The 54,462-nt window shown below is 70.3% G+C and carries 54 protein-coding genes and 1 pseudogene (1 of these 55 only partly in view); 25 read left to right on the top strand and 30 right to left on the bottom strand.

Annotation, left to right across the window (positions count from 1 at the left end):
* A protein-coding gene (ppk2, locus tag ACFV15_RS22660) for a polyphosphate kinase 2 (protein ID WP_378352572.1) crosses the window boundary here: on the bottom strand, positions 1 to 309 show its start. It extends 504 nt beyond the left edge of the window; only the first 309 of its 813 coding nucleotides appear in the window; it begins with the start codon at positions 307 to 309; its stop codon lies beyond the left edge, outside the window.
* A gap of 130 nt (positions 310 to 439) precedes the next feature.
* On the opposite strand from ppk2, the gene ACFV15_RS22655 reads away from it, so the two are divergent.
* The 3 genes from ACFV15_RS22655 to ACFV15_RS22645 are packed head-to-tail and all read left to right on the top strand — an operon-like array spanning position 440 to position 3,203.
* A complete protein-coding gene (locus ACFV15_RS22655) occupies positions 440 to 1,588 on the top strand; it encodes a site-2 protease family protein (RefSeq protein WP_378352571.1) in 1,149 nt (382 codons plus the stop codon).
* Complete coding sequence (locus tag ACFV15_RS22650; RefSeq protein WP_378352570.1) at positions 1,588 to 1,812, top strand: SHOCT domain-containing protein; 225 nt, start codon at positions 1,588 to 1,590, stop codon at positions 1,810 to 1,812. The genes ACFV15_RS22655 and ACFV15_RS22650 overlap by 1 nt, the downstream gene beginning before the upstream one ends.
* A gap of 2 nt (positions 1,813 to 1,814) precedes the next feature.
* Complete coding sequence (locus ACFV15_RS22645; RefSeq protein WP_378352569.1) at positions 1,815 to 3,203, top strand: wax ester/triacylglycerol synthase family O-acyltransferase; 1,389 nt, start codon at positions 1,815 to 1,817, stop codon at positions 3,201 to 3,203.
* On the opposite strand, the gene ACFV15_RS22640 is transcribed toward ACFV15_RS22645, so the two are convergent.
* Entirely contained in the window at positions 3,160 to 4,242 is a 1,083-nt protein-coding gene (locus ACFV15_RS22640) for an acyltransferase (RefSeq protein WP_378352568.1), read from the bottom strand. The two genes, ACFV15_RS22645 and ACFV15_RS22640, sit on opposite strands and share 44 nt — an antisense overlap.
* A 38-nt stretch (positions 4,243 to 4,280) precedes the next feature.
* Here ACFV15_RS22640 and ACFV15_RS22635 point away from each other — a divergent pair, with 38 nt between their 5' ends.
* Positions 4,281 to 5,021 (top strand): CPBP family intramembrane glutamic endopeptidase, encoded by a 741-nt coding sequence (locus ACFV15_RS22635; protein ID WP_378352593.1) that lies wholly within the window; start codon positions 4,281 to 4,283, stop codon positions 5,019 to 5,021.
* A 39-nt stretch (positions 5,022 to 5,060) separates the two neighbouring features.
* On the opposite strand, the pseudogene sulP reads toward ACFV15_RS22635, so the two are convergent.
* Together sulP and ACFV15_RS22625 are read right to left on the bottom strand one after the other, a co-directional pair.
* Positions 5,061 to 6,662: pseudogene (gene sulP / locus ACFV15_RS22630) on the bottom strand (sulfate permease); the annotation flags it as partial.
* A gap of 196 nt (positions 6,663 to 6,858) precedes the next feature.
* Positions 6,859 to 7,194 carry a hypothetical protein gene (locus tag ACFV15_RS22625; protein ID WP_378352567.1) on the bottom strand — a complete coding sequence of 112 codons (336 nt, stop codon included), beginning with the start codon at positions 7,192 to 7,194 and terminating at the stop codon, positions 6,859 to 6,861.
* Positions 7,195 to 7,358: 164 nt separating this feature from the next.
* Here ACFV15_RS22625 and ACFV15_RS22620 point away from each other — a divergent pair, with 164 nt between their 5' ends.
* The 4 genes from ACFV15_RS22620 (at position 7,359) to ACFV15_RS22605 (ending at position 11,375) form a co-directional block, all read left to right on the top strand.
* Positions 7,359 to 7,979 (top strand): DUF2267 domain-containing protein, encoded by a 621-nt coding sequence (locus tag ACFV15_RS22620; RefSeq protein ID WP_378352566.1) that lies wholly within the window; start codon positions 7,359 to 7,361, stop codon positions 7,977 to 7,979.
* Entirely contained in the window at positions 7,972 to 8,217 is a 246-nt protein-coding gene (locus ACFV15_RS22615) for a three-helix bundle dimerization domain-containing protein (RefSeq protein WP_378352565.1), read from the top strand. Before ACFV15_RS22620 ends, ACFV15_RS22615 begins: the two co-directional genes overlap by 8 nt.
* 13 nt (positions 8,218 to 8,230) lie before the next feature.
* Positions 8,231 to 10,231: an erythromycin esterase family protein gene (locus ACFV15_RS22610; RefSeq protein ID WP_378352564.1), complete on the top strand. Its 2,001-nt coding sequence runs from the start codon at positions 8,231 to 8,233 to the stop codon at positions 10,229 to 10,231.
* Between the two features lie 103 nt (positions 10,232 to 10,334).
* Positions 10,335 to 11,375: a zinc-dependent alcohol dehydrogenase family protein gene (locus tag ACFV15_RS22605; RefSeq protein WP_378352563.1), complete on the top strand. Its 1,041-nt coding sequence runs from the start codon at positions 10,335 to 10,337 to the stop codon at positions 11,373 to 11,375.
* 36 nt (positions 11,376 to 11,411) lie between these two features.
* Here the strand turns inward: ACFV15_RS22605 and ACFV15_RS22600 are convergent, their stop codons facing one another.
* On the bottom strand, positions 11,412 to 13,874 hold the full coding sequence (locus ACFV15_RS22600) for a heavy metal translocating P-type ATPase (RefSeq protein WP_378352562.1): 2,463 nt from the start codon (positions 13,872 to 13,874) through the stop codon (positions 11,412 to 11,414).
* Positions 13,875 to 14,056: 182 nt separating this feature from the next.
* Between ACFV15_RS22600 and ACFV15_RS22595 the strand changes: the two genes are divergently transcribed.
* A complete protein-coding gene (locus tag ACFV15_RS22595; protein ID WP_378352561.1) occupies positions 14,057 to 14,242 on the top strand; it encodes a DUF2933 domain-containing protein in 186 nt (61 codons plus the stop codon).
* Between the two features lie 80 nt (positions 14,243 to 14,322).
* Here ACFV15_RS22595 and ACFV15_RS22590 read toward each other — a convergent pair whose 3' ends face one another.
* The 5 genes from ACFV15_RS22590 to ACFV15_RS22570 form a co-directional block, all read right to left on the bottom strand.
* Positions 14,323 to 15,015, bottom strand: coding sequence for a CBS domain-containing protein (locus tag ACFV15_RS22590; protein ID WP_378352560.1), 693 nt, complete (start codon positions 15,013 to 15,015; stop codon positions 14,323 to 14,325).
* A 17-nt stretch (positions 15,016 to 15,032) separates the two neighbouring features.
* Complete coding sequence (locus ACFV15_RS22585; RefSeq protein WP_378352559.1) at positions 15,033 to 16,628, bottom strand: ABC transporter permease; 1,596 nt, start codon at positions 16,626 to 16,628, stop codon at positions 15,033 to 15,035.
* Entirely contained in the window at positions 16,628 to 17,512 is an 885-nt protein-coding gene (locus ACFV15_RS22580) for an ATP-binding cassette domain-containing protein (RefSeq protein ID WP_378352558.1), read from the bottom strand. Before ACFV15_RS22580 ends, ACFV15_RS22585 begins: the two co-directional genes overlap by 1 nt.
* Complete coding sequence (ppsA, locus tag ACFV15_RS22575; RefSeq protein WP_378352557.1) at positions 17,509 to 19,746, bottom strand: phosphoenolpyruvate synthase; 2,238 nt, start codon at positions 19,744 to 19,746, stop codon at positions 17,509 to 17,511. Before ppsA ends, ACFV15_RS22580 begins: the two co-directional genes overlap by 4 nt.
* 104 nt (positions 19,747 to 19,850) lie before the next feature.
* Positions 19,851 to 20,117 (bottom strand): DUF1876 domain-containing protein, encoded by a 267-nt coding sequence (locus ACFV15_RS22570; RefSeq protein ID WP_378352556.1) that lies wholly within the window; start codon positions 20,115 to 20,117, stop codon positions 19,851 to 19,853.
* Positions 20,118 to 20,243: 126 nt separating this feature from the next.
* Here ACFV15_RS22570 and ACFV15_RS22565 point away from each other — a divergent pair, with 126 nt between their 5' ends.
* Positions 20,244 to 21,530 carry a CHASE3 domain-containing protein gene (locus ACFV15_RS22565; protein ID WP_378352555.1) on the top strand — a complete coding sequence of 429 codons (1,287 nt, stop codon included), beginning with the start codon at positions 20,244 to 20,246 and terminating at the stop codon, positions 21,528 to 21,530.
* A gap of 281 nt (positions 21,531 to 21,811) precedes the next feature.
* On the opposite strand, the gene ACFV15_RS22560 is transcribed toward ACFV15_RS22565, so the two are convergent.
* From ACFV15_RS22560 to ACFV15_RS22550, 3 genes are read right to left on the bottom strand one after another with little or no spacing between them, the layout of a single operon-like run.
* Positions 21,812 to 22,702, bottom strand: a complete 891-nt coding sequence (locus tag ACFV15_RS22560) for a class I fructose-bisphosphate aldolase (RefSeq protein WP_378352554.1) — start codon at positions 22,700 to 22,702, stop codon at positions 21,812 to 21,814.
* The gene (locus tag ACFV15_RS22555; protein ID WP_378352553.1) at positions 22,680 to 24,977 is read right to left on the bottom strand and encodes a heavy metal translocating P-type ATPase; all 2,298 of its coding nucleotides are present in this window, start codon (positions 24,975 to 24,977) and stop codon (positions 22,680 to 22,682) included. Before ACFV15_RS22555 ends, ACFV15_RS22560 begins: the two co-directional genes overlap by 23 nt.
* The gene (locus ACFV15_RS22550) at positions 24,974 to 26,044 is read right to left on the bottom strand and encodes a universal stress protein (protein WP_378352552.1); all 1,071 of its coding nucleotides are present in this window, start codon (positions 26,042 to 26,044) and stop codon (positions 24,974 to 24,976) included. The genes ACFV15_RS22555 and ACFV15_RS22550 overlap by 4 nt, the downstream gene beginning before the upstream one ends.
* Positions 26,045 to 26,211: 167 nt before the next feature.
* Here ACFV15_RS22550 and ACFV15_RS22545 point away from each other — a divergent pair, with 167 nt between their 5' ends.
* The gene (locus ACFV15_RS22545; protein ID WP_378352551.1) at positions 26,212 to 26,772 is read left to right on the top strand and encodes a hypothetical protein; all 561 of its coding nucleotides are present in this window, start codon (positions 26,212 to 26,214) and stop codon (positions 26,770 to 26,772) included.
* Here the strand turns inward: ACFV15_RS22545 and ACFV15_RS22540 are convergent.
* The 3 genes from ACFV15_RS22540 to ACFV15_RS22530 are packed head-to-tail and all read right to left on the bottom strand — an operon-like array spanning position 26,726 to position 27,940.
* Positions 26,726 to 26,995, bottom strand: coding sequence for a DUF1918 domain-containing protein (locus tag ACFV15_RS22540; protein WP_378352550.1), 270 nt, complete (start codon positions 26,993 to 26,995; stop codon positions 26,726 to 26,728). The two genes, ACFV15_RS22545 and ACFV15_RS22540, sit on opposite strands and share 47 nt — an antisense overlap.
* A 22-nt stretch (positions 26,996 to 27,017) precedes the next feature.
* Positions 27,018 to 27,545 (bottom strand): flavodoxin family protein, encoded by a 528-nt coding sequence (locus tag ACFV15_RS22535; RefSeq protein WP_378352549.1) that lies wholly within the window; start codon positions 27,543 to 27,545, stop codon positions 27,018 to 27,020.
* On the bottom strand, positions 27,542 to 27,940 hold the full coding sequence (locus tag ACFV15_RS22530) for a hypothetical protein (RefSeq protein ID WP_378352548.1): 399 nt from the start codon (positions 27,938 to 27,940) through the stop codon (positions 27,542 to 27,544). Before ACFV15_RS22530 ends, ACFV15_RS22535 begins: the two co-directional genes overlap by 4 nt.
* 154 nt (positions 27,941 to 28,094) lie before the next feature.
* Here ACFV15_RS22530 and ACFV15_RS22525 point away from each other — a divergent pair, with 154 nt between their 5' ends.
* Positions 28,095 to 29,102 carry an Acg family FMN-binding oxidoreductase gene (locus ACFV15_RS22525; protein ID WP_378352547.1) on the top strand — a complete coding sequence of 336 codons (1,008 nt, stop codon included), beginning with the start codon at positions 28,095 to 28,097 and terminating at the stop codon, positions 29,100 to 29,102.
* A gap of 10 nt (positions 29,103 to 29,112) precedes the next feature.
* Positions 29,113 to 31,017 (top strand): ATP-dependent zinc metalloprotease FtsH, encoded by a 1,905-nt coding sequence (ftsH, locus tag ACFV15_RS22520; RefSeq protein ID WP_378352546.1) that lies wholly within the window; start codon positions 29,113 to 29,115, stop codon positions 31,015 to 31,017.
* On the opposite strand, the gene ACFV15_RS22515 is transcribed toward ftsH, so the two are convergent.
* The 4 genes from ACFV15_RS22515 to ACFV15_RS22500 form a co-directional block, all read right to left on the bottom strand.
* Positions 31,018 to 33,549 carry a cation-translocating P-type ATPase gene (locus tag ACFV15_RS22515; RefSeq protein ID WP_378352545.1) on the bottom strand — a complete coding sequence of 844 codons (2,532 nt, stop codon included), beginning with the start codon at positions 33,547 to 33,549 and terminating at the stop codon, positions 31,018 to 31,020.
* Positions 33,550 to 33,648: 99 nt separating this feature from the next.
* Positions 33,649 to 34,230, bottom strand: coding sequence for a CBS domain-containing protein (locus ACFV15_RS22510; protein WP_378352544.1), 582 nt, complete (start codon positions 34,228 to 34,230; stop codon positions 33,649 to 33,651).
* 11 nt (positions 34,231 to 34,241) lie between these two features.
* Positions 34,242 to 35,180 (bottom strand): DUF2157 domain-containing protein, encoded by a 939-nt coding sequence (locus tag ACFV15_RS22505; RefSeq protein WP_378352543.1) that lies wholly within the window; start codon positions 35,178 to 35,180, stop codon positions 34,242 to 34,244.
* Positions 35,177 to 35,485 carry a hypothetical protein gene (locus ACFV15_RS22500; RefSeq protein WP_378352542.1) on the bottom strand — a complete coding sequence of 103 codons (309 nt, stop codon included), beginning with the start codon at positions 35,483 to 35,485 and terminating at the stop codon, positions 35,177 to 35,179. The genes ACFV15_RS22505 and ACFV15_RS22500 overlap by 4 nt, the downstream gene beginning before the upstream one ends.
* Positions 35,486 to 35,627: 142 nt before the next feature.
* On the opposite strand from ACFV15_RS22500, the gene ACFV15_RS22495 reads away from it, so the two are divergent.
* Positions 35,628 to 36,431 carry an HPF/RaiA family ribosome-associated protein gene (locus tag ACFV15_RS22495; protein ID WP_378352541.1) on the top strand — a complete coding sequence of 268 codons (804 nt, stop codon included), beginning with the start codon at positions 35,628 to 35,630 and terminating at the stop codon, positions 36,429 to 36,431.
* Here the strand turns inward: ACFV15_RS22495 and ACFV15_RS22490 are convergent.
* The gene (locus ACFV15_RS22490) at positions 36,415 to 36,912 is read right to left on the bottom strand and encodes a GNAT family N-acetyltransferase (RefSeq protein WP_378352540.1); all 498 of its coding nucleotides are present in this window, start codon (positions 36,910 to 36,912) and stop codon (positions 36,415 to 36,417) included. The two genes, ACFV15_RS22495 and ACFV15_RS22490, sit on opposite strands and share 17 nt — an antisense overlap.
* Positions 36,913 to 37,041: 129 nt before the next feature.
* Here ACFV15_RS22490 and ACFV15_RS22485 point away from each other — a divergent pair, with 129 nt between their 5' ends.
* The 4 genes from ACFV15_RS22485 to ACFV15_RS22470 are packed head-to-tail and all read left to right on the top strand — an operon-like array spanning position 37,042 to position 40,331.
* Positions 37,042 to 37,293, top strand: coding sequence for a PLD nuclease N-terminal domain-containing protein (locus ACFV15_RS22485; protein ID WP_378352539.1), 252 nt, complete (start codon positions 37,042 to 37,044; stop codon positions 37,291 to 37,293).
* Positions 37,294 to 37,297: 4 nt separating this feature from the next.
* Positions 37,298 to 37,957, top strand: coding sequence for a phosphoribosyltransferase (locus ACFV15_RS22480; RefSeq protein WP_378352538.1), 660 nt, complete (start codon positions 37,298 to 37,300; stop codon positions 37,955 to 37,957).
* Between the two features lie 17 nt (positions 37,958 to 37,974).
* Positions 37,975 to 39,396 (top strand): glycosyltransferase, encoded by a 1,422-nt coding sequence (locus ACFV15_RS22475; RefSeq protein WP_378352537.1) that lies wholly within the window; start codon positions 37,975 to 37,977, stop codon positions 39,394 to 39,396.
* Complete coding sequence (locus tag ACFV15_RS22470) at positions 39,393 to 40,331, top strand: galactose-1-phosphate uridylyltransferase (RefSeq protein ID WP_378352536.1); 939 nt, start codon at positions 39,393 to 39,395, stop codon at positions 40,329 to 40,331. Before ACFV15_RS22475 ends, ACFV15_RS22470 begins: the two co-directional genes overlap by 4 nt.
* Here the strand turns inward: ACFV15_RS22470 and ACFV15_RS22465 are convergent.
* The 6 genes from ACFV15_RS22465 to ACFV15_RS22440 form a co-directional block, all read right to left on the bottom strand.
* Positions 40,306 to 41,127: a universal stress protein gene (locus tag ACFV15_RS22465; RefSeq protein ID WP_378352535.1), complete on the bottom strand. Its 822-nt coding sequence runs from the start codon at positions 41,125 to 41,127 to the stop codon at positions 40,306 to 40,308. The two genes, ACFV15_RS22470 and ACFV15_RS22465, sit on opposite strands and share 26 nt — an antisense overlap.
* Complete coding sequence (locus ACFV15_RS22460) at positions 41,127 to 41,549, bottom strand: OsmC family protein (RefSeq protein ID WP_378352534.1); 423 nt, start codon at positions 41,547 to 41,549, stop codon at positions 41,127 to 41,129. Before ACFV15_RS22460 ends, ACFV15_RS22465 begins: the two co-directional genes overlap by 1 nt.
* Positions 41,550 to 41,646: 97 nt before the next feature.
* Entirely contained in the window at positions 41,647 to 42,381 is a 735-nt protein-coding gene (locus ACFV15_RS22455) for an ABC transporter permease (protein ID WP_378352533.1), read from the bottom strand.
* Complete coding sequence (locus tag ACFV15_RS22450) at positions 42,378 to 43,094, bottom strand: ABC transporter ATP-binding protein (RefSeq protein ID WP_378352532.1); 717 nt, start codon at positions 43,092 to 43,094, stop codon at positions 42,378 to 42,380. The genes ACFV15_RS22455 and ACFV15_RS22450 overlap by 4 nt, the downstream gene beginning before the upstream one ends.
* Positions 43,091 to 44,476, bottom strand: a complete 1,386-nt coding sequence (locus ACFV15_RS22445) for an MBL fold metallo-hydrolase RNA specificity domain-containing protein (RefSeq protein ID WP_378352531.1) — start codon at positions 44,474 to 44,476, stop codon at positions 43,091 to 43,093. The genes ACFV15_RS22450 and ACFV15_RS22445 overlap by 4 nt, the downstream gene beginning before the upstream one ends.
* Before the next feature lie 19 nt (positions 44,477 to 44,495).
* On the bottom strand, positions 44,496 to 45,482 hold the full coding sequence (locus tag ACFV15_RS22440) for an Acg family FMN-binding oxidoreductase (RefSeq protein ID WP_378352530.1): 987 nt from the start codon (positions 45,480 to 45,482) through the stop codon (positions 44,496 to 44,498).
* Between the two features lie 198 nt (positions 45,483 to 45,680).
* On the opposite strand from ACFV15_RS22440, the gene ACFV15_RS22435 reads away from it, so the two are divergent.
* Positions 45,681 to 46,337, top strand: a complete 657-nt coding sequence (locus ACFV15_RS22435) for a response regulator (protein ID WP_378352529.1) — start codon at positions 45,681 to 45,683, stop codon at positions 46,335 to 46,337.
* Positions 46,338 to 46,349: 12 nt separating this feature from the next.
* On the opposite strand, the gene ACFV15_RS22430 is transcribed toward ACFV15_RS22435, so the two are convergent.
* The 3 genes from ACFV15_RS22430 to ACFV15_RS22420 all read right to left on the bottom strand — a co-directional run bounded on the left by ACFV15_RS22430 (position 46,350) and on the right by ACFV15_RS22420 (position 50,360).
* On the bottom strand, positions 46,350 to 48,074 hold the full coding sequence (locus ACFV15_RS22430) for a GAF domain-containing protein (RefSeq protein ID WP_378352528.1): 1,725 nt from the start codon (positions 48,072 to 48,074) through the stop codon (positions 46,350 to 46,352).
* Positions 48,075 to 48,100: 26 nt separating this feature from the next.
* On the bottom strand, positions 48,101 to 49,156 hold the full coding sequence (locus ACFV15_RS22425; protein WP_378352527.1) for an Acg family FMN-binding oxidoreductase: 1,056 nt from the start codon (positions 49,154 to 49,156) through the stop codon (positions 48,101 to 48,103).
* A gap of 94 nt (positions 49,157 to 49,250) precedes the next feature.
* Positions 49,251 to 50,360 (bottom strand): lycopene cyclase family protein, encoded by a 1,110-nt coding sequence (locus ACFV15_RS22420; RefSeq protein ID WP_378352526.1) that lies wholly within the window; start codon positions 50,358 to 50,360, stop codon positions 49,251 to 49,253.
* A gap of 150 nt (positions 50,361 to 50,510) precedes the next feature.
* On the opposite strand from ACFV15_RS22420, the gene ACFV15_RS22415 reads away from it, so the two are divergent.
* The 6 genes from ACFV15_RS22415 (at position 50,511) to ACFV15_RS22390 (ending at position 54,367) form a co-directional block, all read left to right on the top strand.
* Positions 50,511 to 51,392 (top strand): universal stress protein, encoded by an 882-nt coding sequence (locus ACFV15_RS22415; RefSeq protein WP_378352525.1) that lies wholly within the window; start codon positions 50,511 to 50,513, stop codon positions 51,390 to 51,392.
* Entirely contained in the window at positions 51,389 to 52,081 is a 693-nt protein-coding gene (locus ACFV15_RS22410) for a CBS domain-containing protein (protein ID WP_378352524.1), read from the top strand. Before ACFV15_RS22415 ends, ACFV15_RS22410 begins: the two co-directional genes overlap by 4 nt.
* A 125-nt stretch (positions 52,082 to 52,206) precedes the next feature.
* Complete coding sequence (locus ACFV15_RS22405) at positions 52,207 to 52,659, top strand: hypothetical protein (protein ID WP_378352523.1); 453 nt, start codon at positions 52,207 to 52,209, stop codon at positions 52,657 to 52,659.
* 22 nt (positions 52,660 to 52,681) lie between these two features.
* Positions 52,682 to 53,233 carry a hypothetical protein gene (locus tag ACFV15_RS22400; RefSeq protein WP_378352522.1) on the top strand — a complete coding sequence of 184 codons (552 nt, stop codon included), beginning with the start codon at positions 52,682 to 52,684 and terminating at the stop codon, positions 53,231 to 53,233.
* A 1-nt stretch (position 53,234) separates the two neighbouring features.
* Complete coding sequence (locus ACFV15_RS22395; protein WP_378352521.1) at positions 53,235 to 53,558, top strand: hypothetical protein; 324 nt, start codon at positions 53,235 to 53,237, stop codon at positions 53,556 to 53,558.
* Entirely contained in the window at positions 53,555 to 54,367 is an 813-nt protein-coding gene (locus tag ACFV15_RS22390) for a slipin family protein (RefSeq protein WP_378352520.1), read from the top strand. The genes ACFV15_RS22395 and ACFV15_RS22390 overlap by 4 nt, the downstream gene beginning before the upstream one ends.
* The last annotated feature ends 95 nt before the right edge of the window (positions 54,368 to 54,462 follow it).

Below are 54,462 nucleotides of genomic sequence, written 5' to 3'. Positions count from 1 at the left end.
GCGATCGAACAGCACGATCTCGCCCGCGGCGGGCAGCTGCTCGACGTAGCGCTGGAAGTACCACTGGCCGCGTTCGCGTTCGGTCGGCTTCGGCAACGCGGCGATGCGCACGACCCGCGGGTTGAGGTGTTCGGTGAAGCGCTTGATGGTACTGCCCTTGCCCGCCGCGTCCCTGCCCTCGAACACCACGACCAGCCGGGCGCCTTCGCCGCGCACCCATTCCTGCAGCTTGACCAGTTCGGCCTGCAGCCGCAGCAGCTCTCGCTCGTAGAGCGCACGCGGTATCCGCTGTTTCCGGTCCTTGGTCACCCTGCGAACGTAAGGACGGCACCCGGCCCGGCGCTGCGGACCGATGGCCACGGCGACCGGAGTCTTTCGTCCCTCCTCGCCGGGCGCAGCGACCCTGGTCACCGGTCGCCCGTGACGGCACCGTGGTGGCATGCCGCATGCCACGTTCTCACTCGGCAGGCTGGCCGGTGTCAAGATCGGCGCGCACTGGTCCGTCGCCGTCATCGGAGTACTGCTCGCCTACCTGCACGCGGGGACGGTATTGCCGTCGACCGTGCCGGAGCTTTCCCCTGCCGTCCGCTGGACGGCAGGAGTGGTCACGGCCACGCTGTTCCTCGCCTCACTGCTCGCGCACGAACTGACGCACGCGCTCGTCGCGCGCCACTACGGGATCGGGGTCGACGGGATCACCCTGTGGATGCTCGGCGGCGGCACGGCGATGACCGAGGATCCCTCGAGTCCTCGCTCGGAGTGGGCCATTTCCGCCGCCGGCCCCGGCGTCAGCCTGGCGATCGGCGGCGGAAGCATCGGTATCGCGCTGCTGCTGCCCGACGCGACACCCGCGGTCGTCGTGGTGTCGCTGGTGTGGCTCGGCTGGACGAACGTGGTGCTGGCCGTGTTCAACCTGCTGCCCGCCGCGCCGCTCGACGGCGGCCGGGTGCTGCACGCGATCGTCTGGAAGGTCACCGGCGACCGCCACCGCGCGCGCACCGTCGCGTCGAAATCCGGTCAGGCGCTGGGGTTCGTGCTCGCCGTGTTCGGGCTGAGCCAGCTCGTGCTGTTCGGCCGTTTCGACGGGCTCTGGCTGGTGCTGATCGGCTGGTATCTCGGTTTCGCCGCGCAGTCGGAGCTCACCGGCGCGACCGTGCGCGACGTACTCGGCAAGGTGCGGGTCGCCGATGTGATGTCCGCGGACCCGGTGACCGCGCCCGGCTGGTACACCGTGCAGGGCTTCGTCGACCAGGTCGCGACCGGCTCCCGGTATCGGGTCTTCCCGGTCGTCGGCTTCGACGGCCACGCGATCGGCGTGGTGAGCCTGGGCGGGCTGGCCGCCGTCCGGCCGGACGCGCGTACCGGCACCAGGGTCGAGGACGTCTGCGTGAAGCCGCCTGCCTGCCTCGTACTGCCACCGGACGCCCCGCTGACCGACGTGGTCGGGAAGACCATGCTGCGGCCCGGCCGCGACCTGGTGCTCGTCGCGGAACACGGAGTGCTGCGTGGCGTGCTGAGCCCGTCGGACCTCACCCGCGCGCTGGAACTCGCCGCGCTCACCAACCCGGCACTGACAAGGAGACCGTGATGCACTACTACTGGGACAACAGCTGGCCGATGTCCGTGTTGATGCTCATCTTGATGGTCGCGTTCGTCGGCGCGCTGATCGCCGCCGTGGTGGTGCTGCTGCGGCGGACCGGGCCCCGGCCGGGCGACTCCGCCGCCCGCATCCTCGACGAGCGGTTCGCGCGCGGTGAGCTCGACGAAGAGGAGTACCGCAAGCGCAAGGCCGCACTGCGCGGAGACGCCTAGCCATGGACAGGCTGAGCCCGCTCGACGCCGCGTTCCTGGAGATCGAGGACGAGGACCACAACGCCTCGCTCGCGATCGCGTCGGTCGCCGTCATCGACGGCCCGGCGCCGGATCAGCACGAGCTGATGGCCGCGATCGACGCGCGGCTGCCGCTGATCCCCCGCTACCGTCAGAAGATCCGCACCATCCCCTTCGACCTCGGCCCGCCGGTGTGGGTCGACGACGCCGATTTCGACGTCGCGCACCACTTCCAGCGCGTCGCCGTGCCGTCGCCCGGTGACGAGGCCGCGCTCTGCGAGCTGGTGGCGCTGCTCATGTCCGAGCGGCTCGACCGGACACGCCCGCTGTGGGACTGCTGGGTCATCGAAGGATTGGCAGGCGGCCGCTGGGCACTGCTGTCCAAAGTGCACCACTGTCTCGCCGACGGTGTCTCCGCCACCGGCCTGCAAACCGTGCTGTTCAACGGCACGGCGCCGTCGGCCGAAACCACCTTCACGCCATCGCCGGAGCCCAGCGCGCCCGCGCTCCTCTTCGGCGCGGCGCGCGAACTTCTCGCCAACCCGCTCGAGGAACTCGTCTTCGCGGCCAGAGGGCTGCTGTCACCGAAAAAACTGGCCCGCCGGATCGCGGACACCGCACGAGGCCTGACCGCGATGGCAGGCGCGCTGGTGCCGGTGGCGCCGACCTCGCTGTCCGGCCCCATCGGCCGCCAGCGCGGCTACGCGGTCGCGCACGTGTCGCTCCCGGACGCCCAGGAGATCGCGCGGTTCTTCCACACCAAGGTCAACGACGTCGTGCTGGCGGCGATCAGCGGCGCGTTCCGCGAGCTGCTGCTGTCACGCGGCGAAAAGCCGTCGGCGGACGCGTTGCGCACGCTGGTCCCCGTCTCGGTCCGCGAAGGGGACGGCAAGGACGACTTGAACAACCAAGTGTCGCTGATGCTGCCGCTGCTGCCGGTCGACATCGCCGACCCGGTGGTCCGGCTGACCACGGTGAGCAAGCGCCTCACCGAGCTCAAGTCGAGCAAGGAGGCCGACGCGGGCGTCGCGGTCACCACCACGGCCGCGCACGCGCCCTTCGCGCCGATCGCGTGGACCGTGCGTGCGGCCGCCAAGCTGCCGCAGCAGAACGTCGTCACCGTCGCCACTAACGTGCCGGGGCCGCGAGACAAGCTTTCGGTGCTGGGCAGTGAGATCGTCGAGCTGTATCCGTACGTGCCGATCGCGTTGCGGCTGCGCACCGGTATCGCGGTGCTGAGCTATCGCGACCGGATGTCCTTCGGCATCACCACGGACCTCGACCACGTTCGCGAGACGGGATTGCTCGCCGAGACCATCGAGCGGGAGATCAAGACGCTCGCCGGCCTCGCCGCCACGAAAACAACGCGATGACCGGCACGGTGAACAGCAGCGGCCCGAGCACCGCGATCGGGCGCTCCAGCCACCAGACCAGGTCGGGGGTGCGGTCGTCGACGATCCGGCCCTCGAACACGAAGTAGAGCACCGCACGCGCGAGCGCCATCCCGGTGGTGTGGAACAGGAACAGTGGCAGCGCGAACCGGTTCATCAGCTCGGTGAACCGGTGCCACCCCTGCCGGGCGAGCCTGCGTTCCATCGACGGCCGGAACACCTCGGCCACCCCGATCTGGAACGCGAGCAACGCGACGATCACGAACGTCGGCGGCGCCATGTTCGACAGCCGGTCACCGGGTATCCCGACCATCGAGCCCGGGTACAGCCCGGAGAACACCAGCCCGAACAACGCGAACAAACCTGTCCACAGCAGCGAAAGATCGATCCGGCGCGGCGCGTCCACCAGCCGCCGGTAGAAGAACCCGGCCTGGTGCGCGAGCATCCAGACAGCTGCCATGTTGATCCAGGCCAGCCGGGTCAGCCCGAAACGGAACCTCAGCACGTCCACCACGAGCGCGATCCCGCCCAGCCACACCAGCGCCAGCACGTCGAACCGCCGGTGCAGCCACAGGCTCACCGGCAGCAGCACGATCAACGCCACGTACACCGCGAGGAACCACAGCGGGCTGATCACCAGCATGACCGCGTTGTGCATCCAGCCGAGGTTGAACAACGATCCGAGCACGGTGCCGAGCACCACCCAGGTCACGACGAGCGCGGCGGCGGGCACGATCAGCTGCCTGACGTGACTGTAGATGTACCGGATGAGACCGATGCCGTTCTCGCGGGCGTGTTCCCACGACACCAGATGCGCATAGCCGCCGACGTAGAAGAACAACGGCATGACCTGCAGCAACCAGGTGAAAATCCACAGGCCGGACAAGAATCCCAGCGGGTTCGTCGGCGACGGGCCTCCTGGCGACCAGCGCAGGATGGTGAACGCCCAATGCCACAGCACCACGACGACCAGGCTGACCGCGCGCAGCCAGTCGATGTAGACCTCACGCTTTCCGCTCATCCGACGCACTCTCCGATCGGGCGCATACTGGAATGAGGATGACGACCATTACGCAGACGGCGCGACAGCCGAAAGTCCCTACCACCTCCCGCAGAGTGCTCTCCATCGTCGCCGCCGTGCTCATGCTCGCCGCCGCGACCACACTCGCGAACCGCGTGCTGCCCGGCTGGGCGTACCCGATATGCGGCGCCACCACCGCCGTCGCGCTCGTCGGGCTGGCACTGTGGTCCGGCCTGCGCCCGAGCGCCATCGGGCTCGACCCCCGTACCCTGAAGCGGGCGGCGCTCGTCGGACTGGCCGGGCTCACCCTGGTCGCGCTGGCGTTCGGGATCGCGATGGCGGTGCCGTCACTGCGCACGGTGTTCCACGACGGCCGGATCGGCTCCCCCGACATCTGGCAGCTGCTCTGGCTCGCGCTGATCCGTATCCCGCTGGGTACTGTGCTGATCGAGGAGATCGCCTTTCGCGGCGTGCTGCCCGCGTTGTTCGGCGCGGACCATCGCTGGCGGTGGGGGCCGGTGCTCGGCGCGGCCGGGTTGTTCGGGCTGTGGCACGCTTTGCCGTCACTCGCGCTCACGCGGAACGCGGTGGTGGCGTCGACCTTCGGCGGGCTCCCGCTCGGGGTGATCTCGGGGCTGGCGATGCTGGCCGCGGCGGGCGCCGGGGTCTTCCTGTACTGGTGGCGGCACACCGGGCGTGGTGTGCTCGCGCCCATGCTGGTGCACTTCGCGACGAACTCCGGTGGCCTGGTCGCCGCCTGGCTGGTGCTTCGCGGCTGACTTCCCCCGGCGTTCGTAAGCCATGAGCGCCGTGGGGAGGGTCGGGAAGATCAGGTCCTCGCCGACCTTCTCGACCAGTCCGGCCGCCACGAGGTCGTCACGCAGGTCCTGCTTGACCCTGGCCATCCCGAAGGTGATGCCGCGCCGGGTGATGTCGACGCGGAGCTGGTCCAAGGCATCGGCCGCCGTGACGTCGATGTCGACGTTCGCTTCGGCGTTGAGCACGAACCACTCGACCGGGACGGTGGACGCGTCGATCGAGGCGAGCGCACGGCGGCGAAAATCCTCGGCGTTGGCGAAGCACAGCGGCGCGTCGTAGCGGTAGATGACGAGACCGTCCACAGTGGTCGCGCCGGGGTAGTCGTCGATGTCATGCAGCCCAGGCAGGCCGCGGACCGAGCCGAGAATGGCGTCGTGCGGCCGCGCGAGCCGTCGCAGAAGATCCAGAATGGACAGTGCGACCGCGGCCAGCACGCCGTAGAGCACGCCCAGCCCGAGCACGCCTGCCGCGGTCAGCGCCGCCAGCACGAACTCGCTCCTGCGGAACCGCGCGATCCGGCGGAATTCCCGCAGGTCGATGAGCCCGAGCGCCGCGTAGACCACGATCGCGCCGAGTGCCGCCTTCGGGAACCCCGCCAGCACCGGCCCCGCCGCGAAGATCGTGAGCAGCACCGTCGCCAGCGCCACCGCCGAGTACAACTGCGTCCGGCTCCCGACCGCGACACCGATCGCCGTCCGGCTGCCGCTGCTGCTGACCGGGAATCCGTGCATCAGCCCCGACGTCACGTTCGCGGCCGCGAGCGCCCGCAGCTCCTGGCCCGCGTCGACGGTTTCACCGCGCCGCCCGGCGAACGCCCTGGCCGTCAGCACGTTGTCGGAGAACCCGACGATGGCGATGCCCACGGCGGGCAGCGCGAGGCTCCCGAGATCGCCCGCGGACACCCCGCCCGCGGTCACCGGCAGTCCACCGGGTATCGCCCCGACGAGCTGGATCCCTTGTGCGCTCAAGGAGAACACGGCGACCACCGCGGTCGCCAGCAGGATCGCGATCAGCGGCCCCGGCGCCCGCGGCGCGACCTTGGCCACCGCCAGCAGGAAGACCAGCACGGACGAGCCGACCAGCAGCGTCGGCGGATGCACCTGGGACAGCTGCCCGGCGAACGAGCGCAGCCCGTCGAGGAACTCGTCGCCGTGGACCGGCACCCCGGTCAGCTTGCCCAGCTGGCCGATGATCATGATCACCGCGATGCCGGCCATGTATCCGACCAGCACCGGCTTGGAGAACAGGTCGGCCAGTATCCCCAGTCTCGCCACACCCGCCGCCAGGCACAGCACGCCGACCAGCACCGCGAGCGCCGCCGCCAGCGCCGCGTAGCGGGCGGGGTCACCGGCCGCGTACGGCGCGAGTACCGCCGCCGTCATCAGCGCGGTCGTCGACTCCGGCCCGACCGAAAGCTGCCGTGACGAACCCAGCAGCAGGTACACCGCCAGCGGGCCGATGGCGGCCCACAGCCCGGAAACCGGGGGCAGGCCCGCCACCTCGGCGTAGGCCATGACCTGCGGGACCAGATAGGCGGCCACCGTGACCCCGGCGAGCAGGTCGCCACGCAGCCAAGCCCGCTCATAGCGCCGGAGCACCATGAGGCCGGGAAAGGCACCGGACAACTTCATGCGCCTGAGCCTGGGTGACCGGCGGCCCCGCCCGCCACGGCCGGAAGTCCCGCCGTGGCGGGGACTTCCGGCCGGTCACAGATGGTCGACGAACCAGTCACGGGCCAGATTCGCGACCTGCTCACGGTCGCAGGACATCGACGCCGCAACGGCGGCTACCCCTGCCTCACGCCACGCGATGCAGGTTCTGGTCCTTCTCGAGCACCTGCGCCTCGTCGGAGTACTTACGGGCCAGCCCCGCGAAGAAGGCCATCACGGGCTGCCAGAAGTAGCCGGCGCCCGCGACGACCAGACCGGTGAACACCAGGCCGACGGTGTGATTGCGCGCGGTCAGGCCCGAGGCGGCGAACACGTCGAAATCGAGGATCCAGACACCGGCGAGGCCGAGCACCACCATCGCGACCGCCAGGAACTCCCTTGCTATCACCAGATAACGGCCGGCTATCCCGGAAACAACGAGCACCGCGAGGCCGAGTAACGCGATCATGGCGAACGCCTGCATGGGTTCACTCCTCTCGGAAACCCCCTCGCCTCAATGATTTAGTGGCGAACTCGCCACGAACAAGGGGCCAAAGTCCCTCCGGCGCCGGGATTGGTGTCCTTCGTCCCTGGTTCGCCGCACTCGCGCGTGGTCAACCTGGAACAAAGCGACCGCGGGAGGAAACCATGACAGTTCACGACGATCCACTTGCCCGTGCCGAAAGCACCGCGCGCGAATGGCTGGCCACCATCGCGGAGGCGCTGGACACCCAGGACCGCGAACACACCTACCGAATGCTCCGCGCCTGGCTGCACGTAGTCCGCGACCGGCTCACCGTGGACAGCGCGGCCCATCTCGCCGCCCAACTGCCGGAGTTCCTCCGTGGCGTCTACTACGAGGGCTGGGTGCCGTCCAGGGTGCCGGTGCGCTACGACACCACCGGCTTCTTCGAGCTCTTCACCTGCGAATCCGGGGTGACACACGCGGAGGCGCCCGCCATCGCCGCCGCGATCACCTCGACACTGGACAAGCTGTTCTCACCCGGCCAGCTCGACCACGTACTCGCGGTGCTGCCTACGCGCCTGCGTGCCGAACTGATGGGCGAAAGCCCCGCCCCTGGGGTGGAGGACCACCGGCTCCGCGATCTCGAGAAGTCGGTCACCACGCTGACCGACGCGGTCAAGACGCTGGCACGCGGACTCGAGGAACTCCCGACCGGGCAACCCGCCGGGAAGCCCGTGGCACAGGCGGCGCAGGAAGCGCACAGGCTCTTGCTGGCAGCGGAAACGACGGCAGGCCATGACTGACCGGCCGTCTTCCCTCGCGTGCCCGGCGCGAACCGGGGCAGGCGAGCTGCACGCGCTCGGCATCGCGGTCGAGCGGCTGACCGCGCTGTTCGCGGCCAGGCACAGCCCGCAGGAGATCAGCCGGATCGTCCACGAGGTCCACCGCGAGTTCGACGGGGCCGCCATCCGCGACTTCGTGCCCTTGCTGACCGAGCGGCGCGCACGCCGCAGGCTCGCCGGATCGGCACCGACGATGTGAAGGAGCAGCTGTCATGACAGGTCGCGTATTCCGGGATCGGCGCGAAGCCGGGCGAGTGCTGGCCGGGCTGCTCGCCCGCTACCGTGATCGGGCCGACGTCATCGTGCTCGCGCTGCCTCGCGGCGGGGTGCCGGTCGCCTACGAAGTCGCCTCGGCGCTCCGCGCGCCGCTCGACGTGTTCCTGGTGCGCAAGCTCGGCATGCCCGGTCGCCCCGAACTGGCGATGGGCGCGCTGGCCAGTGGCGGCGTCATGGTGCTCAACGACGACCTGGTGCGCGGGTATGACCTGACACCCGAGGTCATCCACCGGGTGGCGGAGGCGGAGGGCAAGGAGCTGCGCAGGCGGGAGCAGGACTACCGTGGTGACCGCCCGGCGCTCTCGCTGACGGGCAAAGTGGTGATCGTGGTCGACGACGGGCTGGCGACCGGGGCCAGCATGCGTGCCTCGATCGAGGCGATCCATCAGGCGGGTCCCGCGGAGCTGGTGGTCGCCGTGCCCGCCGCGCCCCGGTCGACCTGCGACGCGCTCGCACTCCAAGCCGACGAGGTCGTCTGCGCGACGGCACCTTCGCCGTTCTACGCGGTCGGGGCCTCGTACTGGGATTTCGACCAGACCACCGACGATGAGGTGCTGCGGCTCCTGCACGCGGCGTGGCACCTCCGGCCACTCGATCCCGAGCCCGATACCGACGAGATCGCGGTGCTGCGGACGGCGATGCTGCCGACGCGGCGCGGGGTGCCCGCCGACGACGTGCTGTTCGACCTGGTCGGAGACGCGCGGTTCGTGCTGATCGGGGAGGCCTCGCACGGCACCCACGAGTTCTACGCCGCGCGCGCCAGGATGACCCGCCGTCTCATCGAGGAGAAGGGCTTCCGCGCGGTGGCCGTCGAAGCGGACTGGCCGGACGCCTACCGGGTGAACCGGTACATCCGCGGCCATGGCGACGATCCGACCGCCGAACGGGCGCTCAGTGGCTTCCAGCGCTTCCCGGCGTGGATGTGGCGCAACGCCGAGGTGCTCGACGCCGTCGGCTGGCTGCGCGCGCACAACGACCGGGTGGCCGACGAGCGCGCGAAAACCGGGTTCTACGGACTCGACCTCTACAGCCTGCACCGCTCCGCCGATGAGGTGATCGCCTTCCTCGAACGGGTCGACCCGACGGCCGCGGAGCGGGCACGCGCGCGCTATTCCTGCTTCGACCACCACGATGCAGACGGGCACGACTACGGTCTCGCGGCTGCCTTCGGCGCAGGCGAGACCTGCGAACGGCAGGCCGTCGAGCAGCTTGTGGAACTACGCCGCGACGCGCTCGACTACGCGCGCCGTGACGGGCTCGCCTTCGAGGACGACCTGTTCTCCGCCGAACGCAACGCTCAGCTGGTGAAAGCCGCCGAACACTACTACCGCACGATGTTCAGCAGCCGGGTCTCCTCGTGGAATCTGCGTGACCGGCACATGGCCGACACGCTCGACGCGCTCGCCGAGCATCTCGGCAGGCGGGACGAGCAGGTGAAGATCGTGGTGTGGGCGCACAATTCCCACCTCGGTGACGCCAGGGCGGGCGAGCCGGGCGTGCGCGGTGAGCTCAACCTGGGCCAGCTGGTCCGCGAGCGGCATCCCGGTGAATGCCGCTCGATCGGGTTCACCACCTACACCGGGACGGTGACCGCCGCGGCGGACTGGAACAAGCCCGCGGAGCGACGCCACGTCCAGCCCGCGCTGCCCGGCAGCGTCGAGGAGCTGTTCCACCGGACCGGAGGCGCGGAGTTCATGCTGCGGTTCGACACGGAACCCGAGGCCGCGGCGGTGCTCCGGTCGGCATGGCTCGAACGCGCGATCGGCGTTGTCTACCGGCCACTGACCGAGCGGCAGAGCCACTATTTCCGGACCCGGCCGTCCGATCAGTTCGACGCGGTGATCCACCTCGACGAAACCCGCGCGGTGGAACCGCTCGAACGCACGGTGCACTGGGAAACCGGGGAACTCCCCGAGACCTACCCGTCCGCGGTGTGAGCGGGTCACTGGTACCCGGGCCGACGGGACCTTCGTCCCTGTGTAGCCAGGGCCACCGCCAAGAGGATGGAAGGCGATGGGCTCACAAGACGAGGAGTTTTCCATGAAGGCATTGGTGTACGACGGACCCGGCCGACGCGCTTGGACGGACCGGCCGAAACCTGAGTTGATCGACAGCACCGACGCCATCGTGCGGGTCGACGCCGTGACCATCTGCGGCACGGACCTGCACATCCTCAAAGGCGATGTCGCCACGGTCGACCACGGCCGGATCCTCGGGCACGAGGCGGTCGGCACGATCGAGCAGGTCGGGGCCGCGGTCACCACCGTCAAGCCAGGCGACCGGGTTCTGGTCTCCTGTATTTCCGCATGCGGGCGCTGCGAATACTGCCGCAAGGCCCAGTTCGGCCAGTGCCTCGGCGGCGGTGGGTGGATTCTCGGGCACCGCATCGACGGGGTGCAGGCGGAGTACGCGCGCGTGCCCTTCGCTGACACCTCCACCTACGTCCTGCCCGACAGCGTCAGCAACGAAGCCGCGTTGATGCTCGCCGACATCGTGCCGACCTCATACGAAGTGGGTGCCCGCAACGGGAACGTGCGGCCGGGTGACACGGTCGCGATCGTGGGCGCCGGGCCGATCGGGCTGGCCGCGATCACCACCGCGCAGTTGTTCAGCCCCAGCACGGTGATCGTGGTCGACCTCGAGCCGTCGAGGCTGGCGGCGGCGAAGACGTTCGGCGCGGATGTCCTTGTGCAGCCGGGAGAAGACGCCGTCGCGGTCGTCGGCGAGCTGACCGGCGGGCTCGGCGCGGACGTCGCAATCGAAGCGGTGGGCGTGCCGGAGACCTTCGAGCTGTGCGCGAAGCTGGTCCGGCCTGGCGGGCACCTGGCGAACATCGGGGTGCACGGTAAGCCGGCGACGCTGCACCTGGAGGATCTCTGGATCCGCAACCTCACCATCACCACCGGTCTGCTGGACACCTCGAGCACGCCGATGCTGCTGCGCATGCTGGCCGCCGGACGGCTGGACACCAGCCGGTTCCTAACCCATCGGTTCGGGCTCGACGAGATGGACGAGGCGTACGACGTGTTCGCCCGCCCGCAGGACAGCGACGCGCTCAAGGTCGCGCTGTTCCGGCAATGATCTCGAAAGCTCGCATGCGGCGCCGTATCCGAAACGTCAGCCGGCGTTTCGGAGCGGGCCGCGATGGCGACGCAGCCGGTTCGCGTTGCCCACCACGGACAGCGAGCTCATGGCCATCGCGGCGGCGGCCAGTACGGGACTGAGGCGCAGGCCGAGCAGTGGGTAGAGGGCGCCAGCGGCGACGGGGACGCCGATGGCGTTGTAAACCAACGCGAAGAACAGATTCTGCCGGATGTTGCGCATTGTGGCGCGCGACAAGCGGATGGCGGTGACGACGCCGGTCAACGAGCCGGAGATGAGGGTGATGTCAGCGGCTTCGATCGCGACGTCCGTGCCGGTGCCGATGGCCAGCCCGAGATCGGCCTGAGCGAGTGCGGGTGCGTCGTTGATGCCGTCACCGACCATGCCCACCCGGCGCCCTTCCGCTTGCAGGCGGCGGATTTCCTCGGCCTTGTGCGCGGGAAGCACCTCGGCCAGCACGCGGCGGACGCCGACCTGCTCCGCGATGGCCGCGGCGGCGCCGGCGTCGTCACCGGTGATCATGACGACGTCGAGCCCGAGCCGCTGCAGCGCGGCGATCGCGGTGACGGAGTCGGCCTTGATGGTGTCGGCGACCGCGAGCACACCGGCGGGCCGTCCGTCCACCGCGGACAGAATGGGGGTTTTGCCCTGTACCGCGAACTCCGCCGCGATCGGGTCGAGAGCGGTGGTGTCGATGCCGGCGTCGGCGAGCAGCCGCCGGGTTCCGACGAGCACGGCGTGGCCGTTGACGGTCGCCTGAACGCCTTTCCCGGTGATCGAGTCGAACCCGGTCGCCTTCGCGGCGGCGAGGTCACGCGAGCGCGCCCCGGCGACGATCGCGGCGGCCAGCGGGTGCTCACTGTCCGCCTCGGCCGCGGCCACGAGCGTCACCAGGTCCGGCTCGCTCAGCGTTCCGGTGGCACGGACGTCGGTGAGTGCGGGTTTGCCGACGGTGATGGTGCCGGTCTTGTCCAGCACGATGGTGTCGAGCTTGTGCGCGGTTTCCAATGCTTCCGCCGACCGGATGAGGATGCCTGCCTGTGCGCCGTTGCCGGTGCCGACCATGATCGACAGCGGGGTCGCCAGCCCCAGCGCGCAGGGGCAGGCGATGATCAGCACCGCCACCGCGGAGACCAGTGCGAGGGTGAGCTCCGGCGGCGGCCCGATGAGGTACCAGATGGCGAAGGTGGCGATGGCGATCGCGATGACGGCAGGCACGAAGTAGGCCGAGGTGGCATCGGCCAGCCGCTGGATGGGTGCCTTGGACGCTTGTGCCTGCCGGACCATCCGGATGATCTGCGCGAGCATGGTTTCGGCGCCGACCTTCGCGGCGAGTACCCGCAGGGAACCGGTGGTGTTGACAGTGGCGCCGATGACCGTGTCACCGGCGTGTTTGGTGACCGGCATGGGTTCGCCGGTGACCATCGACTCGTCCACAGCGGACTGCCCGGAGAGGACGGTGGCGTCGACGGGGATCTTCTCGCCTGGCCGGATGACCACCTCGTCACCGACCAGTACCTCGTCGACGCCGATCTCGGCTTCGGCTCCGTCACGCACGACGCGTGCGGTGCGGGCGCGCAAGCCGAGCAGGGCGCGGATGGCTTCTCCGGTACCGGCTTTGGCACGGGCTTCGAGCAGCCTGCCGAGCAGGATCAGGGTGAGGATGACGCCGACCGCTTCGAAGTACACCTCGCGGAGGTCCGCGGGGAGCAGGCCCGGTGCCACCGTGACGACGAGGCTGTAGCCGTACGCGGCCACCGTGCCGAGTGTGATGAGGCTGTTCATGTCCGCGGAACGGTGGGCCAGTATGAGCCAGCCGGTGCGGTGGATCGGCCATCCCGTGTAAACCATCACCGGGGTGATGAGGGCGAACTGCACCCAGTGGTCGAGCAGCAGCCCCGGAATCCAGTCCGCACCGAACAGCTCGTGCGCCATCACGGCGAACAGGACGGGCAGGGTCAGGATCGCGCCCACGATCACCCGACGGGTCAGGTCGCCGATCTCCGCGCGCCGCTCACGGGCCTGCACGGCTTCCTCGTCGGCGGCGTCGCGAACCGGTGACGCCTGTGCCACAGCGGGTTTTTCCGGGGTCGCGGAGTCGTCGCCGGGTTCGATCACGAGCGTTCCGTGGATCATGTTCATCCCGCAGGCGAACCCGAACGACCCGGCCCGTGCGGGGTCGAGCCGGACGGTGGTGCGGGAGAACGCGGGAAGCGCGGCGCCGACACCGAGGTCACCGAACACCACCCGGGACGTGCAGTCGCCACTTTCCTGACGGTCGAAGACCAGTTCGAGTGGCACGCCCTGGCGCACCCGGACGGTGTCGGGCCGGAACCCGCCGCGCACCGTGATCTCGGCCCGCTGCACACCATCGGCCAGCCGGGCCATGCCCGCGGTGCGGGGGCCGAAGAAATACCAGCCCAGTCCGGCGATGACGGCGACGGCGGCCACCAGCACCGCGATGTCGGCTGTGCTCATGGCGGACTCCCTCACCCGATCGCCCAGACCTGCCCGAGCGTGCGCGCCGGATACCCGGCAGGGGTAGGGACCTATGCCTGCCGGAATGTGGGTCTTTCGGCTTCCCGCCCCGGGACGTGCGGCACTCATCAGCCGAGCGCCCATGGGCAGAAGCTGGACGGTGCCCCGAAGGAGGCGACGCCATGAAACGACAAAATCTGCCGTTGTACGCGATCGCGCTGGCCATCCTCATCGTCGGCCTGACATTCGCCGGTGTGCCGGTGCAGACGATCCTGGTCGGCCTGCTCGCGCTGGCCTGCCCGCTGATGATGCTGTTCATGATGGGCGGGCACGACGACTCCGACCGGCACTCCGATCACCGGCAATAAGGGCAGGGAACCGGCGACACATCCAGTTATGTCCACAAAGGACTTCGCCAAGCACCGTCGAGTGGTCCGGCCTCTGGCTCTCAGTGTTGCTGCCGGAAGGCACCGAGCACGCCGATGTTGGTGGGCGCCATCGGGTCGACGTGCGTGTCGTCCATCTTGAAGGTCAGGCGCTGCTTGACGTCGACCACGCCGTCCACCCGCCGCACGAGCGCGACGACCACCGGGATCATGCTCCTGCGCTCCAGCTCGCCGCTGAGCGAAACCACGCCGTCGAGCACGGCCACGTACAGCGTCTCCGGGTCGACGCACATCTCCCGCAGGATCACCTCGTCACGCACTTCCGCCCTGATCTCGTCATCCCGGCGCAGGAACACGCGCAGCAGGTCGGCGCGGCCGACGATGCCGGTCAGCTTGCCTTCGGCGTCCACCACCGGCAGGCGGTGGACCTTGCGCTCCTCCATGAGCCGGGCGGCCTCGGCGACGTTCATGTCCTCGCGGGCGATGATCGCCGGGGTGGTCATGAGATCGGCCGCGGTGGCGCCCGTCGCCTTCCGCCGGGCACGCCAGGAACGGAAAGGCCCATGCTTGGCCTTGCGCTCGAGCAGGTCGCCCTGGGTGACCACGCCGACGACCTTGTCGTCCGCGTCGAGGACGGGAGCCCCGCTGACGCCCCATGAGGTCAGGAGCACCGTGATCGCCTTGAACGGGGTGTCACGGCGGACCGTGGCCACGTTCGTCTTCATCACGGTGCGGATCAGCCGGTGGTCGCTCATCGTTTTCTCCTTCGGTTTCAGACGGCGTTGATGTCGCGTCGGCGGAATCCGGCCACGCCCGCCGCGGTGAGCAGCACCGCGAGTGCGGTGAGCCAGACGAGCGGGCTGAAGGTCACCGTGACGTCGGGAAGTTTGGGCAGGTGGGTGAACGGCGACAGGTTCAGCACCCACTGCGGGGCACGGAGCAGCACGCCGAACTCGCCGAGCAGCAGGAACCCGACCAGCGCGGCCCACGCGACGGCCAGCCACCGGGGCAGGAAGCCGAAGAGCGCGGCGGCCAGTCCGGCCATCGCCCAGACCGCGGGCAACGGGGCCAGCGCGGCGCCGAGCAACCGGGGCACCTGTCCCCCGACGTCGCCGATCTGCAGGCCGTACATGACACCGGCACTCGCGCCGACGACCGCGGCCAGCAGAACACTCGCCGCCAGCGCGAAGGCGAGGTACACACCCATCAGCCGGGTACGGGACAGCCCGGTGGCCAGCAGCAATTCGACCTTGAGCCCACGTTCCTCTGTGTGCAGGTGGATGACGACCAGGATGGCGTACACGGACGCGATCACGCCCATCGCGCCGAACTCCGCGGCGAGGAACGAGTCCGCGATCCCCTTTTCCCCGCCCAGCGCCGCGATGAACTCCTTGGCGCGGTCGTTGCCGAGGAAATCGCCGACGCTCGACGCGATGTTCCCGCAGACGAGTCCCAGCAGCAGGAACACCGAGGTCCAGGTGAGCAGACCGCCTCGGTTGAGCCGCCATACGAGCCCCCAGGCTCCGCGCAGGCCGCGGCCGGCGTGCGCGTGGCCGGTGCGTTCGGCGATCAGGCCGGCGCCGGCGTCACGCCGATGGGCCAGCCGTACGGCCAGTACCGTCAGCGCCGCCGTCACCGCGAGTGGGATGAGCAGCAGGGCCCATCGGTCGCCCGCGAACGGGCGCACCTGCTGGACCCAGCCGATCGGCGACAGCCACGAAAGCCATTCCGGTCCAGCCGAATCGCCGACGGCACGCAGGAAGTAGGCCGCGCCCAGTGCGGTGATCGCGAGGCTGGACGCGACGCGGCTGGTCTTGCTCAGCTGCGCGGTCACCGCGGCGAGCGCGCCGAAGGTGAACCCGGCGAACGTCCAGCCGAGCCCTTCGGTCAGCGAACCGCCGACGGGCAGCCCGATCAGGATCAGGCCGACGGCGGTGACCGCGCCGATGAGGAAACTGTTCAACGCCGCCGCGACCAGGCCCGCCGCCAGCGGCGCGGACCGGCCGACCTCGGCGGCGCCCAGCAGTTCGTGCCGACCGGCCTCCTCTTCGGCCCTGGTGTGCCGGACGACCGTGAGGATGGTCAGCAGTGCCACGAGCGCCGCGCCGAACGCGGTCAGCTTCAGCATCGAGACCGCGCCGAGTGAGGCCGGGTCGTAGATCGGCCCGTACAGCGCGACCAGCGCCGGGACGGCGTTCGCGCTGGTCGAGAATTCGATACGGGACGCCGCCGTCGGGTAGAGGCCGGCGGTGGCCGCGGCCGCGCCGATGGTCGAGACGGCGAAGACCAGGATCCATACCGGCATCCTGATGCGATCACGGCGCAGCGCCAGGCGGATCAGCGCGCCGGTTCCGGTGAGTGCGTTCATCACGAGGCCTTGTAGTGCCGCAGGAACAGTTCTTCGAGCGTGGGCGCCTGGCTGGTCAGGCTGCGCACCCCGCGTGCGCTCAGGCTGGCCAGCACCGAGTCCAGCTCGGTGTTGTCGACGCTCATCCGGACCTGGTCGCGGTCCACCGTGAACTCGTGCACGCCGCGCTGCGTCGCCAGGCCGTCCGGCGGTGTGGCGAGCTGGGCGGTGATCGAGGTCCGGGTGAGGTGGCGGAGCTCGGCGAGGCTGCCGGTGTCGACCGTGCGGCCCTCGCGGATGATGCTGACCCGGTCGCACAGCGCTTCCGCTTCGGCGAGGATGTGGCTCGACAGCAGGATCGTGCGTCCCTGGTCGCGTTCCTCCCTGATGCACTCGCGGAACGTCTCTTCCATCAGCGGATCGAGGCCCGCGGTGGGTTCGTCGAGCAGCAGCAGGTCCACTGTGGACGCCAGCGCGGCGACGACCGCGACCTTCTGGCGGTTGCCCTTGGAGTACGCCCGGCCCTTCACCGTGGGGTCGAGGTCGAAGAGCCCGAGGTACTTCTCGCGGCGCTTCGGGTCGAGGCCACCGCGGAGCCTGCCGAGCAGGTCGATCACCTCGCCACCGGTGAGGTTCGGCCAGAGCGAGACCTCACCTGGCACATAAGCGAGCCGCCGGTGCAGGGACACGGCGTCGCGCCAGGGGTCGCCATCCAGCATGAGCATGGTGCCGGAGTCCGCACGGAGCAGGCCGAGCAGCAGGCGGATGGTCGTGGTCTTGCCGGAGCCATTCGGCCCGAGGAAGCCGTGCACCTCGCCGGCCCGTACGGTCAGGTCGAGCCCGTTGAGTGCCTGCGTGCGGCCGAACGCCTTGTGCAGGCCCGAAATCTCGATCACGTTGCTCATCGGAGGTTCTCCAGGAGAAGACGTCGCTCCGCAGAGGCGATGGCCGCGCGCGCGGAGCCGATCACGTCTGGGTTGACGGAGATGGATGTGATGCCGAACCGCACGAGGTGTTCGGCGAAACCGGGCTTCGTCGACGGCGCCTGGCCGCACAGCGAAGAGGTGATGCCGAGGTTGCGCGCCGTGGTCACGATCTCGTCGATCGCGTCGAGCACCGCGGGGTCGGCCTCGTCGAACAGTTCCGCGCACTGGGCGGAGTCCCGGTCGACGCCGAGCATGAGCTGGGTCAGGTCGTTGCTGCCGATCGACACCCCGTCGATGCCCAGGCCCACGTACTCGGGGAGCCAGTGCACCACCGACGGCACCTCGGCCATGATCCACCGGTGCAGGCCGCGCTGGCGGCCAAGCGGGCTCGCGTCGACCAGTTCGAGGCACGCTTCCAGCTCCCACTTGGTGCGCACGAACGGGATCATCAGGTGCAGGTTCGGCGTCTGTTCACGGACGCGGGCCAGCGTCCGCAGCTCGAGGTCGAAGAGGTCCTTCTCTCGCACGTAGCGGAAGCAGCCGCGGTAGCCGATCATCGGGTTGCTCTCGACCGGCTCGTAAGCCTCGCCACCCGCCAGCCCGCGGAACTCGTTGGTGCGCAGGTCGGTCGCGCGGTAGACGACCGGGCGTGTGCCGAACGCCTTGGTGATCCGCAGCAGCGAGGCAGCCATAGCGTCCACAAAGGACTCTTCCTCGCCGTGTGCGATGAGGTCACGGGGATGCCGGCCGCCGAGCGCTTCGGTCAGCAGGAACTCCGCGCGCAGCAACCCGACGCCGTCGACAGCCTGCGCGGCAACGCTTTCGGCGTGATCGGGCATGGCCAGGTTGACGTAGAGCTTGGTTCCGATCGCTTCGGGTGCGACCGGCGCGGCGACGGGCTCGGTACGGGCGGGTGCCTGCTTCGCGCCCGCCCGTACCTCGCCGGTGGTGCCGTCGACGGTGACCAGGTCACGGTCGGCCAGCACCCTGGTGGCGTCGCCGGTGCCGACAACGCAAGGCACACCCAGCTCACGGGCGACGACGGCGGCGTGACAGGTCATGCCGCCGCCGTCGGTGACCACCGCCGCGGCACGGCGGATGGCGGGCACCCAGTCGGGGTTGGTCATGGGCGCCACGAGCACTTCACCGTCGAGCAGGTGCTTCGCCTCGACGGGGTCGTGCAGCACCCGGACGCGCCCGCTGCCTTCGCCAGGCGAGGCGGCGAGTCCGGTCACCAAGGCCTCGCCGGACGTCTTCGCCGCGGGCAGTGTCGTGATCGGCCGTGACTGGACGAGCCAGATCTTGTTCTCCGCCAACGCGAACTCGAGGTCCTGCGGGATGCCGTAGTGATCCTCGACCCTGGTCGCGATCCTGGCGAGCTCGAGCACGGTCGTGTCGTCGAGCACCCGCCGCCTGCCCGCCTGCGGGGCGAGGTCGACCTTCACGTCTCCCCCGCCGACCTCGGCGATGATCTTGTGGCTCTGGTGGCCGATCCTGGCCGAGACCACCCGCAGGTCGTCCTTCGCGACGACGTAGGTGTCCGGCTCGACCGCGCCGCTGACGATGGCTTCGCCCTGCCCGAGCACCGCTTCGATCACCACCTGGCCGCGTTCGCCGGTGCGCGGGTCCGCGGTGAAAATGACCCCGGCGCGGTCGGCCGGGATCATCCGCTGCACCACGACCGCGATCGCCGGTTCGCCGGTGAACCCTCGGCTCGCGCGATAAGAGATCACGCGCGGTGAGAACAACGACATCCAGCAGGCGACGATCCGTTCGGCGAGCATGTCCTCGCCGTGGACGTTGGTGAAGCTGGCGTTCATCCCGGCGAACGAGGCCTCCGCGCCGTCCTCACCGGTGGCCGACGAGCGCACGGCGACGATGACGTCCTCACCGAGCTCCCGGTAGGCGTTCACCGTGGCGTCCCGGAGCTCGTCGGAAAGCCCCGCTTCGCGCACCAGGTCACGCAGGCTCGCGCAGGCCACGGTGAGCTGCTCGTCGTCATCGGCATTCGCCAGTGCTTTGGCGTGCAGATCAGCGATCTCGGCGCGGACGCCGCCCTGTTCCATCGACTTCCAGTAGCCCTCACGCAGGAGCACGAAGCCGCCGGGAACCTCGAAGCCTGCCGCGATCAGCTCACCGAGGTTCGCGCCTTTCCCGCCTGCGGATTCCGCGTCGGCTGCGCTGATCTCGGCCAAACCGCGTACGTCGCTCATCGGGTTCCTCCCTGGGTCGGTGACGGCTTCCCGTCATGCTCACTCGGGCGCGGGCGACCCGGATGCGGCCCAAAGTCCCTGCACGCCCGGGCCTTCGTCCCGGGTCAGCGCTCCAGGTGCACCGGCTGGCGGGTGACGCCTTCGAGATCGTCGGCGGCGGCGTCGAGCAGGCGGTGGGCGAGTTCGTTGAGCGCGCGGGCAACGGCGAGCTCATCGCCGATCTCGGGGACGTTGACGTCCGCCGGGTTCAGCCGCGCGGTACCGATGCCCACCAGCCCGGTCTCGTCCTGGTTGTGCAACCGAGCCTTGGCTCTGGTGCGGTTCTCGTGCTCGTCGATGAAGATGTCGACGGTCCAGCGCTTCTCGTGCATGACGACCTCCCTGTCGGTTGGGTCTTCACCGTGCGCCGTTTTCCAGCGGTCCGGAAAGGGACCAAAGTCGCGGCACCGGAGGACCGGAACTCCCTCTATGGTCGAAAGCCGAGGACGGGAGAGCACGTGAGCAACAGGATCGGCCGCCGGACCCTGCACTCGGTGACCTGGATGGTGATCGCCCTCCTGGTCGGGCTATTGGTCCTGTCATCGGCTGTCACCGTTCTCGCCAGGGCGTCGGTCGCCAGTGCCGTGCGCGAGTTCAGTGACCGCCTGCTGCCCGCCCAGCAGGCCGCTGCCGCCCTCGGCAAGGCTTACGTGGACCAGGAAACCGGGCAACGCGGCTACCTGCTGACGAACGACCCGGAGTTCCTGCGACCGTACGACGACGGCCAAGCCGCCGCGCTCCGCCAACGAGCCCGGCTGCACGATCTGCTCGGCTCGGATGAGCAGGCGGCCACGGCGCTCCGCGACGTGGAGGCAGCCGCAGGCGCCTGGCATTCAGGGGCCGCGGCTCCGGAAATCGCCGCCCGGCGCGCCGGAACACTCAGCGCGGATCAACTCACCACGTTGACGGTGCAGGGAAAAGAGCTGTTCGACACGCTTCGGCAGCGTCTGACCGCACTCGAAACCAGGACCACCGAGCTGACCGCCCAGCAGGTGGACCGGATCTCGTCGGCACAGCGGACAGCGAACATCGTCGCGATCTCGTCGATGATGCTCGCCGTGTTGACCGCCGTGGCAGCCATCCCCCTGCTGCACCAGGTGCTGGCCCGCCCGCTGGGCAGGCTGCTCGGCCAGATCCGCGCGGTGGCCGACGGCGACTACGACCGCCCGATCGACGCCGACGGCCCCCGTGAGCTCACCGCCATCGGCACCGCCGTGAACCGCATGCGCGGCAACATCCTGGAGAACACCAGAGAACTCGCGCTGCGCGAGGAGCAGAGCAGGCTGGCCGCCGACCTGCAGGATTCCACCATCCAGCGCGTGTTCGCGCTCGGCATGGCCCTCTCGTCGGCAGCCGCACGGCATCCGGACCGCGCTGCCGCACTACGGCCGCTCATCGACGAGACCGACCACATCGTGCGTAACCTGCGCACGGCGATCTTCGACCTCCGCCCGACACAGCTGTTCGAAGGCCTGCGCGCCAAAGTCAGCGACGTGGTCAAAGAGAGCTCCCACGATCTCGGATTCACGCCCGCGCTGGAGTTCATCGGCCCGGTGGACACTCTCAGCGAGGAATCCGCCCAGGACCAGCTCCTCGCCATGCTGCGGGCAGAGCTCGCGGCGCTGGACTACGCGACCGAAGCCACCGTCTCGGTCACGGCGACCACGGCAACCCTGCACCTGACGATCACCGATGGTTCGCCCGACCTGGCGGTCGACTGGGAAACCCCACTCAAGGGGTCGTGAGCGTTGCGGGCGGTTATTTGAGGGGAAGGGCAAATGTGGCGTGCTCCGGGCAGACCGGCGGGGTCTTCACTTGGTGAGGCTCGGACGGGCTGCGAGTGGTAACCCTGCTGCGTTGGGTGCAGCGGGGGAACCCCTCGTCCACGGTCTGGCCACGCGAGACCAGGGGTCGTGAGTGTTTAGACCGGTTAGAACCGGCCGTACCACTCACGACCCCACGACGACCTGGACGCCACGTTTGACTTTCCGGCCAATAGAACCGCCCGCAACGCTCACGAGCCCTTTCACCGGGACGGGTACTTGGCGAGGATTTCGCGGAGTGAGGCGACGAAGCGCAGGGATTCGTCGTGCTCGCGCTGCCAGACGTTGCGGCCGAAGATCAGCCCGGTGGCTCCCGCTTCCATCGACTCGCGCGCCTTGTCGAGCATGGCCTCGTCACCGGCCTTGGTGCCGCCGGAGACCAGCAGCAACGTGCGGTTCGCCGACCTGACCACGGCATCGATCGCCTGCTGTGAGGTGAACTCCGCTTCGTAGTCCGGCTGGACACCGGTGCGCTTCTCCGGGTGCGGGAAGTTCACCTTCACCACGTCGGCGCCAAGCTCGGCGGCGGTACGCGCGGCGTAGTCCACGGCGTAGAAGGAATCCTTGCCGCCCTTGCCTTCGATCGCCGAACCACGTGGGTACGCCCACACGACAAGCGGCATCCCCAGTCGGTGCGCGTCCGCCCGAACCTGTTGGTACTGCTCGAAATCGCGCTCCTGGGCCGGGGTGCCGACATAGAGCGTGTAACCGACCGCGTCCGCACCGAGCCGCACCGCGTCCTCGACGGTCGCGTGCAGCGGTGAGAGTGCGCGCTCGTCGGACGGGATGTCGGTCTTGCCGTTGAGCTTGAGCACCAGCGGGATCTCGCCCGCGTAGTCCCAGTAGAACTTTTCGGCGAGCCCTACCTGCAGGACGATGCCGTTGAACCCGCCCTCGACGGCGAGTTTGACGATATAGCGTGGATCGCTCGACAGCGGGTTCGCGAAGAAGTCACGTGGCCCGTGCTCGAGCCCTTGGTCGTAGGGCAGGAAGAACGCCGTGCCGTTGCGCAGGCCGTGTTCGTGCAGGATGCGGTGCAGCCTGGCTTTCTTGCCGGTGTTCAGTCCGAGTTCAGCGAGCTGGGGACGTGTCATGTCCGGCCTCCGGTTCCGTGGTGAGGGTGAAGTAGGCCTCTTCCTCCTGTGCGAAATGCAGCGTGAGGACGGCGTCGAGGCCGTAGAGGGTGGCGCGCAGATCGTCGACCTGGTCCGGCTGGATGCCCGCCGGTGATTCGCCGAGATGCCTGCCGATCCGGCGGACCAGGCGTTCGATCTCCGCGTGCTCGCGGCTCATCGTGACGGTGCCTTCCGGGCCGCCGAGCACCCCGGCGAGAGCCGGGTAGAGCTGAGTCTCTTCGGCCAGCTCGTGCGGCAGGAGGTCATCGACGACCAGCCGGTACGCCCGCCGGACCGCACTGTCCACTTCGGACCCCACGCCACGGGAGAGCGCGTCGGCCGCCTGGCGCACCGCGATCCGGGTGGGCAGCAGGGTCTCGTGCTCGGCAGCGAAGCGGTGCAGCAGCGCGTCCGGGCTCGCGTGGCGCCGCCGGAGCGGGCCGCGCAGCGCACGCAGCGCGTTGACGATCACCGCGACGTCGATGGCTTCTTGCACGAGCGCCCCGGCGACCGGCACCAGCCAGCCCGCGGCGGCGGCACCCATCGCGAGCAACGACAGCACGGTGCCCGCGAGCGCGCTCTGGACCGCCAGTCCATGGGACCGGCGGGCGATCTCGACGGCGTCGGCGAGCCGGTCGATGCGGTCGTCGACGATGACCGCGTCCGCGGCCTGCACGGCGGCGGTCGACCCGCGTGAGCCCAGCGCGATGCCGATGTCCGCGGCGGCGAGCGCGGGCGCGTCGTTGACGCCGTCGCCGACCATCGCGGTCACGCCGGTTTCGCGAGCGGCGCTGACCAGCGCGATCTTGTCGGCAGGGCTCGCGTCGGCGCGGACCTCGTCGAGGCCGAGCAGGCCCGCGACCTCGGTGGCGTTGTCGACGCGGTCGCCGGTGAGCAGCACAAGACGGGTCAGTCCGGCCGCGTGCAGCCGCCGGATGGTGCGGGCGGAGTCGGGCCGGACGCGGTCACGCACGAGCAAGGCGGCGGCGAGCTCGCCATCGCTTTCGACCCAGATGACCGACGCGAGGTCCAGCCTGCCCCGGCGGGCGGCACCGCTTGCCCAGTCCGGCAACGGTTTCGCCGCGTCGAGCCGTCCGACGCGCACCGTTCGCCCGCCGATCGTGCCGGTGGCGCCACGACCCGGCGTCTCGGCGACCGACTCGGCGTGCGCGGGTTCGACCCCGGCGCGGCGGGCCGCGCGCTGCACCGCTCCGGCCAGCACATGTGGTGAGTACAACTCGATCCCGGCGGCGTCGGCGAGCACGTCCTCCGGTGTGACGCCGGGCGCGCAGACGATGTCGGTGACCTCCGGCCGACCGGCGGTCACCGTGCCGGTCTTGTCCATGGCCAGTGTCCTGACCTGGCCCAGCAGCTCCAGCGCGGCACCGCCCTTGACCACCACACCCGACCGCGACATCCGCGACATCCCGCCGGTGATGGCGACCGGCACGGCCAGCAGCAGCGGGCATGGCGTCGCGGTGACCAGCACCGCGACCGCGCGCTCCGGATCGCCGGTGGCCAGCCACGCCACGGCGGCGATGAGCAGCGCGGCGGGCAGGAACCACACGGCGATCCGGTCGGCCAGCCTGGCCACCGGCGCGGTGTTCGCGGCGGCCTGCTCGGCCAGCCGGATGACCCCGGCATAGGTGCTGGCTTCGGCGGTCGCCGAGGCACGGAGGTCGATCGCGACGCCGGCGTTGACCACGCCGCTGCGCACGGTCTCGCCGTCCACCCTGGTGACCGGGGCGGCTTCCCCGGTCAGCGCGGATTCGTCGAACACGGCGTCGCCGAGCACCACCGCGTCCACGGGCACGACCTCGCCGGGCAGCACGACGACGCGGTCCCCCGCCCGCACTGCCGCGATTTCGACGGTCTCGACGCGATCACCGCGCCGAAGATGGGCCCGGTTGGGCGCCCTGGCCAGCAACCCGGACAGATCACGGCCCGCGCGGCGCTGCGCCGCGCCTTCCAGCACCCGCCCGGTGCCGATCATCACCGCGATGATCGCACCGGCGAGGTACTCCCCGACCGCGACCGTGCCGCCGAGCGCGAGCACCGCGAGCACATCCGCTCCCCACCGGCCCGCACGCAGGTCGGCGACGACCCAGACGACGGCGGGCACCAGCATCACGCCGGTCGCCGCAGCCCAGAGGATCGTCGCGGGGGCGCTCGCGTGGATCCGGGCGAGCGCGCCCGCGGCCAGCAACACCGTCACCGCGGCGAGCAGCAGCACCTCGCCGGGTGGCTTCCTCATGGCGTTTCGTCCGGAGTGGGCTCGTCGGCGACCGCCTCCCGATCGTGGAACTGCTGGGCGGCGACGTACCGCTTGATGGCGAGGTCGGCGAGTTCCGCCGTGCCACGCGCCTGCTTGCCTGCCACCTGCCGGGCTTCCTGTCCGGCCCGCGCCTTCTCCCGCTCGTCCATCTCGTCTCTCCTTCGCTCTACTCGCGCCGCGCGGACCTCTTTCCGCGCGGGGAACGTGCGGACCACCGCGACCGGGCATTGCGCGTCCGCCGCGACCTCCTGGCTGGTGGACCCGGTCAGCAACCCGGCGAGCCCGCCGTGCCCGCGTGATCCGACGACGATCAGCCGGGCGTGCTCGCCGTACTCGAGCAGTGTCTTTCCCGGTTTGCCCCTGACGACGACGCAGTCGACCGGCACCCCAGGGAACTCCGCGGCTATGCCCGCCACCTGCTCGGCCAGCGATTCCCGTTCGCGCTCATGCTCGGCCGCCGACCCGCCGCGCCCGGCCGGGCGCAGACCCGCCCAGGTCCGCAGTGCCGTCACACCCGTGCCTCGCGAGGACGCCTCGTGGAAGGCGAACCGGACCGCGGCGGCGGCTTCGGGCCAGCCGTCCACGCCGACCACCACCGGGCCGCGATCCTCGCGGTCGGCGCGCACGACGACCACCGGGCAGTGCCCGTGCACCGCGACCGCCAGTCCCGCCGAGCCCAGCAGCAGCCTGCCTGCGCCTTTCAGCCCTCTGGAGCCCAGCACGACCGCGGCGGCGTACCGGGACTCGTCGATCAGCACGACGCGGGTGTCGCCTTCACGCAGCGAGGTTTCGACCTCGACGGCGGGTTCGGCGGCCAGCACCGCCCGCTCGGTCTCGCGCAGGAGGACACCGCCCGCGCGGCGCATGGTCGCCCGGAACGCCGTGGCGGGCCGGTGCACATGCGGATAGGCCTGAGCGGGGATGAGGTAGGCGTGCACCAGCCGCAGCGGGCGGCCGTGCAGTACCGCGTCGCGCGCGGCCCACTTCGCCGCCCACCGCGCCTCCGGCGAACCGTCGACGCCCACGACCACCGGGCTGCCTGTCACCGCGATCACCGTCCGATCAGTGCGGATGTTCCGCTTCCCAGCTTGCTGCCACGCCCCGCCGTACCGGCAGTGCCGCGCGTCCCGCCCCGCAGGGACGTTGGACCCTTCCGGCCGGTGCCGATTGCCGAAAGGCTGGTCGGATGCCGGAGAAACCCAGTCAGTCCTTAATGGACGAATTCGTCCCGCATCCCGACCTCGGCCTGCGTGAGCACCTGATCGTGGCCGCGCCACCTGAGGCCGTCTACGAGGCCGTCGGGCTGCTCCGGCCCGACGACCTGGATTCGCCGCTGCTGCACCTGCTCGTCTGGGCACGGGACCTGCCGGGCAAGCTGCGTGACGGCAGGCCGTTCGCCACCTTCGACGAGATACTGGTCGGCAGGCAATGGACCCTGCTCGGCGAGCACCCCGGCGAGGAGATCGCGCTCGGCGCCGCCGGCCGGTTCTGGACCCCGTATGTCGAGTGGCATGAGGTGACGCCGGACGAGTTCGCCACGTACTCACGCCCGCGCAGCGGCACCATCGCGCTGTCGTTCGCGGTCCGCCCGCACGGCGACGCGTCGAGCCTGGTGACCTTCGAGACCAGGGTCGCCGTCACCGACGCGCCGAGCAGGCGGCAGGCGAGCTGGTACTGGCACCTCGTCAAGCCTGCCGCCCATATCGCCGCACGGGCGATGCTGCGGGCTATCCGTGACCGTTCGCTGAAACGATCGCATGCTGCATCGCGGTGATCCGCTCGCGCTGGGCACGGTCGGCGGCCAGCAGCTCGGATTCGGTGAGCACGATCGCGTCCGGGCCGGGGAAGACGAGCGACTCATGGTCGTCGTGGGTCCATTTCACCAGGTACGGCGGTGAGCCGTCCGTGGAATGGACCTCGAGGATGTGGGCCCGTTGCTCCGGGCGTTCGATCACCGGGCTTTTGACGACCAGCCAGTCACCGGGCTGCGCTTTCATTGGTGCCACTCCCTTTCTCGGTTCATCTCCGGTTGTCGTGCCGGGCGTGGCCGCGTGCCTTACCCAGTGCGCCGCCCCATTCGCGAGCGCGCTCGCGCTCGCCTTGCAGCAGCACGTTCGCCGGGTCGACGAAGAAGCTCACCGGTGAGGCGATCACCCGGCAGCCGGACCGCCGGAGCGCTTTCGCGGCGCCCTTCGCCGCCGAACCGGTGAGCCAGGCCGGTTTGTCCAGCCGGGTGTCGAACGTCGCCGCGGCGACGCCTTTCGGCCCGCGCAAGGTCTTCAGCCATTCACGCAGACCGGTCTCCGTGGACCGGATCCCGTCTTCGGCCTGTTCCCGCGCCGCGTCCCTTGACGACGGACGGCTCAGGCCGTGCACGTGCGTGGGACCACCCACCACGAGCAGGTCGACCCCGGCGAGGTCGCCCGAGGCGTTGTCCACGTTCACGATCTCGACCTCGGCATGGTCGGACAGCCCGTCCGCGATGGCGCGGGCCACCTGTTCGGTGTTGCCGAACATCGATTCGAACACCACGATCGCCCGCATCATCGGCCGCCTCTCGCCACTGTCGTCCGCCTGGCCGGTTTCCCTGCCAGCACGAGTGCGAACCCGGCCAGCACGCACACCGGCTGCAGCCAGCTGAACGTCCGGACGAACGCGAGTTCGACGACGATCCAGCCGATCAGCATGACGCCGGCGATCACCGTGGCGCCCTGATAGCCCTCGACGTCCGTCGCGGCCCGGTGCGCGGCGACCGTCATCGGCAGCCCCACCGCCAGCGCGAGCGCGATCCCGGCGAAAACCGGACTGTGGAAGGGAAGCCTGCCGTTGACCACCGCGCCCAGGTCGAGCTCGCCGGTGATCAGGCCTGCCGCGCCCGCGTAGGCGCTCACCGCGATCAGCCCGGCGAACATCGCGAGCTTGATCCGTTTCTGCACGCTCATCGTTCGTCACCTCCGCCCCACACGTTCCGCCGGGAACGGCGGCCTCGGCGAGGAACGAAGGTCTCGAAGACTGGGGCACAACGGCCCTGCCCCGGCACAGACCGCGATGACAGATTCGAAGGAAATCGCAGCCGACCTTCGAGGCAGGTTCCCCATGGACCACGGACTCCCCGACGACTTCACCGTCGAAGCGGCGGTGGCGCTCGCCTGCCGCGCGCCCTCGGTGCACAACTCGCAGCCGTGGCGGTGGCGCGTCGGCGACCACACCATCCACCTGTACGCCGACAGCGGACGCCATCTCGCCGAGACCGACCCTGACGAACGCGACCTGCTGCTCAGCTGCGGTGCCACGCTGCACCACCTGCGCGTCGCCTTCGCCGCGCTGGGCTGGCGAACCGAGGTGCGGCGCCTGCCGAACCCGGCGGAGCCCGATCACCTGGCGTCCATCAGCCTGCACCGGCACGAGCCGACCCAGTACGACATCGAGCTCGCCGCCGCGATCCCCCGCCGCCGCACCGACCGGCGCCGCTACAGCTCGTGGCCGGTCCCCTCGGTACACCTCGAGACGATGGCGCGCCGCGCCGCCGACGAGGGCGCCATCGTGCGCGCCGCCAGTGACTCCGCCCGGGACCGGCTGGTCGAGGCGATCCGGCAGGCCGCTGCCCAGCACGCGGCCGACCCCGCGTACCGGATCGAGCTGGCGGCGTGGAGTGGCCGTCACTACGCGGGAGACGGCGTCCCGTCGGCGAACACCCCGCACCAGGACGAGAGCCCTGGCGCGATCCCCGGCCGTGGCTTCGCCGACCCGGGAATCCGGCAGCCGGACACCGGCGACGAGCCCGACACGACCACGCTGCTGGTGCTCTCCACCTCATCCGACGACCGGCTGTCCCGGCTGCGTGCCGGGGAAGCGACCAGTGCGGTGCTGCTGACCGCGACCGGCTGCGGGCTGTCGAGCAGCCCGCTGACCGAGCCGCTGGAGATCGCGAACATCAGGGAAACGGTCCGAGACCAGGTTTCCGGCGGCAACTACCCGCAGATGGTGCTGCGCATCGGCTGGGCTCCGATCAACGCGGACCCGCTGCCCGCGACGCCACGACGCGACACCGCCGAGGTGCTGCGGCCGCTGGGCGTGCCGGAACCGCGCTTCCAGAGCCACTGAGGGACCGGCCATGTCGCGAGCGGCGAAGCCGGGCCCGCCACCGGATCCGCCGCCGAAGCCGCAACCGCCCGCGACGCCAGGCTGGCGCGGCTGGCTGTTGTGGATCGGCGTGCTGGTCACCTGCGCACTGATCTTCCTGCCCAGCCTCTGGGCGCCGTCCACGCCGCCGCTGTCCTACACCGACTTCCTGTCCAAAGTAGACGGCGGACAGGTGGCCTCGGTCAAGATCGACGACCTCGGCACGGTGACCGGCAATCTGCATGACGGGACCGCGTTCACCAGCCAGCTGCCGACCGCGCTGGGCAGCGGCCAGCTCGAAGGGAAGCTGCAGGCCAAGGGCATCGCGATCACCGGCGCACGTGCGTCGTCCACCTCGTGGCTGAGCTCGCTGCTGGCCTTCCTGCCGATGCTGCTGATCTTCGGGTTGCTGTTCTGGTCCGGCAGGCAGGCGCAGCGGTCGCTCGCAGGCGGGATCGGCGGCTTCGGCCGGTCGAAGGCGAAGATCATCGAGGCGCAGCGGCCGACCACCCGGTTCGCCGACGTCGCGGGCTACGAGGGCGTCAAGCAGGAGGTCAGCGAAATCGTCGACTTCCTGCGCGACCCCGGCCGCTACGCCGCGGCGGGCGCCAAAGGACCGCGCGGGGTGATCATGGTCGGCCCGCCCGGCACCGGCAAGACGCTCATCGCGCGGGCCGTCGCGGGCGAGGCGAGTGTGCCGTTCCTGTCGGTGACCGGCTCCGCGTTCGTGGAGATGTTCGTCGGTGTCGGCGCGTCGCGGGTCCGTGACCTGTTCACCGAGGCACGCGACCGGGCGCCGTCGATCATCTTCATCGACGAGATCGACGCGGTCGGCAGCAGGCGGGGTGCCGGCGGTGGCTACGGCGGGCACGACGAGCGCGAGCAGACCCTCAACCAGCTTCTGTCCGAAATGGACGGTTTCGATCAGAGCAGCGGAATCGTCGTGCTCGCCGCGACGAACCGCCCCGAATCGCTCGACCCCGCGCTGCTGCGGCCGGGCCGCTTCGACCGCCAGGTCACCGTGCCGCTGCCCAACCAGGCCGAACGCGCGGCGATCCTGGCGGTACACGTCGCAGGAAAACACCTGGCGCCGGACGTCGACCTCGAAGTACTCGCGCGCGGCACGCCCGGCTTCTCCGGCGCAGACCTCGCCAACCTGGTCAACGAGGGCGCGATCAACGCCGTGCGCGACGGCCGCACGATCATCACCGCCGCCGACCTCGGCGCCGCCCGCGATCGCGTGCTGCTCGGCCGCCGCGACACGTCGAACGCGCTGCTGCCGGAGGAACGCCATTCCGTCGCGGTCCACGAATCCGGCCACGCGCTGCTCGCCGCGCTCTGCGAGCACGCCGACCCGGTCGCGAAGGTGACGATCCTGCCCGCCGGAATGGCGCTCGGCGCCACCGAGCAGCTCCCGGAGGCCGAACGCCACCTCTACAGCGAGGCCTATCTGAACGACCTGCTCGCGGTCCGCCTCGGCGGGCGCGCGGCCGAGCTGGTCGTGTTCGGGCAGGGCTCGACCGGCGCGGCGAACGACCTCGCGGGCGCCACGGAGCTCGCCACGAAGATGGTCACGGAGTTCGGCCTCTCCCGCGCGCTCGGCCCGGTCGGCTATCCGGCCAGCGAGTCCAAGTACCTACCCGGCATGGAGCCGCTCGCCAAGCGCTATTCCGAGCAGACACAGCGGATCGTCGACCAGGAGGTCGCCCGCCTGCTGCGCGCCGCCGAGGACTTCGCGGTCCGCACGCTGCAGGAGCACCGCCGCGCGCTCGACCGCCTCGCCGCGGCCTTGATGGACCACGAGACCGTCGACGGCTCCGTGGTGCTCGCCGCGCTCGCCGACCCGGTCACACCCCGCTCTCAGCTCGAGGGGAACGTCAAAGGCGGCGTGTCGTGATCAGCGGCGGAGACGGGCGTGGATCACCTTGTGGAGGGTGTCCGCGAGCCAGACAGCGGGGACCGCGCACAAGGCCAGGGCCCACCCGATCGGAGTAGGCGGAGCGCCGCCGAGCAGGCCAGGGATCGGGGGCACGAGCAAGAAGACCGCCAGCATCGCCAGCTCGAAAAGGATCGCGTACCAGAGCAGCGGGTTACCTCGGACGCCGACGCGGCCGATCCAGCGTGACTCACTGCGGCACGCGAAGGCGTTGCCCAGCTGGCCGAGCACGATCGCGCTGAAGGCCGTTCCCGATGCCACCGCGAGCAACGTGGCGTCCGGGGTCGCGCCCGGCTGCCAGCCACCCACTGTCAGCACCACCACGAAGGCCAGCATCGACGCGACCGCCTCCGCTGGCCCGAGCACGCCGAACGCGCGGCGGACCACGCGGCCGTCGATGAGGTTGCCTGTCCTGGCCGGGCCGGTCATGGTGCGGCGGTTGGGCGGCTCCGCGCCCAGCGCGAGCGCGGGCAGCAGGTCGGTGCCGATGTCCAGCGCGAGCACCTGCAGAACCGTGATGGCCAGCGGGATCTGGCCGCCGGAGAGCGCCCAGACCACGAACGGCGTGAGCTCGGCGACATTGTCGGTCAGGTGATAGGTCAGGAACCTGCGGATATTGGCGAAGGTCGCCCTGCCGAGCTCGATCGCCGAGACGATGGTGCCGAAATGGTCGTCCAGCAGCACCAGGTCGGCCGCCTCGCGGGCGACGTCGCTGCCGGACGCGCCCATCGCGACGCCGATGTCGGCCGTGCGCAGCGCCGGGCCGTCGTTGACCCCGTCGCCGGTCATGGCGACGACGTGGCCGCGGGCCTGCAGCACACTGGCGATGCGTAGTTTCTCCTCCGGCGCGACCCTCGCGATCACGACGCCGTCGACGTCGAGCAGCTCACCGAGCGCGACGTCATCGGCTGGCAGGTTCTTTCCTTCGACGACGAGAGCGTGCTCGCCGAGCAGGCCGACCTCGGCGGCGATCGCGCGAGCGGTGCCAGGGTGGTCGCCGGTCACCATCGCCAGCTTGATGCCTGCCTGGCGGCAGGAGGCGATCGCGGCGCCGACGTCAGGGCGCGGCGGGTCCTCGAGGCCGACCAGCCCGAGCAGCTCCAGGTCCCGCTCTTCGTCCTTTGTGGACCGTGCGACGGCCAGCACCCGCAGCCCGCTTTCGCTCATCGACGTGACCGCTGCCGCTGCCGCTGCCGGAACGCCCGGGCACAGTGGCAACACGGTGTCGGGCGCACCGGTCACGTGCAGGCCGTCCGCGTCGGCGACCGAGGATCGGCGACGGCGCGGATCGAACGGGTGCCGCGTCAGCGGCGGCGGCGGGGCCGCGACCTTCGCACGGGTGGCGAGCACATGCAGTGCCACCTCCATCGGGTCGCCGACCGGGTTCCAGCGGCCGGCGCGCTCCACGGCATGCGCGTCCGGCGAGCACCGCGCCGCGCTGTCCGCGAGCACCGCCAGCGCCCGCACGGCCGCGGGGTCGCCCCGAACCTCACCGGACGGCTGATAGCCCTCACCCGCCACCTCGACGAATCCGTGGGGTGTCCACACCCGCACCACGGACATTTCGTTGCGGGTCAGTGTCCCGGTCTTGTCGGTGCAGATGAACGTCGTCGCGCCGAGTGTCTCGACCGACTCCAGCCGCCGTACCAGAGCGTTGCGCTTGGCCATCTTCTGCGCCGCGCGCGCCAGCGACAGCGTCACCGTCGGCAGCAGGCCTTCCGGCACGAGCGCGACGGTCACCCCGATCGCGAACAGCAGGCTTTCCGTGCTGGTACGACCCAAACCCAGCGCGGCGAGAAAGAACACGACCCCCACCGCGACCGCGATCAGCGCCACCACCCGCACCACCCGGTGCAGCTGGGTCGCGAGCGGGCTTTTCGGCCTGGTTGCACTTTCGGTGATCGCCGAGATACCGGCGAGCCGCGACCGCGGCCCGGTCGCCGTCACCACCCCGGCGCCGTGGCCTTCGGTGACGTAGGTGCCCGCGTAGACGGCGTCGCCGACGCTGGGCCGCACCGGTTTGCTCTCGCCGGTGAGCATCGACTCGTCCACCGACAGCCGCCCGCTTTCGACGAGTGCCGAGTCGGCGCAGACCCGGTCGCCGGCCTCCAGCAGGACCACATCGCCCACCACCAGCTCGACCGCGTCGACGATGGCAGGCCGCCCGTCGCGGCGCACCGTGGCCCGCACCGGCAGCAGATCACGCAACCGCTCGGCCGCGCGGTCGGCCCGGTACTCCTGTGCGAACGAGAAAGCGCCGTTGAGCAGGACGACGACCACGATCGCGACGGCCAGCGCCGGCATGCCTGCCAGCATGGCCAGCCCCGCCGCCACCCACAGCATGAGTGCGAAGAAGTGCACCATCTGGCCGGCGAGCACGAGCAGCGGATGACGGCGACGCGGTCGCGGCAGCAGATTGGGGCCGTCCCGGCGCAGGCGCGCCGCCGCCTCCGCCGACGTGAGTCCCACGGTGTCGCGCACAGCGATCGTCATACCTGGCATCATCACGCGCGCCCGCCGCCGCACGGGAGAGCGGAACGCACCACCGGCGCCGGGACCAAAGACCCCAATGCCGCCATTCGCCCGCGCTGGTCACGAGATCCGGTCGCATACGCTGACCGCGCCACGCAACCGGGTCTTGACCGTGGTGACGCCGGGGACGATTTCGGCGAGCGCGCGGATCACGCCGCGTTCGCCCTCGTCGCGGAAGTCGCCGGTCACCGTGACGACGCCGTCGTCGGCTTCGACGTCCCAGCGGCGGCCTTCACCCCAGTAGCCCGCCAGCCGGTAGCGGACCTGCTTGGCGATGAGGTCGTCGTCGTGGACGACCGCGCGCATGACGTCGCGACGGGCCACGATGCCCACGACCACGCCGTAGCCGTCGACCACCGGGGCGCTGCGCACTCCCCTGCGCAGCAACAGGGTCACCAGCTCGGCCACCGTCGTGTCCGAGGTGACCGTGTGCACCTTCGCGGTCATCACCTCGGCGACGGTCTTCCCGCGATGCGCGGTCATCAGGTCGGTCTCGCTGACGATCCCGACCAGCCGGTCCCGCGCGTCCACCACCGGCGCCGCGGCGAAACCCTTGCCGTTCAACAGGACCGCCGCGTGCGCCACGGACGCGTCCGGAGGCAGGCAGCTCACCGGGTAGCTCATGATCTCCCGCACCAGCATGACGTCCACTCCTAGTCGTGTTTCCCGAGCCGCAGGCCGAGGCCGGAGGCGATGAGCAGTACCGCGCCCGCGACCAGCACCAGCACCGCTCCGGCGAGCTCGCCGCCGGTGAAGTCCCAGACGGCCTCGGGGACGGCCAGCGTCACGGCGACGATCCCGGCCACCAGCGGCACCCAGGTCCGTTGCCAGCGGTACAGCAGGAAGCAGCCCACGCCGATCGCGAGCGTGAGCAGATACGCCCACGGCGCGGTGCCGTCACCCCCGAGTGGCTGCTGTGCACCGAAAATCGAGATCCCCAGCCCGATACCGACGCCCACCGGCCGTTCGCGCAGCAGGCCGCCGAGCGCGGCGGCGGTGAGCACCACCCCGTACCCGCACAGCGCCAGTCCCATCACCAGCGGGCCGACACCGGCGATCGCGTCCACAAAGGACACCACGGTCGTGAAGCCGAGCCCCGCCATGGCGATCAGCCCGGCCACGGTCGGCAGCAGCGCGTACGCCGCCGCGGCCACCACCAGCCCGGAGGCGAAGGAACCGGCCAGGCCCCAGCGCCCGGACTCCGCGGGCAACGCGATGCCGACCGTCATCACGACGGCCACGGCCGCCAGCCCCAGCAGCACCCCGGAGAGCCGCGCCCGCACGGCGCCCACATCGCGCCGGACCATCCGGACCAGGCCACCGGCGACGACCACCCCGGCGAACAGCAGCAGCACGGCGGACCCGCCGACCAGCAGCGTGCGCGAGAACTCGGACAGCCGCTGCCAGGTCGAGGCGACCAGCAGCACGATGCCGGTCAGCGTCAGGCCACCACCCAGGTAGCCGGCGACCTCGGCCAGCGGAGCGCGCCGGAGCCGGTGTGACAACGCCAGTTCCTCCCGCACGGCCTCGGCCTGGTCCGCGGACAGCACACCCCGCTCGACCAAGCGCCGCACCGCGTCCGCGGTCGTCATGACGACCGCGACCCGCGACGCGTCGAGCCCACGGTGTGGCCGCCGCCCGAGAAGATGATCGAAACACCGAGCAGGAAGCCGAAGTTGTACCAGCCACCGTTGTTGTGCACGTCGTAAACGCCAACCCGGTCGTTGAACAGCGAGATCAGGAACGTGACCGGGCTGATCACCCCATGCCACAGCCCCGGCCAGAATCCGGCGATGTGCGGCGCGTTCACCTGCGCCACGTTGTTGGGCCCGGCGGCACACGCGGCGAGTGCGAACAGGGCGGCCGCCAGTACGGCGATGAGCAAGCGTCGGGACATCCGGACCACCTCCGCCACCCAGTAACCCGCCGCGCGCCTGCCGGTACCAGTCACGAAGGTCCCTCACGGCGGGACCTTCGTCGCTGGTGGCCGGTGAACACCCAGGCGTAGCAAGGAGGAAACCCGTTGGAAGGACGAAGCGATGCACCGAGCGGATTCCGCCACCACACCCGACGTTCAGGTGACGACCCGCGGCGAGCTCCCGCCAGGATCGGCCGAGTACGCCACGAAGAAGATCGGCAAGCGGCTTCGCTTCGCGCACCGGCCCGTCCTCGCCGTCAGAGTCCGGCTGAGCAGGCATGGCGATCCCGCGGTGGACCGGCCGGTGGTGGCACAGGCGAACCTCGACGTGGACGGCAGGCCGGTGCGCGCGCAGGCCGTCGGCGCGACCGCGACGGAGTCGATCGACCGGCTGGACGACAAGGTGCGGCACCTGCTGGAGCGGGCGGCTTTGCACTGGGAGGCCCGCAGGGGCGGACGCCCCGCGCCGGGAGCACACGAATGGCGGCACGGCTCCGTGCCGGCGCGCAGGCCGGAGTACTTCCCCAGGCCCGAGACCGAACGCGAGATCATCCGGCACAAGTCCTACTCGCTGCATCGCCGCACCGTCGACGAGGCGGCGTTCGACATGCACCTGCTCGACTACGAGTTCCACCTGTTCACCGAGGCGGGCACCGGCCAGGACAGCGTCCTCTACCACGCAGGCCAGACCCTGCACCGGCTCGCTCAGCTGACACCACCAGGACCGCACCAGCTCGCGCCGTTCAAGCTCGCGCTGACGATCAGCCAGCAGCCCGCTCCCCTGCTGAGCACCGCCGAGTCCGTCGACCGGCTCGCGCTGACCGGGCTGCCGTTCCTGTTCTTCCTCGACGCCGAGCGTGGCAGGGGAAGTGTGCTGTACCACCGCTATGACGGGCACTACGGCCTGATCACGCCCTCGGCCTGAGGCTCACCACCGCGTCCGCGATGCCTTCGCTGATGACCCTCTTCCCGCCTGCCTCGTCGAGCAGTTCGGCGACCGGGATGTTGTCGGCGAGGTAGGTCGCGGTGAACCGGTCGAAGCCACGCACCAGCGCCGCCTCGGCGAGCAGTCGCACCAGCGCGGTCGCGAGCCCGGCATGGCGCCAGCCAGGCGCGACCACCACGGCGACCTCCGCGACGCCGGGCTCTTTCGTGGCCTCGTACCTGGCGATCGCGACGCCCTGGCCGTCCTGATCGCGCGCGACGAGCGCGTACCGGCGCTCGAAGTCGAGCTCGGTCAGGTACTTCAGCAGTTTCGGCGTCACCTTGGGCGGCGGGCCGCAGAACCGCCGGTACAGCGTTTCCGGGTCGGCGTGGCGGATCGCCTCGGCCAGTTCGGGAGCGTCGCCGGGGGTCAGCGGGGCGATCGTCACCACCCTGCCGTCGGCCAGCTCCACCGGGTTCATGCGCTCGACTCTCCCGCCGGGAACGTCACCGGCGAAGATGCCGAACGGTTCGGGCGGCAGGGACCAACGACCCTCGCTGCCGATCACGCCACGAAAGACCCTGGAACGACGAAAGGTAAGGAGCAGCCGATGAACCAGCGCCGATGGCGGGACCTCAGTCCCCGATCACGCGGCAACATCGCCTTCGCGGCCGGTGTCCAGCTCACCCTCGCGGCCGTCGCGTGGACCGACCTCGCGGTCAGGCCCGCCAGTGAGATCCGCGGCCCGAAACGGATGTGGGCCTGGGTGATCGCGATCAACTTCCTCGGCCCGCTCGCCTATCTGAGCTTCGGGCGGCGGCCGATGAACCCGGCAGCGTACGAACCGTCCACAAAGGAGTAAGCGGATGCGGTACCGCGATCGGCGTGACGCCGGCGAGCAGCTCGCCGCGCGCCTGCGCTACCTGCGTGGCCACCACCCGCTGGTGCTCGGCATGCCGCGTGGCGGCGTGCTCGTCGCAGGCGAAATCGCCGACACACTGGCCGCGCCGCTCGATGTGCTGCTGACCCGCGAGATCCACGCGCCGTCGCACCCGGAGATCGTGGTCGGTGCGGTCGGCGAGAGCGGCGTCGTGGTCACCGAGCATCGCGTCGTCAGGGACCTGGGGCTCAGCGGGGACGAGTTCACCGAGGCGGCGAACCGCGAACGGGCCGAGCTCGCCAGGCAGGCCGCCGTCTACCACCGGGTGCGCCACCCGCACCCGGTCGGCGGTCAGGTCGTCGTGCTCGTCGACGACGGCGTGACGACCGGTTCTCCGGCGCGCGCCGCGATCCGGGTGCTCCGCGCGCGGGGCGTCGGACACCTCGTGTTCGCCGTGCCCGTCGGCCCGCTGGGCGTGCTGGACGACCTGGCCCGCAGCGTGGACCGGCTGGTGTGCCCGCGCCCGCTGCGCTGGATGCACGCCGTCAAGAACTCGTACCAGGACTTCAGGCGGATCGGCGACGAGGAAGTGCTCACGCTGCTCGGCGCGGAGCACCCCGGATCCATCGCCGCGCCGAGCCATTGACCACGGGGAGGAACTCCATGCTGCAGAACGTCGATGTCGGCGACCTGTCCATCTCGGCCTATCGGACGGTCGCGCCTGACGAGATCATGGAACCGCTGCTCGAGGTGGCCGCCGGGCTGCGTGGCGCGCGGGTGCTGCACCTCAGCGCGACTCCGTACGGCGGCGGTGTTTCGGAACTGCTGCGTTCGGTGGTGCCGTTGTACAACGACCTCGGTATCGACACCACCTGGAAGATCATCAGTGGCAAGCCGCCCTTCTTCGGGGTGACCAAGAAGCTGCACAACGCGCTGCAGGGCGCCACGGCGCCGATCACCACGGCGGACCGCGAGCTCTACGAGGACACCTCGGAGCGCAACGGCGCCGAGCTGGCCGCGGATCCGCAGTTCCGGGACTTCGATTTCGTGTTCGTGCACGACCCGCAGCCCAGCGCCGTGCTGTCCTATGTGGACCACGGCAGCGCGTACTGGATCTGGCGCTGTCACGTCGACACCTCCGCGCCGAACCCGGAGGCCTGGAACTATCTGCGTGGCTTCGTGGACCGCTACGACGGTTCCGTGTTCACCATGGCCCAGTTCGTCCCGCCCGACCTGCCAGGCAAGCGGGTCGACATCATCCCGCCCGCGATCGATCCGCTGAGCCCCAAGAACATGTCGCTCGACGACCGCACCGCGCACGCCGTGCTGAACTGGATCGGCATCGACCCGGCACGGCCGCTGATCACCCAGGTGTCCCGGTTCGATCCGTGGAAGGACCCGCTCGGCGTGATCGAGGCGTTCCGGCTGGTGCGCCGTGAGGTGCCCGGTGTCCAGCTGGCGCTCGTCGGTTCCATGGCGCTCGACGACCCCGAAGCGTGGGACGTCTACCGCAAGATCACCGACGAGAGCTCGGGTGATCCTGACATCCACGTGTTCACCAACCTGACCGGCGTCGGCAACATCGAGGTGAACGCCTTCCAGCGGATCTCCAGCGTGATGGTGCAGAAGTCGATCAGGGAGGGCTTCGGGCTCATCGTGTCCGAGGCCCTGTGGAAGGGCACGCCGATGGTGGCGGGCGACGCGGGCGGCATCCCGCTGCAGATGGCCGACGACGCGGGCGGTGTGCTCGTCGACTCGGTGCCGGAATGCGCCTCGGCGCTCACCGAACTGCTCACCGACCGGGCACGCGCCGCGGCGCTGGGCGCGGCAGGGCACGAGCGCGTCCGCAAGCACTTCCTGCTGCCCAGGCTGCTGCTCGACGAGCTGAGCCTGCTCAGCGGCCTTTCCAAGGGCATACCGGCCGGCGAACTGGCCACCGCGGGCGACCATCGCGACCCGGTGTGCGGGATGACCACCTACGCGGCGGATCCCGCGCTCGTGACCGAGCACAACGGACAGACGTTCCGGTTCTGCTCCGAACGCTGCAAGCGGCTCTTCGCCTCGATCGGGGTGAGGAACCGATGAGCGTCGAGCGGTGGCACGGCGGCGAGCTCCGCTGGGACCACCTGACCCGGAACTGGGTGATCGTGGCGCCCGGCCGGGCCGCCAGGCCGCATCGCCGGGCAGGCGACAGCTGCCCGTTCTGCCCAGGCCCCGACGAGGACACCCCGCCGGAGACCTGGCGGCTGCCCGCGGGCAGCGGCCAGTCGTGGCGGGTCCGCGCGGTACCCAACCGGTACGCGCTGTCCGACCGGCACGAGGTCGTCATCGAGTCGCCGAGCCACGGCTGGGACCTGGCCACCGCGTCCGCCGCCGAGGCGGCCGACGTGCTGCACGCGTGGCAGCACCGGCATCGCGCGCTGCGAGAGGGAACCGCGCAGGTCGTGGTGTTCCGCAACCGGGGGCGCGCGGCAGGCACCTCGCTGTCGCACTCGCATTCCCAGGTGGCGGGGCTGCCCACGCTGTCCCCGTCGGCTCGGCGCGAGCTGGAGGCGCTGCGTGAGCATCATCGGGCGACCGGACGCCGGTTCGCCGACGACCTGCTCGACGGCGCGCTGTCCTCGGGCGACCGGATCGTGTTCGCCAACGACCGGGTGGTCGCCTCGGCTCCGTTCGCACCCGTCGCGGACTTCGAGGTCCAGCTGCTGCCGACGATCCCGCGCGCGGACTTCACCGCGGTACCCGCCGACGAACTCTGCGCGGTCGCACTGGCACTGCGGACCGTGCTGGGCGCGCTGCGCGGCGAACTCGGCGATCCCGCGTACAACCTCGTGCTGAACACCGCGCCCACCGGCATGGAGGACGCCCCGTTCCTCACCTGGTCGCTGCGGATCGTGCCCCGGCTGACGATCGCCGCCGGGCTCGAGCTGGCCACCGGGATCCCGGTCGTCACCACCCCACCGGAACGCGCCGCCGCCAGGCTCCGCGCCAGGATCACGCACCCGGTGCGCACCGGCTGACCGGCACCACGGCGACCGGGCACTGGGCGTTGTCGAGCACGCCATGGCTGGTGCACCCGAGAATCGTCCGGCCGCGCAGCCGCCTGCGTCGCGAGCCGACCACGACCAGGCAGGCGTGGTCGGCTTCGGCCAGCACACCCTTCGCGGTGTGCTGCGCGCGGACCAGCACCGGCCGCACGTCCCCGGTGGCCAGGCCGGACACGCAGCGTTCGAGCAGCGCCCGTTCGGCTTCTTCGGCCCTGTCCCAGACCCGGACCGCGACCAGCGGGCGCCCTCGCGACGAGGCCGCCCGCGCGGCGAAGTCCAGTGCGGCGAGCCCGTCAGGGCCGTCGTCGACGCCCACGACCACGGGTCCGGTGTACGGCGGCGCCGAGACGAAGTCCGCGCCGCGGACGATCACCGACGGACCCGCCGCACCGGCCGCGACCGCTCTGGCCACCAGTCCGATGAACGACCCGCCGGTCTTGCCGATGCCCCACGCGCCCACCACGGTCAGGCAGGCGGACGCCGACTCCTCGATCATCTTCGTCGCGGGCTCGCCCGATTGCAGGTCGCACCAGATGGAAACGCCGGGAGCGGACGCACGTGCCGCCTCCGCGGCTTCGCGCAGCCACAGTCTTCCCGGTTCGCGGGCCGCGCTCTCGTAGCGTGACGGCACCGGGTGCCTGGCGTGCACCAGCCGCAACGAGGTCTTCCGCAGCGCGGCTTCTCCGGCGGCCCAGCGCGCGGCGTGCAGGGCGGCACCGGAGCCGTCGACGCCGGCGAGCACGGGCAGCGGGTACGGCTCGGCGGCCATCAGCAGCCCGCGCCGACGGGAACCATGCTCGGCTCCGAGATCTCGACCGCCACACGCGGCGGGTGCCGGAGCGTGTTGTGCACCGTGCAGTGGTCGATCGCGGCCAGCAGGCGTTCCTGCTGAGCGGGCTCGAGCGGCGCGGGCAGCAGCATGGTCAGCTCGATCCGCCCGACACTGGCCGGGTTCGCGCGCATCGACCACCGGCAGCGGACCGCGAGGCCGTCCGACGGCAGGCCCTCGCCGCGCAGGTGGCTCACGCCGTAGTGCGCCGCGCACGCGGCCAGCGCCATCACCAGCAGCTCGACCGGCGTCGGCCCGATCTCGATGCCCTCGTCCGACGGCTGGTCGACGAGGATCACATGGTCGCGGGTTTCGGTCCGGTACTTGTCGTCGGCCAGGTGGGTCACCGTGATCGTCGCCATGGTCTTCTCCGTTCGGCTCCGGTTTTCCCCAGCCTCTCGCGGCACCGCGCTCATTTCGAGGGGCGGAAGTCCTTGCCCGGCAAGCGAAACGTCCCGGTCACGGGGTACGGCGGCGCAACGTCGCCGCACCGAGCACCAGCGCCAGCACCGCGCAGCAGGCCACGATCAGCATGTTCCGCAGCAGCACCCCGTCCACCTCGGCGGACCGCGCCACCTGGGTGAGCGCGTCGACCGCGTAGGACAGTGGCAGCACGTCGGACGCCGCGTTCAGCAGCCAGCCCATGGCGCCACGCGGGACGAACAGCCCGCACAGCAGGAACTGGGGCAGCACGATCACCGGCATGAACTGGATCGCCTGGAACTCGGTGCGCGCGAACGCGCTGACGAACAGCCCGAGCGCGGTGCCGAGCAGCGCGTCCAGCGTGGTGATCAGCAGCAGTGTCCACATCGAACCGGTGATCGCCAGGCCCAGCCAGGCCAGCGAAACACTCACCGCGACGGTGACCTGGACGACCGCGAGCAGCCCGAACGCGAGCGCGTAGCCGAAGACCAGGTCCAGCTTGCCGATCGGCATGGTCATCAGCCGCTCGAGTGTCCCTGTCGTCCGTTCGCGCAGCGTGGTGATCGAGGTGATCAGGAACATGATGGTGAACGGGAAGATGCCCAGCAGCGCCGGCGCGATCCCGCTGAACCGCTGCGCGGAGTTGAGCACGAAGCGCAGGAGCACCATCAGCACGGTCGGCATCGCGATGAGCAGCGCGACCGCGCGCGGGTCGTGGCGGAGCTGGGTGAGGATGCGGCGGAAGGTCGCGAACGTCGCGGTGGAGCTCATCGGTCGACCTCTTTCTTGACCAGCCTCAGAAAAGCCTGCTCCAGATCCGGTGTGCCGGTCCGCTGGCGCAGCCCGTCCGGGGTTCCGTCGGCGAGCAGCAGGCCGTCGCGCATCATCAGCAGCCGCGAGCAGCGCGCCGCCTCGTCCATCACATGACTGGAGATCAGCAGCGTCACCCCGGCCGCCGCCAGTTCGCGGAACATCGCCCACAGCTCGTCGCGCAGCTCCGGATCCGAACCGACGGTCGGCTCGTCGAGCACGAGCAGCTCGGGGGTTCCCAGCAGTGCGACGGCCAGGTTCGCCCGCCCGCGCTGCCCGCCGGAGAGCCGCCCGATCAACGTGGTCTCACAGCCGGTGAGCCCGGCCTTGGCGATCACCTCGTCCACATCGGACCTCCGGGCGCCGAGCACGGTCGCGAAGTAGCGCAGTGCCTCGGCGACCGTGAGATCGGCGTAGAGCGCGGGTTCCTGTGTCGCGTAGCCGATGCGGTTTCGCAGCACCCGGCTTCCGGCCGGATGACCGAGCACGGTCACGCTGCCTGCCTCGACGATCTGCACCCCGACGATCGACCGCATCAGTGTGGTCTTGCCGCAGCCGTTCGGCCCGATCAGGCCGGTGACACTCCCGCGCGGGACCTCGAAGCCGATGCCGCTGAGCACTTCGCGGCCACCCCGCACGACCCGCAGGCCGCGCACCTCGATCGCCGCGCTCACAACAGCACCCGCTCACCGTCGCGCGGCACGACCGCGGACCACCCGTAGTCGGAACTCAGCCGCTCGGCGACGGCCGCCGAACCCTCTGGCTCGCCGTGCACGAGGTAGGTCGTCGAGGGCTGTTCACCCTTGGTGGCCCAGGTCAGCAGCTCATTGGCATCGGCGTGCGCGCTGAAGGCGTCGATCTGGACGACGTCCGCACGCACGGTGACATAGCGGCCGTGGATCTTGATCTGGCGCGCGCCGGACGCCAGCTGCCGCGATCTGGTGCCCGCCGCCGCGAAGCCCACGATCAGCACTGTGTGCCGTTCGTTGGGGAGCATGTGCTCCAGGTGGTGCAGCACCCGGCCTCCGGTGGCCATGCCGGACGCGGAGATGATGATCGACGGCATCCGAGGGTTGTTGATCCGCATGGAGTCCTCGACTGTCCGCACCTCGTTCAGGTGCCCGGCGGCCAGCGGATCGTGGCCTGAGAACTCAGGACGCGTTTCCGGCCACCGCTCGCGCAACGCCTCGCGGTAGACGCGCAGCGTCGCGAGCGCCATCGGGCTGTCGACGTAGACGGGAAGGTCCGGGATCGCGTTGTCGTGCTTAAGTTTCTTGAGCGCGTTCAGCATGACTTCGGTGCGGTCCACCGCGAACGCCGGTATCAGCACACTGCCGCCGCGCCGCGCGGTCTGCCGGATCGTCCGTGCGAGGCGGTCCATCGCCTCCGCGTCGTGGTGGGACCGGTTGCCGTAGGTGGACTCCAGCACCAGCGTGTCGCAGTCGGGACGTGGCTGCGGCGCGCGCAGCAGGCTGTGGGTCGGCCTGCCGAGGTCGCCGCTGAACACCGCGGTCCTGTCGCCCGCGGTGAGCCGTACCCATGCGGAACCGAGGATGTGGCCCGCCTGGCCGAACTCGAACGACACACCGGGAGCTATGTCGACCGGCGTTCCATAGTGGACGGTCTCGAGCAGTCCGATCGCCTTGGCCGCGTCATGCGCGTCGTACAGCGGGAGCGCCGGGCGATGCTTCGACCAGCCGTACTTGTTGGCGTGCAAGGCTTCCTCGGTCATCAGGTGCGCACTGTCGTTGAGCACGATCGGCACCAGCCCCGCCGAACCCGGGGTGACGTACACCGGCCCGCGCCAGCCCGCCTTCGCGAGCACCGGGAGGTAGCCGCAGTGGTCGAGGTGGGCGTGGGTGATCACGACGGCGTCCACCGAGGCGAGTTCCGCTGGCATGGACCGCCAGTTGCGCCGCCGCAGCTCGGAAAGTCCCTGGAAGAGACCGCAGTCGACGAGCACGCGTGCCTCGGGCGTCTCGACGAGGTACTTGCTTCCGGTCACCGTGCCCGCGCCGCCGTGGAACGTCAGCGCCACGCTGGGTGCGCCATTCATGGTCTCTCCCTGTCGAAGTTCATCGGAGTAATTCGCCGACACCGCGTCGCGGGCTCGGCGGCGCGGCGCCTGACGCGTGTCCGACGCGCAGCAGCGCCTGCGGATAGCCGCGCAGTTCCAGCTCGTCGCGCAGCGCGGCCCGGAACTCGCCGAGGTGCAGCGGCTGGGTCAGCACCGAAGCGGCCAGCCCGGCGTCGACTGCGGTCAGCCAGGCGCGTTCGAGCGCGTACCCGGCATGCAGATGGTCGGCACGGGAATCACCGTCGGTGACGAAAACCAGCAAGGTCTCGTCCGCCAGGCGCCGCCGCAGGACCATCCGGTCGGGCAGCGCGGTGGCCGGGCGGATGAGCCCGGCCCACGGCAGCGAACCCGGTGGAATGCAGCTGGCGGCGATCCCGGCGCCGTGCCGGTGCGAACGCTCGTCACGAATGGTCCACATCGACAGCTCGCGCTGGTAGCCGATGTTGTGCTGATAGGCATGAGCGGCCCGTTCGAGCTGGTCGGCGACCACGCCGAGTTCGATCTCGTCACGGACAGGCCTGGCACGGACCCCGCTCACGCCCGCCGCGGCGAGCAGATCGGCCAGGTCGTAGTCCGACACGGGCACCCCGTTGAACGGCAGCCGGTAGCTGCGTCGTCGTGAAATCGCCGAGTACAGGTGCAGGTCGGCCGCCTGCGGGACCGCGTGGCCGCGGACGGTGACCGTGGCCACCACCTCCGGCCTCATCGGGTCCGGCAGGAGGCTGGTCGAGATCCGCCTGCCGAGCGCCCGCATCCCCAGCTCGAGGTTGAGCAGCGCCGTGCCGCAGGAAATCGTGCGGTCGCGGCCTGCCGGGTCGTGGTGCATCACCGCGACGTCCTGGCGTTCGGTGAGCAGGACACGCTCGCCGTCGATCTCCAGACGCCACGGCTGGATGTTGTGCACCGACGGCGCCCGGAGTGTCGCCCTGGCCAGCACGTCGGTCTCGGCGGCGGTCCACTCGGCGATAGGTGTTTGCCTGCTCATGCCTTCACGATCCGCGTCGCGGCGGAGCGCCACTGGGTGCGGAGGGCACCGCTCGAAGGGACCTAGTGCCCCAGTGATCACCGACGATCGACCCGGCTAGGGCACAAGGTCCCGATCACCCGGGCCATCACGACCGGTACCACGGCCCGTCGCCGGTAGTACGGTGAACTCGCGGCGGAAAGAGGAAGGTGGTTCGTCATGGCGACACAGGTGTTCCTGGTCGACGATCACGAGATCGTGCGACGCGGGCTGGCCGATCTGCTCGGCAGCGAAGACGACATCGAAATCATCGGCGAAGCCTCGTCGGTGAGCGAAGCGCTCACGCGGGTACCCAGCAGCGGAGCCGACGTCGCCGTGCTCGACATCAGGCTGCCTGACGGAAACGGCGTCGAACTGTGCCGCGAACTGCTGGACACCGTGCCGAAGCTGCGCTGCCTGATGCTCACCTCGTACGCCGACGACGAAGCGTTGTTCAACGCGATCATGGCGGGCGCGTCCGGGTTCGTGCTCAAGCAGGTGCTCGGCAACGACCTGGTGTCCGCGATCCGCACCGTCGCCGCCGGCGGCTCGCTGCTCGACACCAGGACGACTTCCGCGCTGCTCAACCGGATCCGCCGCGACCGCGACAACAGCGACCCGGTTTCCGCGCTGTCCGAGCAGGAACGGGCCGTCTTCGACCTCATCGGCGAGGGACTGACGAACCGGGAAATCGGTGAGCGGCTTTTCCTCGCCGAAAAGACCGTCAAGAACTACGTTTCGCGGCTGCTCGCGAAACTCGGCATGCAGCGCCGGACTCAGGCCGCGGTGCTGGCCACGGAATTACGTCGAGGACCGGCAGGCCCGCCGCCCGAATAGAAACACCCCGGCTCAGGTGAGCGGAACCCGCCAGACCACGCGGGTGCCACCTGACGGGCGTCTTTCGAACAGCACCGTGCCGCCGCCTTGTTCCGCTCGCCGTTTGAGGTTGTCCAGCCCGCTGCGACGCCCGCCGTCGGGAATGCCCATGCCGTTGTCGGCGACCTCGATGACCAGTTCCTCTCCCGCCGAGACGTCGACGGTGATCTCGTCACCGCCGGAGTGGCGGAGCGCGTTGCTCAGCGCCTCTCGGGTGACGGCCTCCGCGTGCTCGTGCAGGTCGGCGGGCACCAAAGTGTCTACAGCTCCGGAGATGCGCACCGAGGGCGCGACCGGGGAGTCCGTGGTCAGGTCCGAGACCGCGTCGAGCAGGCGCCGCCGGAGACTCGTGGTCTCGTCGGCGCCGGAGGTGTGCAGGTCGAAGATCGAGGTCCGGATCTCGCGTACCGTGCGGTCCAGCTGCTCGACACCGAGCGCCACCCGGCTGCGGGCATGCTCGTCGTCCACCCGCCGCAGGATGCTCTGCAGGCTCATCCCGGTGGAGAACAGCCGCTGGATGACGTGGTCGTGCAGGTCCTGCGCGATCCGGTCGCGGTCGGCGAGCACGTCCAGCAGCCGCTGGTTGCGCTGCTTCTCCGCGAACTCCAGCGCCACCGAGGCCTGGTCGGCGAACGAGGACAGCATCGGCAGCTGATCGGCCTTGAACTGCTCACCGCCCTTGTCCCGCACCGCGAGCAGGATCCCGCCGACCCCTTCCCTGCTGTTCAGCGGCACGGCGGCGGCCGGTCCGAAGCCCGCCGCCACCGCGCCGGGTTCCGTGGGGAACACCCCCTCCAGATCGGGGATCAACTGGGTGTGGCCGGTGGCCAGCACCTCGTCGATCGCCGGGTGCCGCGCGGCCATGCCCGAGCCGACGAGCAGGCTTGCCCGCTCCCCCGCGGCCGCGCTCACCGTCATCGACGGCTCACCGCCGTTCTCGGCCAGCAATATCAACGCGCCGTCGGCCTCGACCAGCTCGCGGACCCGCTCGACGATCAGGTTCAGGCTCTCGGTGACCGAGGTGCCGCCGAGCAGCTTGCCGTTGATCTCCGCGACCGCCTCGAGCCAGCGTTCCCGTGTCCTGGACTTCTCGAACAGGCGTGCGTTGTCGATCGCCACCCCCGCGGCGGCGGCGAGCGACTTCAGCACCACCTCGTCGTCGGCGGTGAACTCCGCCGCGCCACGTTTCTCGGTCATGTACAGGTTGCCGAAGATCTTGTCCCGTACCCGCACCGGCACGCCGAGGAAGCTGCGCATCGGCGGGTGGTTGGCAGGGAACCCGACCGAGGCCGGATGCTGGGACAGGTCCGGGACCCGCACCGGCTGCGGATCCTCGATGAGCAGCCCGAGCAGCCCTCGGCCCTCCGGGAGGTGCCCCATATGCGACCTGGTCTCGGCGTCGATGCCGACGTAGACGAACTCCGAGAGGCCCTCCTCGTCAGCGAGTACGCCGAGCGCCCCGTAGCGGGCGTCGACGAGTTCCACCGCGGCCTGCACGATCCGCTGCAGCGTGGAGTCGAGCTCGAGGCCGGTGGCGACGGCGAGCACCGCGTCGAGCAGACCCTGCAGCCGGTCCCTGGTCTTGACGATCTCGCTGAGCCGATCCTGCACCTCGTGCAGCAGCTCGTCGAGACGGAGCGCGGCCAGCACCCCCGACGGGGAGGGGAGGTCCCCGGTCACGTCCGGTTCGGCCGGCATACGTGTGACTCCGCTCGATAGGGCGGTCACCCGTCGTGGCCACTCGACCGCCAGCGTTCCACTGACTGTCGACCTTGCCAAGCCGCCGGGCCCTGATCGACACCGATCGGCTGCCCGGCATTCGGACCATCGCCGTGCGTCAAGCGTTCCACCGGCCACCGGGGACTGCGCCGGACCGGGCCCGCCGGATGACCGAGCCGCATGATCAGCTGCGGAAATCCTGGTAGTGAGAGCCTTTCCGACAGTTCCGCGCGTATGTTGCGGACGTGCAAGGGTTGCGTGAGCACGGATCCGGCGAGCTCATTGTCCACAGCGGACAGCCAGGCTCGCTGCATCGCCAGCCCGGTGCGCACATGATCGGCGCGCTCGTCGTTTTCGGTGCAGAACACCAGAATGACATCGTTTTCCATCCTGGCGGCCAAAGCGAGCGCGTCCGGGATCCGGCTTTCCGGGCGGACGAGGCCCGCCCATGGCGGACCGGCCCGGCTGTATCCGGGTTCCAGCACCCCGGCACCGACCCCGTCCGGGCGCCAGGCCGTGGTCCACGCGGCGAGTTCGGCTTGATAGCCCGCGTCACCCTGGATGATTTTCGCCGCCCGCTCCACAATCACGGCGAGCGGGTGCACCTCGTCCTCCTCGACGAGCCGAACCCGCACCTCGTCGCCCGCGAAGCCGACGACCCGCGAAAGCACGTCTTCGGACACGGCCACCGAAGCGAACGCACGGCGATGGCTGCGCCTGCGCGAGATCGCCGTGTACAGGTGCAGCTCGAAGGCGCCAGGCGGTTCCCGCAGGACGCCGGTGACCGCGCCTGCCCACGGCGGGATCGCTTCGGTTTCCAGGTTCGCCCGCCAGCCGAGCACCCGTACGGCCAGCCACAGGTTCGCGAGCGCGGCGCCGCATGAGATCAGTCGGTCGCGGCCGTCCGGATCATGGTGGCTCAGTGCGAACTCGGGCCGCTCGGCCAGCTCCGCGCGCCGGTCGGCCAGCTTGAGCTCCCACGGTTGCGTGTTGTGCACAGACGGCGCCCGTGTCACTGCCCGTGCGAGCACCTCGACCTCGTCCTCTGACCATGTCGTCACCCACGCCCCCTTTGATCGGTGCCCGCTTCAGCTTCAGGGCCAGCGCCGCGGCACGAGAGTGCCCGAGTGCCCGAGCGGCCAGGGTCTTTCGGCCCTAATCGGACAGTTTCCTCCGGCGTGACACCGCACCCAGGTAGACCGACGCGGGCAGTTTCGCGAACAAGCGCGCTTCCTGCCCGATCGAGGTGTCCTCGTCGAGGAACTTGAGCACCGGCTCGGCGGAGGCACGGTCGAACAGCGCCGCGAACGCGCGCTCCAGCTGCGGCGGGTCGTGCGTGATCACGTCGAGCAGCGCTCCGTCGAAGAGCCGGTGCCTCGGCCGTGGCTCGGGGATCGCGAACGGATGCCCGTGCTCGGCCAGCGAGCGCGCGATGGCCGCACTGTCGCGTTGGATCCGCTGATAGGCGTAGCCGGTGGAGGCTTTCACCATGCCCGCCTTCGCCCCGATCGTGAGCGCCCGGCCTCGACGACGGGACGGCGCCTTCGCCACCAGCGGCAACGATGCGCTCTCCTCGCGCCGGACGGTGTACTCCGTGCCGATGACCTCGGCCAGGTACTCCGCCAACGCCGCTCGCTGAGCTTCCGGCCGCGCGGTCTCTTCGGCGGCGAAGGCGGTGTGCTCGACGAGCGCGTCGTGCGGGCTTTCGGGAAGGACGTAGAGGAAGCTCGCCGCCTGCCGCTGGGAGGTGCGGAAGTCGAAGAAGGTCGGCACTGCCGGATCGAACGCGGGCCGATCCGTGTGCAGACGCCAGCCTCGGAACACCAGCCACGCGTCGGCGGCTTCCGTCCGCCTGGGAACGCTGTCGAAGACCCACTCGGCGGGCATCAGCGTCCCGTCCACGACCACCCCGTCGCCGGTGACCTCGTCCACGTGTCCTTTGTGGACCGAGAAGCCGGGCCTCGTGCCGGTCAGCGCGGCGACGGCCGACGCGTGATCCGCGCCACGGACCACCTGGTAGCGGTAGCGGCCCAGCCCGAGTGTCCGGTGAACGCCTCCGGCATGGACGCGGACGCGGTCGAAGCGGCGGGAGACCGCGGTGTCGAGCAAGCCCCGCCGGGTGGTCCAGGACGCCCACTCGGCCGTCGCCAGCGGATTGTGCCGGTCGTCGACCATCACCACCGGACCGGCGCAGCGGGGCTCGGCCGCGAGATGGGCCGCGAGCATGCTTCCGCTGAGCCCACCGCCCGCGATCACGATCGTCATGCCGCCAGTGCACTCCGCGGCCGGGTGGCGCGGAAGTGGCCACGGTCGCGGCGGAGGTCCCGCGAACCAGGGACCTACGACACCAGAAGGCGACCGCACGGCCGACCTAGTTTCGGTGCAGTTCCGCAAACCCAGACGGGAGTGTCCATCATGAGCATCGTCGTCGGCATCGACGGGTCGGAAGGCGCGCGGAAGGCCGCGCGCTGGGCCGCGCTGGCGGCCGCACGCCACCACACCTCGGTCACCCTCATCCACGCGCTCGGCTATCCGGAGCTCTACGGCGGCCAGGTCGTGCCGCCCCCGGAAGGTCTCAAAGACGACCTGCGCCAGCGCGGCTGGAAACTGCTGCGGGAGGCCCGTACCGCGGCCGGTTCCGTGCCAGGCGTCGAGGTGCGGACCGAACTCCGCACCGATTCCGCCGCGCCGGTGCTGGTCGACGCGTCCGAGAAGGCCGAGCTGGTCGTGGTGGGCGAATCCGGGCACAACAGGGCGACCGCGGTACTCGGCTACTCGGTCACCACCGCGGTCGCCGCGCACGCACACTGCCCGGTCGTCTCGGTGCGCGGCGACGGCTGGGACAGGCCGTCCGCGAAGGACCTTCCGGTGGTCGTCGGCGTGGACGGGAGCCCGCTGAGCGAGCTCGCCGTCGCGACCGCGTTCCGCGAGGCCGACGCGCTCGGCGCGGAACTCGTCGCGATCCACGCGTGGGGAACCGACAACACCGTCCGAGTGTTCGGCGAAGCCGCCTACGAATTCGAATGGGCGCCGCTGGCCGAAGGTGAACGCCGCCTGCTCTCGGAGCGGCTCGCCGGCTGGTGCGAGAAGTATCCCGACGTCACCGTCCGCCAGGTCGTGGCGCAGGACTCGCCCGCGCATGAGCTGGCTCAGTGGAGCCGGAAAGCCCAGCTGGTCGTCGTCGGCAGCAGGGGCAGGGGTGGCTTCACCGGGCTGCTGCTCGGCTCCACGAGTCAGTCCCTCATCCACCACGCGGCCTGCCCGGTCCTGATCGCCCGTCAGGAGAACCCGTCATGAACCGGGAGACCCCCTTGCGCACCACTGTTTCCGACGTGATGACCACGGACCCGATCGCGGTCACGGCCGGCACCTCGTACAAGCACATCGCCGAAATACTGGGCGCCTGGCAGATCAGCGCGGTGCCGGTGATCGACGACGAAGGCGCGCCGGTCGGCGTGGTCTCCGAGGCCGACCTGCTCGCCAAGGTCCGTGCGACTCAGCCGCGAAAGCTCGCCGGAGCGCGAGCGCGCCATGACCGGTCGAAGTCGCGGGCACTGGTCGCGGCCGACCTCATGACGTCCCCCGCACGGACCATCGGCGCAGGCAGTCCGGTGGCCGCCGCGGCCAACAAGCTGGCGGGCGCCGGAATCAAGCGGTTGTTCGTCGTCGCCGACGGGAAACTGGTCGGCGTGGTCTCCCGCCGTGACCTGCTCAAGGCATTCCGGCGTTCTGACGAGCTCATCCGCGAGGACATCGAGCGGGAAGTGTTCCAGCAGGCGCTGGAGGTTCGGCCCGGCATGGCCGCGGTGACCGTCGAGGACGGTGTGGCGACGCTCATCGGCAGGCTCGACTGCCGTGGCGACGTGGCGCGCGCCGGGCTGCTGGCCGCGTCCGTGCCCGGAGTCGTCGAGCTGCGGAACCGGCTCGATTTCGTCTGGGACGACAACGGCGAGCGGCCGCTCCATCCGGCACTGCTCGGCATGTGACCTTGGTCCCGGCCCGGGTGATCCGCCCGGCGCCGGGAACGGGAGCTGCGCCTCTAAGTGACGGCCGTCACACCGAGACACGATAGACGCAGACAGTCAGTCGTCGACCGGAAGCGAGGCACCCCATGTCCACTCAGCCGCACTCGCAGCTCAGCCAGGCAGTGCTTCCCTTGCGCCGCAACCGACGCGACCGGCTCGCACTGCACCCCGCCGACCACGTCGACGCCCGCTACGCGGACCTGGCCGACCGGCGGCTGGCGATCACTCTGTCCACAGAGGACCGCGACGAGGAGAACGGGCTCGACCCGATGGAACGCACCACCTGCCGTACCCACCGCCGCTGGCTGCACCAGTGCGTCTCGTCGCCGCTGCACGTCATCATCGTCACCGGCCACCGCTGGTGCCGTGACTGCGAATGCGCGCTGACCGTCGCCGTCGACCAGCTGGCAGGCGACGTCTCCCTGAACTGCCCCCGCTGCCACCGGGCGCCGGACAACCGCGCCACCCGGCAGGTCATCCGCGCCGTCCGCGCGAGCCTGGCCGCCGCCGCGGACCCCGGCTTCCAGATGAGCATGTGAAACCGATTCGAAGGAGAGAACCGTGTCACTGCACGAAGAAACCAGGATCCCAGTCCACCAGGCCGCCCGCGAGCCCGGTACGGGGGCGCGAGCACTCGCGGTGCTGCGCATCGGCACCGGCCTGCTGTTCCTCTGGGCGTTCCTGGACAAGACCTTCGGCTGGGGCTATGCCACCGGTTCGGCGGGCGCCTGGGTCAACGGCGGCTCCCCCACCAAGGGCTTCCTCAGCCGTGTCGAGGTCGGCCCGTTCGCCGACACCCTGCACACCTGGGCGGGCACCTGGTGGGCCGACTGGTTGTTCATGCTCGGCCTGCTCGGCATCGGCCTCGCCGTCACCGCCGGGATCGGGCTGCGCCTGTCCGCGATCGCGGGCACGGTCATGATGCTGCTGATGTGGATCGCCGAATGGCCGCTCGCCCGCACCACGTCCTCGGGCAAGCCGACCATGTCGACCAACCCGATCATCGACTACCACATCATCTACGCACTCGTCCTGATCGCGCTGGCAGCCACGGCCGCGGGCGCCACCTGGGGACTCGGCCGCCTCGTCGAGAAGACCCCCTGGCTCCGCTGACATGACGCCACCGACGCGGGTCAAGGCATTGGCAGGCGACCTCTACGCGCTGCTTTCCGAGATGGGCACGCGTGACTACGAAGCGCTGATCGAGGCCGAGTACGCCACGCCCAGCGACCTGGTCACGCACGCCCGCAGCGGCGACGGCCTGGTCAGCACGATCACCAGGCCGTCGCGGCCCACTCTCCTGATCTACGGCGGCTGCACCGCTGCCCAGATCAGGCAGGACCTGGCGGCCCGCGGCCTGGGTTCGCCGCCCATCACCTGGGTGCCCGCGTCGGCCTGGTCGCACGAACATCCCTTCCGAGAACGGAGTTCCCCATGAGTACCTGGCTTATCGTCGTCATCGCGGTCGCGGTGGCGCTGCTGGGATTGTCACTGCGCATTGTCAAACAGTACGAGCAGGGTGTGCTGTTCAGGCTGGGCCGAGTCGTCGGCGTGCGCGAACCCGGCCTGCGGTTGATCATCCCGATCATCGACGTGCTGCACCGGGTTTCACTGCGTATCGTCACGATGCCGATCCAGTCGCAGGGGATCATCACCCGCGACAACGTCAGCGTCGACGTCTCCGCGGTCGCCTACTTCCGGGTGGTGGACGCGGTGAAGTCCGTGGTGGCCATCGAAAACGTCCGCGCGGCGATCGACCAGATCGCGCAGACGACGTTGCGGAAGGTCGTCGGCCAGCACACGCTCGACGAGACACTGTCGGAGACCGACCGGATCAACCTCGACATCCGCCAGATCCTCGACGTCACCACGGTCGAATGGGGTGTCGAGGTGACTTTGGTGGAGCTGAAGGACATCCAGCTCCCGGACTCGATGAAGCGGGCCATGGCCAAGCAGGCCGAGGCCGAGCGGGAGAAGCGCGCCAAGATCATCAACGCCGAGGGCGAATCCCAGGCCGCCGCCGCACTCGGCGAGGCGTCGGACACGATGATGGCGCACCCGCTCGCTCTGCAGCTGCGGAACCTGCAGAGCCTGGTCGAAATCGGCGTCGACAAGAACACCACGGTCGTGTTCCCGGCTCCGCTGATGAGCACCATCGGCGAACTCGGCTCGTTCCTGTCCCGCGAAGCGACGGCGGCGACCGAGCAGTCCTCGCCGATCGTCGCGGTGCCCGCCCAGACCCGCTGAACGGACTCGTGAGTGGTACGGCCGGGTATTAACAGGCCGAACAAACAACCTAGCAAAATACACAAAAACAGCCCCGCCCCGTAAACCCAAGCACC

Source organism: Amycolatopsis sp. NPDC059657 (assembly GCF_042734395.1).
GTDB lineage: Bacteria > Actinomycetota > Actinomycetes > Mycobacteriales > Pseudonocardiaceae > Amycolatopsis.
The sequence above is the reverse complement of the archived record's forward strand: the minus strand, read 5'-3'. Positions and strand labels throughout refer to the sequence as shown.

Bases quoted from the DNA above. Each gene is read 5' to 3' on its own strand.
- ACFV15_RS22655 (WP_378352571.1), top strand. From the start codon at position 440: ATGCCGCATGCCACGTTCTCACTCGGCAGGCTGGCCGGTGTCAAGATC.
- ACFV15_RS22650 (WP_378352570.1), top strand. From the start codon at position 1,588: ATGCACTACTACTGGGACAACAGCTGGCCGATGTCCGTGTTGATGCTC.
- ACFV15_RS22645 (WP_378352569.1), top strand. From the start codon at position 1,815: ATGGACAGGCTGAGCCCGCTCGACGCCGCGTTCCTGGAGATCGAGGAC.
- ACFV15_RS22640 (WP_378352568.1), bottom strand. From the start codon at position 4,242: ATGAGCGGAAAGCGTGAGGTCTACATCGACTGGCTGCGCGCGGTCAGC.
- ACFV15_RS22635 (WP_378352593.1), top strand. From the start codon at position 4,281: ATGACGACCATTACGCAGACGGCGCGACAGCCGAAAGTCCCTACCACC.
- ACFV15_RS22625 (WP_378352567.1), bottom strand. From the start codon at position 7,194: ATGCAGGCGTTCGCCATGATCGCGTTACTCGGCCTCGCGGTGCTCGTT.
- ACFV15_RS22620 (WP_378352566.1), top strand. From the start codon at position 7,359: ATGACAGTTCACGACGATCCACTTGCCCGTGCCGAAAGCACCGCGCGC.
- ACFV15_RS22615 (WP_378352565.1), top strand. From the start codon at position 7,972: ATGACTGACCGGCCGTCTTCCCTCGCGTGCCCGGCGCGAACCGGGGCA.
- ACFV15_RS22610 (WP_378352564.1), top strand. From the start codon at position 8,231: ATGACAGGTCGCGTATTCCGGGATCGGCGCGAAGCCGGGCGAGTGCTG.
- ACFV15_RS22605 (WP_378352563.1), top strand. From the start codon at position 10,335: ATGAAGGCATTGGTGTACGACGGACCCGGCCGACGCGCTTGGACGGAC.
- ACFV15_RS22600 (WP_378352562.1), bottom strand. From the start codon at position 13,874: ATGAGCACAGCCGACATCGCGGTGCTGGTGGCCGCCGTCGCCGTCATC.
- ACFV15_RS22595 (WP_378352561.1), top strand. From the start codon at position 14,057: ATGAAACGACAAAATCTGCCGTTGTACGCGATCGCGCTGGCCATCCTC.
- ACFV15_RS22590 (WP_378352560.1), bottom strand. From the start codon at position 15,015: ATGAGCGACCACCGGCTGATCCGCACCGTGATGAAGACGAACGTGGCC.
- ACFV15_RS22585 (WP_378352559.1), bottom strand. From the start codon at position 16,628: ATGAACGCACTCACCGGAACCGGCGCGCTGATCCGCCTGGCGCTGCGC.
- ACFV15_RS22580 (WP_378352558.1), bottom strand. From the start codon at position 17,512: ATGAGCAACGTGATCGAGATTTCGGGCCTGCACAAGGCGTTCGGCCGC.
- ppsA (WP_378352557.1), bottom strand. From the start codon at position 19,746: ATGAGCGACGTACGCGGTTTGGCCGAGATCAGCGCAGCCGACGCGGAA.
- ACFV15_RS22570 (WP_378352556.1), bottom strand. From the start codon at position 20,117: ATGCACGAGAAGCGCTGGACCGTCGACATCTTCATCGACGAGCACGAG.
- ACFV15_RS22560 (WP_378352554.1), bottom strand. From the start codon at position 22,702: ATGACACGTCCCCAGCTCGCTGAACTCGGACTGAACACCGGCAAGAAA.
- ACFV15_RS22555 (WP_378352553.1), bottom strand. From the start codon at position 24,977: ATGAGGAAGCCACCCGGCGAGGTGCTGCTGCTCGCCGCGGTGACGGTG.
- ACFV15_RS22545 (WP_378352551.1), top strand. From the start codon at position 26,212: ATGGACGAATTCGTCCCGCATCCCGACCTCGGCCTGCGTGAGCACCTG.
- ACFV15_RS22540 (WP_378352550.1), bottom strand. From the start codon at position 26,995: ATGAAAGCGCAGCCCGGTGACTGGCTGGTCGTCAAAAGCCCGGTGATC.
- ACFV15_RS22535 (WP_378352549.1), bottom strand. From the start codon at position 27,545: ATGATGCGGGCGATCGTGGTGTTCGAATCGATGTTCGGCAACACCGAA.
- ACFV15_RS22530 (WP_378352548.1), bottom strand. From the start codon at position 27,940: ATGAGCGTGCAGAAACGGATCAAGCTCGCGATGTTCGCCGGGCTGATC.
- ACFV15_RS22525 (WP_378352547.1), top strand. From the start codon at position 28,095: ATGGACCACGGACTCCCCGACGACTTCACCGTCGAAGCGGCGGTGGCG.
- ftsH (WP_378352546.1), top strand. From the start codon at position 29,113: ATGTCGCGAGCGGCGAAGCCGGGCCCGCCACCGGATCCGCCGCCGAAG.
- ACFV15_RS22515 (WP_378352545.1), bottom strand. From the start codon at position 33,549: ATGACGATCGCTGTGCGCGACACCGTGGGACTCACGTCGGCGGAGGCG.
- ACFV15_RS22510 (WP_378352544.1), bottom strand. From the start codon at position 34,230: ATGCTGGTGCGGGAGATCATGAGCTACCCGGTGAGCTGCCTGCCTCCG.
- ACFV15_RS22505 (WP_378352543.1), bottom strand. From the start codon at position 35,180: ATGACGACCGCGGACGCGGTGCGGCGCTTGGTCGAGCGGGGTGTGCTG.
- ACFV15_RS22500 (WP_378352542.1), bottom strand. From the start codon at position 35,485: ATGTCCCGACGCTTGCTCATCGCCGTACTGGCGGCCGCCCTGTTCGCA.
- ACFV15_RS22495 (WP_378352541.1), top strand. From the start codon at position 35,628: ATGCACCGAGCGGATTCCGCCACCACACCCGACGTTCAGGTGACGACC.
- ACFV15_RS22490 (WP_378352540.1), bottom strand. From the start codon at position 36,912: ATGAACCCGGTGGAGCTGGCCGACGGCAGGGTGGTGACGATCGCCCCG.
- ACFV15_RS22485 (WP_378352539.1), top strand. From the start codon at position 37,042: ATGAACCAGCGCCGATGGCGGGACCTCAGTCCCCGATCACGCGGCAAC.
- ACFV15_RS22480 (WP_378352538.1), top strand. From the start codon at position 37,298: ATGCGGTACCGCGATCGGCGTGACGCCGGCGAGCAGCTCGCCGCGCGC.
- ACFV15_RS22475 (WP_378352537.1), top strand. From the start codon at position 37,975: ATGCTGCAGAACGTCGATGTCGGCGACCTGTCCATCTCGGCCTATCGG.
- ACFV15_RS22470 (WP_378352536.1), top strand. From the start codon at position 39,393: ATGAGCGTCGAGCGGTGGCACGGCGGCGAGCTCCGCTGGGACCACCTG.
- ACFV15_RS22465 (WP_378352535.1), bottom strand. From the start codon at position 41,127: ATGGCCGCCGAGCCGTACCCGCTGCCCGTGCTCGCCGGCGTCGACGGC.
- ACFV15_RS22460 (WP_378352534.1), bottom strand. From the start codon at position 41,549: ATGGCGACGATCACGGTGACCCACCTGGCCGACGACAAGTACCGGACC.
- ACFV15_RS22455 (WP_378352533.1), bottom strand. From the start codon at position 42,381: ATGAGCTCCACCGCGACGTTCGCGACCTTCCGCCGCATCCTCACCCAG.
- ACFV15_RS22445 (WP_378352531.1), bottom strand. From the start codon at position 44,476: ATGAATGGCGCACCCAGCGTGGCGCTGACGTTCCACGGCGGCGCGGGC.
- ACFV15_RS22440 (WP_378352530.1), bottom strand. From the start codon at position 45,482: ATGAGCAGGCAAACACCTATCGCCGAGTGGACCGCCGCCGAGACCGAC.
- ACFV15_RS22435 (WP_378352529.1), top strand. From the start codon at position 45,681: ATGGCGACACAGGTGTTCCTGGTCGACGATCACGAGATCGTGCGACGC.
- ACFV15_RS22430 (WP_378352528.1), bottom strand. From the start codon at position 48,074: ATGCCGGCCGAACCGGACGTGACCGGGGACCTCCCCTCCCCGTCGGGG.
- ACFV15_RS22420 (WP_378352526.1), bottom strand. From the start codon at position 50,360: ATGACGATCGTGATCGCGGGCGGTGGGCTCAGCGGAAGCATGCTCGCG.
- ACFV15_RS22415 (WP_378352525.1), top strand. From the start codon at position 50,511: ATGAGCATCGTCGTCGGCATCGACGGGTCGGAAGGCGCGCGGAAGGCC.
- ACFV15_RS22410 (WP_378352524.1), top strand. From the start codon at position 51,389: ATGAACCGGGAGACCCCCTTGCGCACCACTGTTTCCGACGTGATGACC.
- ACFV15_RS22405 (WP_378352523.1), top strand. From the start codon at position 52,207: ATGTCCACTCAGCCGCACTCGCAGCTCAGCCAGGCAGTGCTTCCCTTG.
- ACFV15_RS22395 (WP_378352521.1), top strand. From the start codon at position 53,235: ATGACGCCACCGACGCGGGTCAAGGCATTGGCAGGCGACCTCTACGCG.
- ACFV15_RS22390 (WP_378352520.1), top strand. From the start codon at position 53,555: ATGAGTACCTGGCTTATCGTCGTCATCGCGGTCGCGGTGGCGCTGCTG.